The sequence below is a fragment of the Candidatus Kuenenbacteria bacterium genome (genome assembly GCA_012797775.1).
Classification (GTDB): Bacteria; Patescibacteriota; Patescibacteriia; order UBA2196; family GWA2-42-15; genus JAAZMX01.
In genome coordinates, this window is sequence record JAAZOM010000011.1 from 1 (window position 1) to 54821 (window position 54821).

A 54821-nucleotide genomic window follows, 5' to 3' on the forward strand; every position below is an offset into this window, starting at 1 on the left:
CCTTACACTTACACGTGGAGCAATGGCGCCAGTGGATCATCGATCAACGTCAACCCGACAACCAACACGACCTACACAGTCACGGCCAAGGATGCGGACAACCGCACGGCGACCGACAATGTGACGGTTACGGTTAATCCGCCGGCACCCGTCATCCTGACCTTCTCCATCGAGCCCCGTAGTGGCCTGAAGCCGTTGACGGTCACCTTCTCTGCGACCGGAACCGGAACTCCTTACTGGAGTTTCGGCGATGGTGGCCACTTCTCGGGTTGGTCTGGAACCTATGTCTATCAAAATGCCGGAACGTTTGAGGCGAGCCTCACGGTGACCAGTGGCGGATCTTCTGTCCGCCAGTCTGCAATCATCACCGTGACAGCGCCACCCCCGTTGGTGGAGATTACGCTCCTCTCCAACACCCGTGGCATTGGTGTTGGAGATTCTACCGGTTCCGGCAATGATGAGAACAAGTTGCCGGCATATTGGATGTCGCCCCCAGCAACACTGGCCGGAATGACACCCTACATCACGGTCTCCTGCGAGGCTGGTCAGCGGTGGTATCTCAAAATCTACCGCTCGGCTGATGCTGAGCCGGAGTTGGTCTGGTTCACGGGTCCTGGTGAACACCAGGTCTGTGGGCCACTCCCCAACAATTTTCTCGGCTTGATAATTGGGGTCCAAACCGGTGGTGTAAAGGTTCATCTGCTGGTGGTGCGTGGCGTGGTTGCTCCGACCGCACGCTTGATGACAAATGAAAAATGGGTTCCGAAATACCTGGATCCCAAACCCCTGAACTAGTCCCTTAACCCTGCCTGGCGAGTGAGCCGACATAAACGAGAGCAACTCGTGCGTCGTGCTCCTCGCCATGGCAGATAATAAAAAATAAAAACAAAAATCCGCCAGCTGGCGGAAAACAAACGGGAGGAAAAACGAGCCCGTAGAAAGGAATTGTAAAAATATAAAAGCAATTCTATTTCTACGGGCTTTTATATTTGAAAAAAATACCCACAAAAAAACGGCCGCATGGCCGCTTTTTTAAAATCACAATTATTAAGTCTTAATACTTATTCTTTGATCCCATCCAAGTTGACATCATAAAGTATTTTGTCATGTGCCAGATTATAGCTCAAGATTTCATTATCATCAAACCACAATTTTATTTCTCTTTCTGCTTCTTCCGGTGATTCAGAACAGTGTACTAGGTTGCGGACCGCGCGGCCGGACAGGTTGGCCAGATCATAGGAATCAACAGTATAATCACCCCTAATAGTGCCGACGTCAGAGGTGGCCGGCTCTGTACCCCCGGTGATTTTGCGAACTACTGCCACGGCCTGATTGCCCTCAAAAACCATCGGGATAACCGGGCCGGCAGTCATAAATTCGACCAACTGCCTGACAATGTCTTTACCATATTCAACCGGCTCTTTTTCTGGGGTCAGACCTTTGTCCTTCATTTTACCGACGAGCATCTCGCCTTTCTCCAAAAACCACTTATCGTCTTTATTATAATGAGACCACAGGGCTTCTTCTTTGGCCATCATAATTTTTATAGCAGCCAGGCGAAGGCCAGTTTGCTCAAAGCGTTTTACAATCTCCCCTATCAAGGCGCGCTGGACAGCGTCTGGTTTCAAAATGACAAGGGTTCTCTCTCTTTTTATAGCTGGCATACTTTTATGATTTAATTTATAACTTTATTAAATAATAGAATAACATGGGGGCAGCGACAAGTCAATTATACAATTTTCAATTTACAATTTTTAAACAATTAATCAATTTCCCAATTTTAAAATTAAGATATTATAAAATTGTTTGAAAATTAAAAATTAGAAATTGAAAATTATTTCCGGTGTTCCTCTCGCCACTCTTTTATCTCTCTGTGGTTTCCTGATAATAATACCTTGGGTACAGCCAATTTTTTCTTTTTGCCTTTTTCCATATATTCAAAAACTTCTGGTCGAGTGTAGTGTGGGTATTCGACATAGCTACCGTCACCGGAAAATGTTTCTTCGACCGATGACTGATCATCACCCAAGACGCCGGGCAGTAATCGCGAGACCGCCTCAACTACGATCGCGGCTGGCAATTCTCCACCGGATAAAACGTATGGGCCGATGGAAATTTTTTCATCAATAAATTTTTCCACCCGGGCGTCCACGCCTTCATAGCGGCCGGCGATCATAATGAGCTGATCCAGCTTGGAGAATTCTTGGGCCTTGGCTTGATCAAATTTTTTGCCAGCGGGATCAAAAAGAATGACTCGTGATTTTTTGGCGCGTTTAATCTTCTTTAAAGTTTTGTAAAGTGGCTCGATTTTCATGAGCATGCCCGGTCCCCCGCCAAAGGGGCGATCATCTACAGTCTTGTGCACATCGGTGGCAAATTGGCGTGGATCGTGAAAATTTATGGTGATCAATTTTTTCTTTTGTGCGCGCTTTAAAATAGATTCATTGAAATATGAATCCAGGATATTGGGAAAAATGGTGATAACTTCAAAGTGCATAGGACAATCTATTAATTTTCAATTTCTTTCCCCTCCTTCTTGAGGAGGGGTGGCCGATCCCGCAGTCGCGGGAGAGGACGGGGTGGTGGGACAACTAGCCCAAACATGTTTTATCTCTTCAACAACTCCTGATAGATTATAGCGAATATCATTATTCCATATTCTTAAAATTTTTAAACCTAGTGTATTCAAATATTCTGTTCTTTTATTATCATATTCTAAATTGGCTTCTAAGTGTTGGCTACCATCAAGCTCAATAACTAGTTTATGGCTCGGACAATAAAAGTCCACAATATATGTGCCGAAACTAGCTTGGCGTCTAAATTTAGCTCCCAATTGATTGTTCCTAATTTGAGCCCAAAGGATAGCTTCTTCTTCAGTAGCTTTGTTTCTTAATTTTTTTCTAAGTGGCTTATATTTGTTTAAATTATGAGTTAGACGCATAGAGAATATCTCCCACCACCCCCTTCCCTTCGGGAAGTCCCCTCCTCAGAGAGGAGGGGAAAATTGTAAATTGAAAATTAAAAGAGCCACTCTACTATTGTAGCATGGCTCTTTTGTTAAACAAAAATTAAATCTTCAAGTCGTCGACTGCGGAAGTGTCGGTCATATCTTCGCTATGAGACATGCCCATGGACCTTCGGCCGCCTTCTGGCTCATTGATTTTCAGATTGACGTGGGCATTGTTTCTGGCGCCGACCAAGCGGAGCAAGGTGCGGACAGCCTTGGCATTTTGGCCTTTGCGGCCAATAACATAACCCATATCTTCTGGGGCGAGATTGAGAGTTAAGAGAACTCCCATTTCATCCACTTTTCTTTCCACGGAAACCTTTTCCGGGTGATCAACGAGAGCCTTGACAACATATTCCAAGAACTCTTTATCATTTACCATATTTCTTTGCTGATGAGTTTATAAGGTACAAATTGTTTAGTAAAAACGACCTTTACTGTTGAATTTATAGTAGCACGAATAATCTGTGAGGTCAACCTGTGCCATTCTCAGTATTTTTTGACACTTGACTGGTTATTAAAATGGGGATAGAATAATAAAAAAGTTTTAAAAATTAAATCCAAAAAATATGGGTCATAAGGAAGGAGAGACCATGGAACACAGCCACAGGGATCAAATTGAGAGAGACTGGACAGGACAGTTGGCGATTTACCAAAAAATAAAGCAATTGGGCGCCGAAGAATATTTTGCCAGTGTGGCCGACCTGGCCGCGGCTTTTAATGCCGACGATCACCATGTCCACTGCATGGACGAAAGAACGCCTGGCGGCATACATTGTGCTGGTTCTGGAATTCTTTTGGGCTTGGATGCGGCCGCTGAATTTTGCGCTAAGTCTGGAGCCAGAGGCATTACTAGCCACGAGAGTTGCGGTGCGGCTGCCATTTACGCACGACTTAATGGTCTGACCGGCAATTCGGATGAGCTTGGTGTAAGGTTTGCTCAAGATTTGGCAGTAAAAACTGGCTTGCCCTATGTTGGACATTTGCCAGTTAAAAAAGAACATCATTTTGCCCGTGCGGCATACTATGATGGCACGGGGATTTTTGACTCTACCAAAGCGGCTGATTTGCCACCAGGGTTTTTTATAAACCGTGCCAATTTGCCAGCTGATTATGCGGCCAATACGGAAGCTGCCACGGCGGCGAGAATCGCTATGGGGGACCATGGCTATGGTCAATTAATCACCACTCAAGAACCTTTTTGGTTTTTTGCCATTGCTAAAGGTGAGCTAACACTAGGAAAACTTATGGCCGAGCTGGAGCCTCTCAAAAAAGAATTTGGGGATAAGATAATCATCGCTGGATTTAACGCTCCCCAGAAATAGCCTTTCTTGATTCAAAACCCTGATCACTAGATCAGGGTTTGTTTTTTATTGGTTGTTAATTGCTGGTTGTTTTTTATGGCAGGGTTGCCCAAAGTATATCAAAAATCTGCTGATATCCTTTGGCTAAATTATTATCAATGATCACATAGAGGGCCAAGTCTTTCTCGTTTTCACCTTCAACAACAGAAACAATGTGATCACCAAAAATATTGATACTCATGTCGCTTGCCTTACCTTCTGGTAAAAATTTGCAACTGTCAGCAGAAATTTTGCTGCCCTCAAAAAATATATCTTTTTGGATACTATTCAAAATGTGTTTTTCTTTTAGCCCTATTGCCTCCGCTTCTAGGTGAAAACTATTAACGAAACTTTTTATTTTTTCATTAAATAAAAAACCGGCGCTGCCAATCGTATAAAGATCGGCGCCGGTTTTTAAAATATCACGTAAATAATTTTTAACTCCTTCGAGCCCGCGATAGACAAAAATTTCTTGTTTGCGCGGGTTTTTGTGGTATTGCTCCTCTAGGGCTGGCAAAATGGCCGAGAGTTTGTTCTCTTTGGCCCTGATAATTTCTAGTAATTTTGAGGGGCTGGCAGCTTTATAGGTATTTTCCTCTTTACTTAATACTGGAAAAATTAGGCCTTTTTCCACCAATCGATCAATGGCATCATAAGCGTTGCGACGGTGGATACCAGAATTAAGCGAAACTGAAGATACATTAAGTGCCCCTTCATTAAGTAGGGTTTCGTAAATTTTTGCTTCATTGGGCGTTAGCCCTATTTCTTGAAAAATTTGAGAGTACATTTTATTTTTGTAATTATTTTTGTTTAAATATTGACTTTTTTGTTTTGGTACCAAGTCGGCCGGTTATTTTGTTTTTGTCTGTCTGTTGGTGGATTGGCTAATTTTTGTATTTATTTTATGCTTTATATTGTGGTGGTGGATATCACCATATGGTGTTGATTATCACTCATTATATATTTATTATATCACTTATTAACAAAAAAATTAATAACCACTGTATTTTTGTCTTTGTTTTATTTTTTTGGCTAATATTGTTTATTTTATAAATTAAAAAATGTTCCACGTGGAACATTTTTCAACATTTTTTAATGTTTTTACCCAACTTGTCCACATATTTGTAGACAAAGCCATATAATTATCTTGACATTATCAGTATAATTACAATTTTCTTTTGTTTTTGTGGCGATTCTGCTTTAATATTTTTAATTTTTAAATTATTTTATTAAAATTACTCTTTTTCTTTGGTCTTGCCTGTTTTATTAGATCTCTGGTGCCCGATGCTCATTGTCTTTAATATTAATTAATATATATTCTGTCTCTCTTGCGATAAAGTGGATATTAATTATTCTTTTTTATTGTTTTTTATTCTTTTTGATATTTTAGAAAAAATAATATATTTTAAAAAAATTACTATAATTTTAATTATTATTTAATTTTAGCAAATATTATTCTTTTCTTGAAAATAAATTATTTTTTGTGAAATTTGTCTATTTTTTATTATTTTTTGCTAATATTAGTTAAATATTGCTTTTTTGATAAAAAAAATAATGTTGATAACCTGTGTATTGTTTAGCAAATCTGTTTAAAACTAAAAACAGCCCCCATCGGCTGTTTTAAATTAATCTGGTGGACCCTAGGGGGATCGGTTCCTGGGTAGCGCACAAAAGTGCCGCTGGCACTTTTGACGACGCCCACTGCGTCACTATGCTCCTTGTTCGCTTCTACCCTTCGATCCCCTTAAAAGTCATAAAATTAACCCCAAAAAACAGCTATTTCTAGCTGTTTAATATATATTGGTGGACCCTAGGGGGATCGAACCCCTCACCTCTTCCATGCCATGGAAGCGCTCTACCAGATGAGCTAAGGGCCCTTATCTTAAACTTATACACCCACTTTTTATAATTTTCTCAATAATTTTCCGACTTTTTAATCTTTTAATTCTATACTCTAGTCTTCTTGCCTCTTTAATATCTAACAAGGGATAAAACATAATCAGTTGCCACGGTCTTAGGCCCTTGGTTGATTTTACTAATCCAGCATTGTGCTCAATGAGTCTATGGTCGACATTTTTTGAGCTACCAACATAATAACTACTATTTTTTAAACTTTTTAGAACATAAACACCAATTTTGTTCATAAGCAAGTCCTCACCTCCCCGACAGCACCAAGCTTGTCGGGACGCTCTACCAGATGAGCTAAGGGCCCAAAATATAATTATTATTATAAAGTATAATTGATGTAAAAAATAAAATCAAATTGGCTAATATAAAATAAATTCTGGTGGACTTACCGGGAATTGTCCCGAGATAAACTCGGGATGCCGACTTCATGTCGGCAAACCCGGAACCCGGTCCCTCACTTTTTCCAAAACAACAAATAAAAATACCCTTGCTAAAAAGTGGCGACTATTAATTCCCCTTGTTTTGGTGGACCAAGGGGGATTCGAACCCCCCACCTCGGCAATGCGAATGCCGCGCTCTACCAAATGAGCTATTGGCCCACTAAAATAAGGGTTTAAAAGTGTGGGACGAATGCCGTGTTATACCGTTTAACTATAAGCCCGAGGCCATGGCGGGCAGGTGCAAATATGGGGATATAACCAAACGAGCCAGGGGATATTAAAAATATTATCCCCTATTATCAACTTTTTTACCCAACTTGTCCACAATTGCGTTGACAAAAACTTTTTACCTCTTTATAAACAAACTCTGGTCTATTCTCCCCAGTAGGAATTGAACCTACATCTAGGGCTTAGGAGTCCCTTGTTCTATCCGTTGAACTATGGGGAGAGAAAATAACAAACTCTTGGCACTGTGCCATGTCTGCGAATAGATCCGAAAATGTATTGGACTAACTAAAGCATAATTTATTTTTGGGTTCTTGGCAAACAAAAATAATTTCAAAATAAAATAATTGTGTTATAATAATAATATAGAAAATAACGGATTGTATGATGTCCGAGATTTTTGGTGATAATCAAAAACAAACCCTAAAAAAAACTAACTTTGTTTTAAAGTCCGCTTTTTTTATAGCGGTTTTTATTTTATGTGGAAATATTATAGCCCTGAAAACCGGGCTAACAGAACAACTGTCAAAAATTTTTTACTACCCTATAGGAGGATCAGTGGCGGGGGAATATGCGGTGAGAATAGCGGCAGGAGATGAGCCCAACTGGAACCCCTCATACCCAAGGGTTACCTATGTTACCCCATCGGCAGACTCCTATTTCACTGGTTGCGCTGAGATCTCGGGAAACTTTGATGTGGTAGGCGTCTCTTATGGTAACTCTAGCTGTGCTCAAGCAATAAAAAATAAAAATAATCAGGTAATAATTTTTGGCCAACTTAGAAGCGCGGTCTCTCTACTAGATGAGACACAAAAAGAGGATGATTTTGTCGATGTTTTGCCATATTTAGCCTTCAGAAGTGACGGCTACCAGCTAGCACAAGATGTGGCACCAAATACTACGGATGTTGATATAAAATTAAATAAAATTGACGGACTATCTACTGGCAATGGAAGATCTATTATTGTTGTTGGACCAAATAAGCTTAGTGATATTGACCAAATCGTAAACTACCCTGGGCTTGATCGTTTTTCTTATGCTTCAATAGATGCAGCTAATACGACGCTAAGGGGTGTTGGCGCTGGGCACGTAGATAAAAATTATAGTGCCGGTGATTATGTTATCCAGGTACCAAAAGTTGGGGGCTGGTTGGTAAATGTTTCCACAAGAAATCCAACCTATAAAGACAATATAGCTTTTTATATTAATGATAAATACAAAAATGTTTCATCCTCTTATTTAAAATCTATAGATGCTATTTGGTATGATGCTTTCCGTTTTACCGGGGCCGAATCAGAGTTTGACAATGTGGATTTCAATCTTGATTTCGTGGCAGACACGCTGGCGGAAAAAACTAGCTCTTGGCAGGCTGGGCTGAAAGAAACATTTACCGCAGAAAAACAATATACTGGTAAAAAATATGTAATAACAAATGATGGTAATGGTGTGGTTCTCCCCAGCAGTGTAGCATCTTGGCATGATGGTTTTATAGTTGAGTCTTGCATGTTCTATATAAATTCGTGGAATGACTATCTAAAAACACTCCAGGCGTGGAGCGATGCTGGGGATAGATTTATCCTCTGCACTGATGAAAAATTTGATCCCTCTTATTGGACTGCTGAAAAAAAAGAGCGTTATAAAAATTATTTCAGCGACATGCGCTATGGCTTAACAACCAACACGATGGGAGATGCTTTCTATGGTCGTGAGGTTGGACAATACTACCAAATAAATCTTTGGTACGATGAGTACCAGACAGATTTGGGGTATCCGAAAAGTAAGGCACAAAAAATTAACAGCTTGTGCTTCAATGAAAAAATTGACTACACAACTTATGAACGTTGCCCATATGTCCGATTTTTTGACAATGGAGCGGCAATTGTTAACCCAACATTTAAAGATATAACAATAAAAGATAGTGATATAAAAGGTTTGGCTGGCTATGCCGGCCCATATTATAGATTTTATGGGGGGCAATCTCCCACTGTTAATAATGGAAAGCAGTTGACGGATGGCGACCCCGTTGTTTTAACAGGACAGTATGCCGGCAATCCGGGCAAAGATGGAAAAAATAAGGGTGATGGAATTTTATTATTTAAAAAACCTGATTATTATGTAGTAGCCGATATTTTGGTCGGTAATTTTAATAATAATGATACATCTCCGGGGAGTAAGCCCGTCGAAACGACTGGCAGTTGGCCCAATGGCATAGATACTGGGGCGAAAACAAATCCTTATTTTTCACAATGGAACTGGGATGGTGATGAAGGTTGGGGATATTTTTATACTACTGATCAAAGTGCTACGGCTACTTTCAGGCCAACCATTGGCATCGGTGGTGAGTATGAGGTTTTTGAGTGGCATGGCTGGGCCAACAACGGTGGGGGTGGTGGGGAAGCTACAAATGTAAAAACAGAAATAAAACATGCCAACGGCACACAAAATACAACTATCAACCAGCGTGGCAACTATGGCAAGTGGAACAGTCTTGGAAAATTTATTTTTAATGCTGGTACTGATTGTTATGTAAAAATTTCAGCATCTGGGGCCGACGGAACCGTCTTGGCTGACGCGGTAAAATTTGTTTTTACCGGAAACTCCATACAACCACCACAACCACCGCCACCACCAGTTTGTAATAATAACGGTAACTGTGATGAACCTGGAGAAACAAATGCTAACTGCCCAAATGATTGCCCACCAGTCCCTAGCGGACAGTGCTATGCGGCGGATCATTTTTTAAACAGTACTTTAACTGATTTTAGTAAGTTTCATTTCAAGGGTGGCCCAGAAAAACAGGTTGATTTTCCAGATAATACTCATGCGCGCATACACCTAGAAGGAAGTATGAATAATCCAACTTCTGGAATCATTATGAAAAACGACATCCCTGCTGGCACGACTGACTTTGAAGTAAAAGTAGAGAGGTCTGGTCCGGAAGACGAAGTTGAAATTCTTTTCATGGAGGGCGATCCTGATGCTTGTAAAAATTTTCTGATTGCCCTGCACCCGGTTTCCTTTGCCAATGCGGTCGGCAAAACAAGCCCAACTGGCTCAGCCGGACTAGGCTGCACCGACAGCAACCAATGCAAGAGATTCTTAGAGATCCAATATTATGGTGATGGCACCAAGGGCACTAGCGCCGACAATTTGCCTGGCTATCCCAATTGTGATGATGCAAACCCAAAAGAATTTGTCTTGGTCTCTGAACAAAGCAAGGTTGATAATTTGCTGGTATTAAAAGTGGTAAAACAAGGTTCGGTTTATGATATTTACAATGATGACCAAAAAATCGGCACCTATACTGATTCAAAAAATCTTAATATTACCAAGGTGGCTGTGGTTAATCGCTCTAGTAACAGTCTAAAAAGTGACTATGCAACAATTGGACCAATAGGCGTAGATTGCTTTACTAATAATACCAACTTAATGGCTGATCTAAACTGCGATGGCAGGGTGGACGTAATCGACCTTGGTGTTTTGCTTTCCTGTTGGCAGGATAATTTTAAAATAGGGTGTGTGAGCAGCTCGATAAGTTGTGACAAATCACCCGATATAAATATCGACGGTGCGGTCAATATTGTTGATTTTGGGCTAATGCTTGGCTGCTGGGGCAATAATACTAGTGATAGTTGCAAGGCGCCCGTCTCGCCATAAAAATATTTTGATAATTAAAATTAGGGTATGAAAAAAAATAAACAAAAAATAAATTGGAGTTTTTGTTTAAAGTCTTTTTTGGTGATTTTTGTTTTTATTATTACCTCAATGGTTTTACTTTATGGTTCGGGAATAACTGATCGGCTATCAAATTGTTTTTATGTAGAACAATATGGTGAAGTGGCTGGAGAATATAGTGTAAGGATGGCGGCAACACAAGTGAATACGCTAGCTATAAATCAAAATAATTTTACCATTAACGGACAAACATCTTTTCTTTTGGGGGCTTCCGTTTTCGATGCTATAAATTGGGACGAGACAAAAATGGTTTCTGATTTGGATTATCTGGCACAAAATAATTATAATCTGATCCGTGTTTGGGCTGATTGGCAGTGGCAGGATGGGACTCAAAATAGTTCACGTAATAGTACTGTATATGATACGACAAAAAAGGATGGCTCTCTAGACACAATAAAAATTGAAAAACTCAAAAGAATAATAGACGCGGCAAAGACCAGGGGAATTATAGTTGACTTGGTTATTACTGATTTTAATCCATCTTATTATGTAGATGGAGAGTCCTTACAAAGTTTGTTGTCAAAACACCAAAAAGCGGCTACCAACATAACCACTGCCTTACAAGGAAAACCAAATTTGTTTTTTGATTTAATGAACGAGCATGATAATAATGGCAGTAGCTCTTATCTGCCTTTCCCTAGTCATGATGACATAAAAAAAATCGCCGAAGCTGTGCGAGCGGCTGACGGCTCTAGATATATTACTGTTTCCAACCGAGGCAATACATCTATGGTACAAACACAAATAGTTGATGAGTTATCAAAAACCAATAACCCTTTTTATACCCCACATTTTAGCAGAACCTCCGACTGGTGGAGTAGTACAGGAGAGAGAATCGGGGCTGTTAAAACTATTTTAAATAATATGTCCCCAGTAAGGAATATTCCCATCTACCTGCAAGAAGAACAAAATTTTGGCGATGATCCTACACAGAGCCACTTTGTAGAGGCGGCCAAACAAGCCAAAAATAACAATGCGGCGGGGTGGGTCTTCCATCAAACCGCTGGCTTTGATCTAAAAAATAGCAAATCATTTAAAGACCAGCTCGGTGATAATGGGAGAGCAACCCTTGAAGCTATTGGAGCGGCTGTGGGGACTCCAGGCGGGCCGACTGGAGATTGTAATATAAAAACAGATGTGAATTTTTGGTCTGTTTCTAATGGTAATGACTTCAAAGAAATACCTATTTGTAATAGTTCTCAGGCTGGGTATGTTGAGTTTGAGGTTTCTGGAATAAGTCTTGATAATATGCCACTAAAAACTGGTTATTCTGTTTTTACGATTTTGGATAAAAGCGGAGTTAACAACCCCTATGAAACAAGCCAAAATCCAAATTATATAACACTAAAAATCTTGGGACAAGGATATGGTGGGGAGTATCCAGGAATGATTCATTATCGATCAAATATAAACAACACTTGTGATTATATGCAATGCCATCATGAAAATGATGGGGTAAAGGGCTCAAGGTGTAGCGATGACACTGACTCCCCCTCTGATCAGTGCCCACCGGCGTGGGAATGGTACGGTGATTTTCCTTACGAACCATGGGAAAATAAAACCCACAAATTTAGAATAGAGTGGGGCGCGGGAAGCAACAACAAACATTTGATTTATAAATATTGGTCCAACGGCACTTGGCAAACATTAAAAGATTGGGATCCTGGCCAAATAACCAATGCAAAATATCAAAACTTTGGCTGGCTAGCAGATAATATGGTTTTAAGATTGGGCAATAGTACAATGTACCCGGGTATAAAGGGGTCTATATATAAAAACATAACAGTAAAAACAACCAGCCCCGGCACTACCCCAAAAAAATGCGTGGCTGATTTGGCTGGGAAAATTTGCCAACCAAATCAGACCTGCTCGACTGGGAACTTTGCTACGGCTAGTGATACAAATTATTGTTGCGTGGGCGGGACGTGTCAGGGTGGCTGCTCAGCCGGCTACTCTTATTGCAAGCTGGGGAAAATGTGCGCGAGTGATCGATGGTATTATAATACGCCAACAACCGAATGCTGCGCCACGAATTGCATGACAATGCCAAGAATAAGTAATTTCCCTGTCCAACTACCTCCTTATTTAAATACTGATAAATCAAAATATGATTTGAATATTGGCACAGCCGACAATCAAGTTGATTTGTTTATAAATTATAATACAACGCTACAAAACAATGCATTGGCTCCTTTGAGCCAAATACTAATAACCCCAGCTTCCCCGGTGCCGAGTGCCCCAACAAATGAAAAAGTAATAAAGGCCTACAATTTTGGTTTGGGTGGGGCGCAATTTGATCCACCAATAAAATTGGCCTTTAATTATACCAACGCAGAAATGACCGGGATTGTCGAAAGTAGTTTATATATCGGACTGTGGGATAGCGGTAATAATAAATGGATAAAACAAACAACTAGCTTGGACCAAGCAAATAATAAAGCCGAGGCACAAATCTCTCATTTTTCTATCTATGGATTACTGGGAGGATTGCTTTGTGGTAATGGTACTTGTGACACTGGGGAAAATAGTATAAATTGCCCGGCTGATTGTCCACCTACTCCCCAAATTAATTGTGGAAATGGGATCTGCGAGGGTGGCGAGACAAATGCCAATTGCCCGGCTGACTGCCCGACAGGCGGTGGCTCGGCAGATTTGATAAAAATAGATGACAACGCTAGGAATCCAGCCGTGGTAGTCGATAGTATGGGAAACCTACATGTGGCATACGACTGTGTTAGCGCTGGTGGAGTTTGTTATAGAAAAATTTATCAGGAAATGGGACAAATCAAAAAGGGCCCGGTAATACCCCTAGCCTCTGGGACCAATGACCCAAGGGTTGGGATAACAGATGGCGACCAGATACATATCGTCACTGCAGTCAAATATATAGTCATTGAACCAGACGGGACCATAATAAAAAAGGATTTGCCCGCCTTAAATAGCCCAAGGCTGGCGTTAAGTACAAAAAACCCTGGGGAGGCATATGTTCTGTATCGGGAGACTGATCGTTATGGGGCTATAAAAATGAAAAAGATAAAGGCCTCTGGTGGTACTATTAGTGAGGAGGCAACAATAACAGTAAATGATAAATGTTCAAAACCACAAATGCCAGGAAATGTTGTGGTTGACAAGGATGATGTCGTCCATTTGACCTGGCGTCAATTTGGAGATAGTGACTCGATTTGTCCGGGGAGAAATGTCCAATATATACAATACAAAAATAATTCTTTCGTAAACAAGAAAGAGATTTTTGGCGCCACTAGCGATTATACCGACATGGAACTAAATGAAGCAACTGGAGAATTTCATATGATTGCAACTACCCCCCAAGGCACCTGTGGCTTGGCTTATCGCACAATGGATATGGGTGGCAACTTAAGCCCAATATATTATCTATATTTACCTTATGGTATAACCTATGCTTGCACCAAGCCGGCTGGAGAAACGGCCAGCTATATAATAAGCGGTGCGGCGGACAGGCGTGGTGAGGCGAATATTACTGCTCCGTATATGTCTTTTGAAAATGATGGAAAATTACACATTGCTTTTATTGGTGCTGGCACACAAATAAGACCAGACACCATAGAAGATGCACTAAAAAATGTTTATTGGGAGGTAGATAATATAGACCCCAATAGTATGCCAGTGCCAAATTCTTCTGACCTAGAGCAACTAAAGGCCAGGTGGCTTTCTCAAAACTCCGGCAAGACAACTAATGATTATATAGAAATGTTGAATGAAGAAATTTTTTGTTGGAATAATCCTGCCTCCTATTTATCAGCAAAAGGATGCTATTATTATACTGCTTATCATACTGTTTTGGATAAAGCGACCCTGAAGTCAGACACGCCTCCTGGTGGGGATGCCCCAAACAATATCCCAACTCCGGAAAAATTTACTCCAGAAAGAACAAAAGAAAGCGACCAGGGGAGCGATGCGAGCAATCCAATCATTGACAAGGCCTGGAATCAGGGAGTGTTTATGGTTTTTGAAGATGATTATGAAAATCCAAAATTTAATATTTATCTAAAAGCGGTGGGTGGAGCTGTGATCGGCATACCACAAATGAAAGCTGATCTAAACTGCAGCGGCAAGGTGGATGTGGTAGATCTTGGTATTTTGATGTCTTGCTGGGGAAATAATTATGATCAATACAGTCCTCAATCCTGTGCCTTGGGGGCTAATATAAAAGCTGCTTGCAAAAGGCCTATAAATATTGATGGCCTAACAGGCTCTGATGGTAAAGAAACTATTGATATTAGTGATTTTTCAATTATGATGGGCTGTTGGGGGGTAAATAATAGCCCCCAATGTTTCGCTGTTATTGGTCCGTAATTTTTGATAAAAATAGCAAAAATTGGCCAAAAAAATCTGGTCAATTTTTGTTTTATGTGGGGCTTTACAATGAGCCCTAAAAATATTAAGCTAACTATAAGATTATTATTAATTCATGCTATAAAATATATGTTTGGCAAAAATCAATCCATGGAAAACGATAGCTCGGCTATAGACACAATTATTGGGCCTTCTGTCAGCGTAGAGGGAAACTTCAAGGGTGAGGGTAATATTGTAGTAGAGGGTGAAGTAAAGGGTAGTTTAAAAACAAAGGGGTATTTAAAGGCATCAGAGTCATCTGTAATTGTGGCCAATATCTCGGCTGGTGATGCGGAAATTGCCGGACAATTGGTTGGAAACATAAAAGTAAGGGGCATCTTGGATATAAAGAATACCGCATCTGTTCAGGGCGACATAGAAGCACAGGGGATCTCTGTGGCCAACGGAGCAATAATAAATGGTAATCTAAAAATGAAGTCCATACAGGGAGAGAAAGACATAGCCACAGAGGAACAAAACAATAATTAATTTTTTAGAACGATGTATTGTTATATTTACGATAGTTTTCTAAATCAAAAAAAATATGAAAAACAACTCTCAAAAATAGAGTTGTTTTTGGCTGATTTGGGTATTGGCGGGAGAATACACAAATTAAATGTATTAAAAAATTTGGAGGAATTAATCAGTGAAGAAATTAATGGTGGAACAAAAAACTTAATAGTGGTAGGCAATGATCAAACGGTTAGCCGCGTATTGGATTTTTTGGTTGGGAAAAATGTAGCACTTGGAATAATTCCGATGGGAGAAAACAATGCATTGGCTGAGTCTATCGGCATTGGCTCTCCAGAAGATGCCTGTAAAATAATTTCGGCCAGGCTGATCGGAGAGATGGATGTGGGAAAAATAAATGAACAATATTTTCTGATGGGACTAGAGGTTGATGATCATAATGTTATTTTTAATTTTAAAGAATACAACATTAACCCCAGAGAAAATAATAATACTGTTGGTATTTGTAATATAAATACCAAAAAATACGATTTCAATTCCCGATTTGATGACGGCGTGATGGAGGCGGTGTTTATACCCGGGCAACAGAGCTGGTGGCAAGGATTATTTAATAAAAAAGAACCGGAAAATGCCCAGAAAATCAGCATTTTCCCAATAAAAACGCTGGAAATTGAACACCGAAAAAAACCAGTTAATATTATTATAGATGGGCAAAGAACAATAAAAACCCCAGCGAGAATAGAGGTGTTAAAGAGAAAATTAAAAATAATAATGGGAAAAAGTTTTATAAATAACATTTAAGAACCCCGACAGATGCCGGGGTTCTTAAATAAACAATATTATTCTGGGGTAGGACTGGTGACTGGCTGTTTTTTCCTCTCGGTACTAAATTTTTTTTCTTTGCTCTTAACAAAATTATCAGAAACAATAATTTTATCTTCTGAAATATCTATAATTTGACCACGATTGATAATTAATCTGTTTTTAAAAAGGCTGGTAATGGCGTGGTGGGGAATAATATAATAATTAATAATGCTCTGTGAGTCTATGTCAATCTCAAAATCTGCCAGGCGGCCAATCTCCTGACCCGCCTCGGTAAAAACCGGCAAATTAATAATTTTTTTATTGTTTATTATCATTGTCTGTTATTTCTTTTAAATTGATGGGCTTGGCGTCGGTTGAAATGACCACCCCATCCTTTTTTTCTTTAAAATGTTTCTTAAAAATATAGAGTTGTTGAAGCGCGGTTAAAACCGTACTTAAAAACCAATAAAAGGTAAGACCGGCGGGAAGGCTTAGGCCAATCAAAAAAGTGAAGGCTGGCATAAAATAAAGAGTTTGTTTGTTGAGGGCCGACGTTAGGGCCTCGTCTTTGGAGCCACCAACTTTTGGTTGACGCTTGGTGATAAGCATACTAGATGCCCAATATTGAGCAATGGCGGCTAGAAAGGCCAATATAATATTTTTGACCGAAAAATCAAGAAACCCAAAGGCCATGGGGTTGATATTGCCGGGGTTTTTTACAAAAGAGTACAAAATCTCCAAACTCTCTGGCTTGAGTCCGTTTCGAAAAACATTATAAACGGCGATAAGGAAGGGTAGTTGTATCAAAAGTGGGAGACACGAAGATGTAGGATTAATTTTCTCGTTTTTGTATAGAGCCATCATTTCGCGCCCCATAGCCTCTTGGTTGCCTTTATTTTTGGCTTTTATGGCATCCATTTTGGGCTGGAGGTCTTGGAGGGCCTTTTGGGCCTTTATGGACTTGACTGAGAGTGGGTAAAGGATGATTTTGATAAAAAGGGTCATTAAAATAACAGCAATGCCAATATCCTGGAAAGAAATAGTATTATAAAAAAAGACCAACAAATTAAAGAGTGGTTGATATATTAAGACATGATAAATTTCGGTCATAAAAAAATATTTATTTTACTGGATCATAGCCGCCAGAAGAAAGCGGGTGGCAACGAAAGACTCTTTTAAAAGAAAACAAAAATCCTTTAAATAAGCCATATTTTTTAATACTTTGGATGGCATAATCAGAACAGGTGGGGTAAAAACGGCACTGTCCTTGGGGTTTGATAATTTTACCCAAAAAGCCATGATCAAAAGATAGGGTTTTTTGATATATTTTAATAATAAAAATTGCTAATTTTCGCGGAAAATATTTAATATTTAAAGTCATTCTTTGTTTTTTAAGATATGGGATTTATAAAAAAGAGAGACCAACTCTTGTTCTAGCTCTGAATAAGATAATAAAACAGAGGATATTTTGGCTATTATGACAATATCAAAGCCGTCTTTAAATTCTGATAAATGTTTTTTAATGATGGCCCTAATTCGCCTTTTTAATAAGTTCCTAACCGTCGCTTTTTTGCTAATATTAGTAGAAATTATAATACCAAAACGGTTTTTGGAGTCTACTAAATGGTGGATCACTAGATTAAAAAAGGGACTAGAATATCTTTGCCCTTTTTTAAAAACCTGATCATACTCTTTTTTGAGGCGCAAGCGGTTGTTTTTAGCCAGCATATTTTTGGCTAAAATTAGAAAAAATTATAAAGCTAAGCGAGCCCTTTTTTTGGCTCTGCGCCTTTTTATTACCTTACGACCATTTTTGGTCGACATGCGCACCAAAAAGCCGTGAGTTTTGGCCCTTTTCCGTTTTTTCGGCTGGTAAGTTCTTTTTGTTGCCATAAAATTAAATTTAATTTATAAAAACATTAAAATTCAATTTTACAATAACACAAAATACAAAACAAATCAAAATATTGGGCTAAAATTTGTTTTTGTTAATTAATCTTTATATTATTAACCTATACACAAAAATATCCACATTTTTTGCACTTTTTTTACTCTTTCTGTTGCTTTGTGTATAAGTCCGGAGTGTGCTATTATTTAGATAGATTTTTTAGAAAATAAACAAAATATACAAAAAATATGACCAGAGATGAATTATGGCAGGCAGTCTTGGGAGAGCTGGAGTTGACCCTGTCAAAAGCTAATTTTACTACGTGGTTTAAAAACACCTTTATCATAGCCGAGGAGAATGATCAGGTAATTATTGGGGTGCCAAACCTGTTCACGCAGGCCTGGTTTGAGAAAAAATATAATGATTTAATTATAAAAACTCTAAAAAAAATTACAAACAATCGGGTAAAAAACATAATCTATAAAATAGAGATAAGAAAACAAAATCTGCTAATATTGGCTGAAAAAAATACACAAACAGAGTCAACATCATCACCTGAAAGCATAAATTTAACAATAGAACAAAATAATTACAACGGCTTAAACCCAAAATATACTTTTGATAAGTTTATAGTGGGGAAAAACAATGAGCTGGCCCATGCGGCGGCAAAAGCGATTAGTGACAAACCCGGTGAAACCTATAACCCCTTATTCCTTTATGGTGGAGTGGGATTGGGAAAAACACACCTTTTGCAAGCGGTTGGCCACTTTTTAATAGAAAAAAACCCAAAAATAAAGGTTTTATATACCACCTGTGAAAAATTTACTAACGATTTTGTTCAGGCAATAAGAACGGGGAAAACAAAGATTTTCCAAGATAAATACCGAGATGTTGATTTGTTGATTATGGATGACATTCAATTTATGGAAGGAAAAGAACAAACACAGGAGCAGTTTTTTCATACTTTTAACGATTTGTACCAAAAAAACAAGCAAATTGTGATATCTTCTGATCGCCCACCCAAAGCTATTCCAACGCTGGAAGACAGACTAAGGTCAAGATTTGAATGTGGAATGATAGCAGATATAAGCGAGCCAGATCTAGAGACAAGAATTGCTATTATTGGCTCAAAATTGGCCGAAAAGAGCTACTTTTTACCAGATGAGGTGGTGAGCCACATTGCCTCAAACATACAAAGCAATATTAGAGAATTGGAGGGTGCATTAAATAGAATTATTGCCCACCACGAGCTAAGAAAAGAAAAACCAACCCTAGAGTCAGTAAAACCAATTATTTCTACTCTGGTAAACCTGCCGCGCAAGGGGTCTATTTCGCCCAAACTGATAATCCAGACCGTTTCTGAGTATTTTTCTATTAATATAAATGATATTGTTGGGAGCTGTAGAAAAAAAGAATTAGTGGTGCCAAGACAAATAGTTATGTATTTTTTGAGGGAGGAGCTAGACGCCTCTTTCCCAAATATTGGGCAGGAATTGGGTGGCAGAGACCACACCACTGCTATGCACGCTCATAGTAAAATAAAAAATCAGTTAATTGATGATGAAAAACTAAAACAAGATATTACTATTTTAAAACAAAAAATATTTAATAGTGCTGTTTAGGGTTGTTTATATCATTGGGGAAAAGTTGTGCTAAATAATAATAAATAAAATTTAAAAAAGTTATTAACCTTTTATATAAAAAGTAATTATAGTCTTAATAACAGAAGAAAGACAGATTTGTTTAAAAAATCAAAGCAAAATAAGAAAAAATTTTAATTATCAACATTTCCACAACGCTTATTAATAATAATATTTAATATATAATATAAATAACTATTAATATATAATATGGACAACTATTAATTAATTTTTAAAATATGAAAATAACTTGTACTCAAGAAAATTTAATAAAAGGCCTTAGTGCTGTTTCACACATTGTTGGAAAAAACGTTAGTCTACCTATTTTGAATAATATTTTAATAAAGGCAGAGGGGGGAATAATTAGATTAATGAGCACCAATCTCGACATTGGGATAAAAACAAACGTGAGAGGAAAGGTTGATAATGAAGGAGAAATAACCGTTGGATCGAAGATCTTAACAGACTATATCGCTTTGGTAAAAGATGGCACTGTTGATGTTGAGGTAAAGGACAATAATCTGATAATAATGACAGAAAATCAAGAAACAACCATAAAATGTCAGGGGGCAGAAGATTATCCGGTTATCCCTTGGGTGGAGCCAGAAGGGGGAATAATAATAGAAGCGAAAACACTAAAAGAGTCTCTGGGCCAGGTAATTAATAGCGCCTCATATGATGACATTAGGCCCGAATTGTCGGGGATTTTGATGGTTGTTGATGGGGAAGAAATGGTTTTAGCGGCAACAGATAGTTATAGGTTGGCAGAAAAGAAGGCCAAATTAACAAAAAATGAATTGGTTCAAAAAAAGGCTTATAAAATAATCCCCTTGAGGGTTTTACAGGAAGTGCTGCGTATTTGTGGGGAGGGGAATGAACCGGTAGAAATAAATTTTGATGAAAGTCAGGTCGTTTTTAATCTTCAAGATACAACCATAATGTCTAGATTAATAGAAGGAAATTATCCCGACTACAAAGAGATAATTCCAAAGGAATATAAAACCAGGGCAGTGGTGGAAAAAAATAGCCTGATCTCTCAGGTAAAGGTGGCAAGTTTGTTTTCTAGGGCCGGCATTAATGATATATTAATAGAATTTAATCAAAATAAAGATTTGATTATTTCTGCTAATAATATCCAAAATGGGGAAAATAAATCAACGCTTAAAGCGGAGGTGGGTGGAGAGAATAATAGTGTGGTTTTTAATTATAAGTATTTATTGGATGGGTTGCAAAATATAAATTCTAAAAAAGTTGTTATAGAGGTTAATTCTTCAGATATGCCTGTGATTTTAAAACCGGAAGAAGATAATAGCTATCTTTATTTGATAATGCCAATTAGGAGATAGTTTTTATCTTCTAAATATAAATAAAATTAAAATACCCCCGGTTGGGGGTATTTGTATTAAGAAAGATAATTATTTAAGGACAATTATTTTTACATATTTGGAGCCCCAAATTTTTGCAGAGTTTAAATCAGACATCCAGATATCGATATGATGATAATAGCGAGGATTCATGCGATCTAAGACCGTAAAAACTTTAGAGCCAAAATATTCAGGTATTTGAATTTTGGTGCCCTTGGGGAAGGCATTACTGGCAATCATCCCCCAATAAACGCGATCACCCCAAGCGGCAATAAAGGGGCTGTCGTCGGTTTCTGATTCTCTGGATGTATAGGCGGTGGCAGTAATATAGGTGGTATAATAATCAATCTCATTTGTTTCTGGGAGTGTATTTATATCAATACTATCGCCGGCAATTTTTGGGTTGTCGGGATGATTTACGATCAACACTTCAACTGGTCCGCGACCAAAATCAGAATTTATTTCTTCGGCCAAAACAAAGTGGTGTGGATTGGTTTGCAATAAAGCAAAAATCAAAGAAACCGCGAAAAGAATTCTTTTATAGAAAATAAGGGATTTTTTATCCAAGAACATATAAAAGTATTATTTATATGATATTTGGCCAATTAAAAAACTTCCCATATCTGGAAAGTTTCCTACTATAATAGTAGCATATTGAGTGAAAAATGTCAAGGACCTGTGAGGCTTTTTTGAAATTCTTTTAATAATTTTTTATGAGAAAAAAATATTTTGTCTGCTGAGAGTAGGAACTTTTTATGGAGAGTTGTTTTAATTGCGTATGTTGTGAGTCCAGCTTTTTTTGCACTTTTAATGCCGAGGGGGGAGTTTTCTATTACTAAAATTTCTTTAGCATTAAATTTTAATTTTTTAATTGCCAAGAGATAGGGTTCGGGATTTGGTTTGTTTTTGTTTGTGTCGTCGCCAGAAATTATTACTTTAAAAAAATTTTTAAAAAATTTATCAACTATTTTTTGGACAAATTTTTTATTGGCCCCACTAACTAGGGCCAAGCTTAATCCTCTTTTTTTGAGTAATTTTAACAACATGGAAACATATGGATATGGAGAAACACGAAGGAGGGTTTTTACTTTTTCTTTTTTTATAAGGTGAATTTTTTCTCTATCAACGGTATTTAATTTTTTAGAATATTTTTTTAGAATAAAGTTTATAGTTTCTTTATAAGACATGCCCTCTAATAAAAGTAGGTCTTTTTTCGTTGCATTGATACCAAATTTTTTAAAGGCATATTGCCAGCTGACAATATGGTGGGGGATGTTCTTAATAAGAACACCGTCTAGATCAAAAATTATTGCCCTTATGCTATCCTTTAATATTTTATTATTTGCTGTTTCTGGCATATTTTTCAGATTCTTCTAGTTTGATGCTGATTAGTTTAGAGATGCCATCATCGCCCATGGTGACACCATAAAGTAGGCGGGCTTTTTCCATGGTGGCACGATTGTGGGTGATAACAATAAATTGTGTTTTGTGAGAGAGATCTTCTAAGATTTGAGCGAAGCGCAGGGAGTTTGATTCGTCTAGGGCGGCATCGACCTCGTCGAGCACAATAAAGGGCGCTGGGTTGGATGAAATAATGGCACAGATAAGGGCAATGCTGGTAAGGGCTCTTTCGCCCCCAGAGAGAATACTAATTGATTTCAGTTTTTTACCCGGGGGGGTAGCATAAATTTCAATACCACTATAACCATCGCGATTTTTTTCTTGAAAAAAATTAATAGCGGTATTTTCATTTGGTTGATTTTCTTCTTGCTCTTTTTCCGTTGATTCTTTTAGGAGAGATAATTCTGCCTTGCCCCCATTGAAGAGCATTTTAAAATATTTTTGAAAATAATTATTTATTTCTGCGAATGATTCGGTCATTTGTTTTTTGATGATTTGATCCAATTCATTAATTATTTTTTTGAGTGATTCCATGGTTTCTCTCAGGTCGGATATCTGGGTCGTGATAAATTCATATTGTTTTTGGGTTTCTGTATATTCTTTTTCTATTTCTGGGTCGAGGCCGCCAATCATTTCCAATTGGCCTTTCAGTTTGTTGATTTTATTTAGGATAGAATTTTTTTCTTCCAAGTTTTCAATTTTTGGAGCATCTTTTTTTAGTAAATCAAAACCACCCAGCTCGCGCAATATTTCTTCTTTGAGATCAAACCTTTTTGTTTCTATTCTGGCTAGATTAATTTTTATTTCATTGAGTTCGTTATTTTTAATATTTAGCTCATTTTGGTGTTTTTGGTAGTTTTGCTGGAGGTGCCAGAGGTTGGAACGATCACTGTTCTCCTCATCAAGGATTTTTTTGATGTTTGATTGTAATGAAGAGGCCTCGGCTTCTAAGGACTTTATTTTTTCCTCCAAGCTGGTTATTTTGGGGCTGGTGTTGTTTTTTTCTGGTTCGGGAGTTGTCTTTTGCAGGTAAGGGCGGAGTAGAGAGAGAAGGGCGGTTATCTTTTCCTTGGCAGAAAAGACGAGCTTTTGTATTGTGTCTATATTTTGACCAGTTTGAAATTCTTTCTCGGTGTCCTGATGGAGCCGATCTATAGTTTCGAGGTGCTGAAAAATTTGGTTGATTTTTTCCTCAGATAAGTTTTTGGCTGATGGCTGGCTATTGTTTTTTGCCATCTGTGAATTTTTTAAAATAAATAATTCTTCCTTGAGGGACATTTTTTTGTCGAGAAGAGATTGATGTTCTTGGCGTAGTTTTTCTATTTTTTCATTGGTATTGTTGTTTTTGAGAATTTTATCCAGTTCGTCTTTGGCTGACTGCCAGAGCTCATGAATTTTGTTTTTTTCTTCTTCTATTAGATTTATTTTTTTTATTTCAGTATCATAGTTGGAATTGATTTCTTGCCAGTAGGCGCTGTAATAATTTAATTGGGCTTCCCGGAGCTCGGCTTCTATCTCTTTTCTTTTGTTGAGCTTTTTGACTTGTCTGGTGAGGAGGTTGAGGTGTGGCTCCATTTCTTGGATTTTTATTTGGGCGGCAGAAAGATTTTGTCCAACTTGTTGAAGCTTGGAAATTGTTTGATTTTTTTTAATTTGATATTGTTTGACCCCGGTGGCTTCCTCAAAAAACTCTTTTCTTTCTTCGGGGGTGGCAATGAGGAAGTTGTCGATCATGCCTTGGCCGATAATAGCATAGGTGCGGTGGCCAAAGTTGGCCTGAGTCAGGAGGAGATTGATGTCAGCGAGCTTGCTTTTACTATTATTGATCAGATATTCACTTTCACCATTGCGATAGATTTTTCTGGTGATTAAGAGGTCGCTATAATCAATGGGGACTTTTTTGTCAGAATTGTCCAAATCCAAAGAAACCTCAGCTAGTCCGAGTCGGGCTTTTTTGTCTGAGCCGGAGAAAATTACATCCTCACTTTTTTTGCCGCGGAGGGTTTTGATGCTTTGTTCGCCCATAACCCAACGGATGGCGTCGGAGACATTGCTTTTGCCAGAACCATTGGGCCCGACGATGGCAGTAATGCCGTGGGAAAACTCCAAGGTAGTTTTTTGGGCGAAGGATTTGAAGCCGTTGATTTCTAGTTTTTTGAGATACATAAGTTGAGGGGCAAATAAAAATTGACTACAGAAGAGTCAAATTTATTATATCAGGAAAAGGGTTTTGGGCAAAAAGCACGTAGGTGAGTGAAGCGAGCGATATCCTCATAGCGTTTGCGTGTATGAGAAGTTTCGCCGGCTTCCTTATTATTTTATCATAGAGGAGGCGAAATTTGGGTGAAAGAAAAAGTGCAACCCCTGAAAATTATCTACGTACTTTTTCTTGAACCCCATACACGCTGTTATGTGCTGTTGATTATAATTTTTTTGGTGACTCTCTGCGTTTTTTATTATAAAATTCTTCTTGTTTCTGATGAAATTCAAGACTTACTAGATCTAATTCTTGAATCAGTAAATCAATAATGTCATTAAAGAATTCTCCGCCATTTTCGGCCTTGCTTAGTTTTCGATCCGCTAAACTTCTGGCAATATTTTGATTAGATCGCTGTCCGAATTCAAGCAAATTGGTCATCGCTAGGTTAAGCCTAGAGAGCGTTTTTTGTTTTTGTTGGAGGGATAAAGATTCTTCTTTGTTTATCATTTCAACACATTGCTCATAGGAGTCATAAAGGGAAGAAAGGACTATTTTTGTAGCCATTTTAATATCATCTTCATTAAACATGGTTCCAGCATCAGCCATCTGTCGTTGCCAATCGGACAAAAAATGCTTTCGATCCCAAGAACGAGCTGGCATTTCGTTAAAAATAGTGGAGAATTCTTTTCCTTCAAAATATGGCATGGTGTTTTAAGTTGGTAAGTAATTATGGTCAATTGCACACAACGTACCCGAATATCTGAAGTTGTGAAACAATTTGGGTGAACGAAGTGAACCAGATATTCGGTGTTGTACGATGTCGAATCCCGAAGCATTAATCAATGAGAAAATCCAGCTGTTCTTTTGGTATACCGATTGAAAGTCCGTGTTCAACCGCGGGTACCCACGAAGATTTATCATCATAATTAAACTCAAACTTCTTGCCCTGGAAAATCGCAATAACTTCTCTATCTTTCCAAAAATGCATATACCACTTAGGCTTGATATTCTCAGACAGCCTAGCTATATCTTCGTGGGTAACAGAAACAGTATATAGATGCCACCTATCTGCTGGATTTTCATCCTTTGAAATTCTAAAACCAATAATTTTAAAATCGTTGATTACACGATTGTCATTTAAACTTTCCTCAACGATAGTTCCTTTGTACATGTCTGACATATGATTATTTTAAAATTATTGGTTTGCCTCGGGATTCGATTTTGTACAACGTTTCTGTGTATCTGAAGTTTCAGATACTTTATTGTAGCTTCTCAGTAATGTTCAATCAATAAAAAGCTACAATGAAGAATCTGAAATTTGGGTGAGGGGATAAGAAAATAAAATGAATTATTACCTTCAATTAAAAGCCCTTTTGAAACTTTAGATGACTGTGTGTTGACAAAATTAGCGATAGTGCTAAGTTTAATTTCTAGAATGTACAATAATCATTTAACTCAGGAGGAAAAATGAAATACTCTAAAATATTCAACGGCCAATATTTTGTTTTGGTGCAAAACGGTCATTCGCCCTTATTTCGCAAACTGGATGGAAAAGCTCTTCAAATATACGTAAGTACGAATATTCTTAGTCCTGGTTTGTGTAGTGGCGATGAGATCGTCATTAAGCCTGATAGAAAAGTCCAGCCAGTTGACATGAGCCGTTGATGGTATTACCCGCTTATTAGCAGAACAATGCGAACGGCGGGTTTTAAATTTCAAAAGGGCTTTTAAAAATATAAAAATTATTCATTTTATTTTCTTATTCCTGAACCAGATACACAGTGTTATACGAAGTTGGGTTTTGTTTCTTACCCGTATCTTAATTTAAGGATTAACATAATGAGGCCAAGTGTTGTGCCAACACTATTCATGGCAGTGAGTGGACCATTATGCAGAATTATTCCATAGATTGTCCATAGAATAACACCAACCGCGTATATTATTGAACGTGACAAAGAAATATCTCTCGTGGATTTAGTACGAAAGCTTTTAATCACTTGGGGCAACATTGAAATGACGACCAAAATTCCAGCGATGTAGCCCAAAATATTAAGCCATTGTAATTGCATAATCGTTTTTTAGTAGAAAAGAAACAAAACTCAATTTCGTATAACGTTTGCGTGTATGAGAAGTTTCGCCGACTTCCTTACTTTATTCTAGAGGAGGCGAAATTTGGGTGAAAGAAAAAGTGCAACCTTTGAAAATTATTAACGCGCTTTTTCTTGAGCCTCATACACGCTGTTAAGTGATGTATTTATAATTTTTTACCGTCCTTATTGTTGTCAATTTTTTTCGAACCGAATATTATGTAAAGGAAAACTTTATAGTACAAAACAATAGCGGCAATAAATCCGGCAATGACCAATAGAGATATTTTTAGAATATAAAAAGTTGTAAGAAAATCTGATTTTCTATAAAAAACTAAATCTTTGTAGAACAAAGAATTGTCATCTATTGGCTCTAAAAATCTAAGTTTTCCGTCTTCTTGCCCATTGCTATCATAATGCGTGTATGCGTCAGGAAGTAAACACTTGATATTGTTTATTCTTATATAATTTGCGAATGTTTCTATTGGGACATCATTTTTGCCGTATATATCTCTGATAAACAAAGTTCGTATTCCGCTTTTGTTTTGTACGTCAGCAACTTTATTTTCAAGATTATTGGAACAATAAATATCGTCATATAAAGTTTTATCGGTCGTTGCATTTAGGTGGTATGAAGCCCCGGGACGATCATACAATTCTTCAACTATTTCATTTGGTTTCTTTAGTTCTCGGATTTGTTTAACTTCGGTCGTTATTCGATCGTTAACAGAATCAACAATTTCGTATTGAGGAATAATGAGCGAGTCAAAATAATCATATAGTGTGTATAACGCCAAGATGAAAGACGCGAAAAAAATTACCAAAAGTAATCTGTGCCACCAACGACCACCTAAATTTAAGTCTTTTCGAAAAAAATTGTTTTTCATATGAGTAAAAAATTATAAATATTTCACTTAACGTTTGCGTGTATCCGATGTTTTCATCCCGATTAAACGAGATAAATTTTGGTTATCGAACGCAAGCTTGTAATAGAACTCCACCCAAATCTTCATCGAACTAAGGGATGAAAATTTGGGTCGAGGGAAATGGACACTCCTTAAGGATATAATTTGCGTCAATTTCCCGAGCCGGATACACGCTGTTATACGCTGTTTTGAAAAGTCCCTACCTTAATGTATTTATTTTGGCAATTCATTATTCTTCCATAAGCTCATAAATTCTATCAGCCGCCTTACCTTGGATATGAAATTCCGTGCCGCCTACATAGAAATGAAAGCTTAATTTTTCAGGGTCGGAAGTAGGGGATGTTTGAAAGTGAGATATTTCGAAATCACCTGATTGTACTCGTTTCATATCATCTATTTTCGGATCACTAATGTCAAAATCAAATCCATAACCTTGTTTTTTTGTTTCAGGATTATCTGGCCACTGTTCCCTGAAAAATTTTCTTATTGCGGACTCAAATTGTTCTCCTTGATTTTCTTTACTCTCTTGTGGCGGAGTGGCGCCTTCAAATTTTTCTGGCATAATTTTTACTTTAATTAATATTGGTTAAATTATATCTTAAGTTATATCGACTCCGCCACATGAATTGCCAAAATTTTAATAAATGGGACTTTTCAAAATGGCGTATAACTGGTTGTTATCTATACTTTTTTGTAGATAACAACTAAAATTTGTAGGTTATCCATACAGATCGAGCAAGGCGTTGGGTTGATTTTATTATACCAAAAAAGAGGGGGATCTTAAATTTGGCACAAAATGTGGGTAATGGTAAGATAAAATCATGAATTTAACACAAAAAATAGCTTGGAATACGATAATCCATACCATTGGCAAATTTGGCGCTTCGGCTATTGGGGTTTTGGTAGTGGCTATTTTGACCCGATATTTGGGAGTGGAGGGGTATGGCGAGTACACTACGGTTTTTGCTTATCTTTTTTTCTTTGCGGTTTTGGCCGATTTGGGATTGTATGTGGTGACGATCAACGAGCTCAAAAGGAGCCAGTGGGGTGAGGAAAGATTTTTTAATAATATTTTTACCATGCGCTTTGTGTCAGCTATTTTTATGATGGCTCTGGCTGGGGCTCTGGTTTGGTTTTTTCCTTATAATAATAATATAAAATGGGGGGTGCTTTTGGCTTCACTGTCCGTAGCTTTGGGTTTGATTGACCAGACACTGGTGGCTTATTTTCAAAACAAGATTAATATGAAGATGGTGGCGGCGGCGGAGCTGGCTGGGAAAATATTGCTTTTGATTTTGACTGGGCTGGTGATTTCTCGGGGATTGGGACTGATGGCAATTTTGGCGACAGTGGTAATCGGGTTTGTTTTGAACGTCGGGATAAATCTGGTAGTTTTTTTGAAGCAAGCCAAGCTGAAATTGACATTTGACCTAATAGTATGGCGAGAAATATTTGGTAAGTCCTGGCCAATCGCGGTGACTAGTATTTTTTCTTTGATTTATTTCAAGGCCGACACCTTACTTCTGTCTATTTTGCCGATCAATCCAGCCTATGCTTTGAGTAATAGCGAAGCGGTAGGAATTTATGGCGCGCCGTATAAAATTTTGGAAGTGTTGATTGCTTGGCCGGCGATTTTTATGGGATTGGTTGGGCCGGTTTTGGCCAAGGCGTTTGCCGAGGGGGATCTGGCTGGTTTTAAGAAAGCCTGGCAAAAAGCGTTTGACGGTTTGGCGGTGATAATTTGGCCGATGATTGTGGGGACAACGATTTTGGCTAGACCAATAATTGTGCTTTTGGCCGGGGAGAGCTTTGCGGCGGCTGGGACAATTTTGAAAATATTGATTTGGGCGACGGGGATTATTTTTTTGAGTCATCTGACGACTTATGCGATTATCGCCATTGGCCGGCAAAAACAGATGATCAAATATTATCTTTCAGCAGCAGTGATCGCCCTGGTTTTGTATATAATTTTAATACCCAAATATGCCTACTTCGGTGCGGCTGGGGTGACAGTTGGGGTGGAATTATTTATGCTCATGGCTACGATGATTCTACTAGGAAAAGCGACGGGACTGAAAATAAATTTGATGATTTTCGGTAAAGCCTTTTTGGCGGCAATGGTGATGGGGATGGCCTTGTGGCTGGCTAGTGGTTGGCACATTGTATTATCAATACCTCTGGGTATAATTATATATTTAATAGTAATGTTTCTGGCTGGAGGAATAGACAGAAATCTATTAAAAAAGTGAACGATGAATTATGGGTTATGTCTTTTTATTAACTTTATATTTTATTGCCTTTGCTGGCTTGGCGTGGAAGAAAATAAATTGGGCAATTTATTTGATAGTTTTTGCTTTGCCAGGCTATTTGATTCGGTTTAATTTGGGGCCAGTGCCGATGACGGTATTGGAAGGGATGATTTTGATTTTGTTTATAATTTTTTTATTGCGGCTACGGCGGGACGGAATTTTGGATTTTTGGAAAAAGATTAGAGGGTTAAAATTGTTTCATTGTTTCATTGTTTCATTGCTGACGTTTTTATTGGCGGCAACGGTGGCGGTTTTGGTGGGGCCGGATTTGCGGGCGGCGCTTGGGATCTGGAAAGCTTATTTTGTGGAGCCAATATTGTTTTTTGGGGTTTTTGTGGCGGTGATAAAAAAAGAAGAGTTAAAAAATATTTTTTGGGCTTTGGCCGGATCGTCTTTGACAGTGAGCACGGTGGCTATTTATCAAAAATTGACCGGCAATTGGATCGCTAATGAGTTTTGGGCGGCCGAAGCGACGAGAAGGGTGAGCGGGATTTTCCCTTATCCGAATGCGCTGGCACTTTATTTGGGGCCGATAATCATATTATTAATTGGTTTTTTGGTCGGGCAGGAGAAAGAAAAGAGCAAATTGTTAAATTATTATAGTGTTAAATTGTTGGGATGGGGGATAGTGGCGTTGAGTTTATTATCAGTTTGGTGGAGCGGGTCAAAAGGAGCAATGATAGGGGTAGTGGCCGGGTTGATATTTTACGCGATTTTTTATAGGGGTTATAGAAAATATTTTGTACCCTTGGTGGCGGTAATATTTTTGGTCGGGATAATTTTGTTGCAGAGCGGTCGAATAAACCTAAAGGGAAACTATAGCGTAGAGGGCGGCGATTCCTTGACGGTACGTCAAGAAATGTGGATGGAGAGCTGGCAGATGCTCAAAACAAAACCAATTTTTGGGGCTGGTTTGGCCGGCTACCAGGAGGCAATGGAGCCATTTCACCAAAAAAGTTATATTGAGATTTATTTGTATCCGCATAATATTGTTTTGAATTTTTGGAGTGAGTTGGGGATATTGGGGCTATTGGCGTTTATTCTGGTTATTGTTTGGTTTTATAAGAGAGTATTTTTTAGGCTAGATAAAGATTTAGGATTTGCGATTTATGATTTAAGAATATTATTAGCGGCGACGATGGCCGTGATTATAGTGCACGGCTTGGTGGATGTGCCTTATTTTAAAAATGATTTGAGTGTGTTTTTTTGGCTACTAGTTGGAATGATGGCGGTAGATAATATTCGCCAAAAAAACAAACAGCAGGTATAATTAAGGTGGGTAAGAATTATGAATTAAGGATAAAAACATGGTAGATAGCAATCAAATACAAAAAAAATTAAATGATCTCCTGGCTGGCATTGATGACGGGGACGAAGATGTTTTTTTGGTTGAATCAGCAAAGCAGGAGCAACAAACCCCACAAACAGCTCCTATGGTGCCAGTAGAGCCGAAGATAAAAACAGAGCAAGAGGCGTCAGGCGTGCTCGAAGAAAAAGCGCAGTCAATTTTTTTATCAGAAGAAAAACCGCCGGAGCCAGAGAGCGGGGTGGAGGAAAAAAAAGAGGAAACAAAAGACACCACGCCGCCAGAGGAGCGATTATTATTAGATAATAAAGATGGGGCAGAAGGGGCAGCGGGTGATTTTTTAGAGGGAAAAGGTGTATTGATAAAAGAAAAACAAGATATACCATTTGTTCAAAAAGAAGAGATTGCTATAGAGGAAAGACCATCTGGATTTACTATAAAAAATAATGGCTTTTTGGGTAAACAAGCAGAACTTAATGACAAAATAAGGGCGATGGAGTCAGACAGGAGAGAAGATCAGATAAAAATGAAAGCCATGAATTTGGGTTTTGGTTATATAAACTTGCGAGGGTTGCCGATAATGGCTGAATTTTTGAAATTAGTAGAAGAGGATGAGGCCAAGGAGGCTAGACTTGTTTGTTTTTTTTATAAGCGCGGTGAGGGGTTGAGGTTGGCCATTGCCGGAATGAGCCCCGGGGCGCAAGAGCTAATAGCTAAAATAAAAGAAGAACATCCGGGAGAAAGAGTCTCTATTTTTCTGACAAGCGAGGAGAGTATAGATGCCGTCCTGAGGCTTTATGCCTCAATCCCAAAAAAGGTGGAGAGGATAGATGATATAAAAGTTTTGGAAGGAGAAATTTCTCAATCAAGCCAAGAGATTGGTGATATAAAAGAAATACAGGAAAAGATTAACGGGGCTTCTACTACAGAGGCCATGGGCGTTATAATAATGGCGGCCGCCAGGATTGAAGCGAGTGATATTCATATAGAGGCAGAGGAGAATGATGTAAAAGTGAGATTTAGAATAGATGGCGTCTTGCACGACGTAGCGGTTTTGGCCAAAGAGAAATGGAATCATTTGGTGGCCAGAATAAAATTAAATGCTGGGCTGAAAATCAATATACAAGACAGGCCACAGGATGGAAATTTTAATTTATTAATATTGGATAAGCCAATTGATTTTAGAGTCTCTACTTTGCCGACAAATTACGGAGAGAGCGTGGCGATGAGAATTTTATATCATGACAAGATAAAGAAGATGAGCCTTGACAATTTGGGTTTGGATGAGTATAACCGGGCTATTTTAGAAAAAGAAATAATCAAACCAAATGGGCTTTTGGTGATAACTGGACCGACGGGATCTGGTAAGACGACAACATTGTATTCTATTTTGAATAAATTAAATTCTTCGGATAATAAAATAATCACAGTGGAAGACCCAATAGAGTATAAACTTGAGGGGATTAATCAGTCGGAGGTCAGAGAAGATAAAGGTTATACTTTTGCCAAGGCTTTGCGGTCACTGGTGCGCCAGGATCCGGATGTTATTCTGGTGGGTGAAATCAGGGACGAGGAAACCGTGGACATAGTTTTAAATGCTGCTCTGACCGGGCACTTGGTGCTGTCTACTATTCATACCAATAGTGCGGCCGGGACAATCCCTAGATTTATGGCTCTTGGAGCAAAACCATATCTGCTTTCTCCGGCGATAAATGTAGCGATATCACAAAGATTGGTGCGCCGGGTCTGCCAGGCGTGCAAGGAGACAGAGGCTCTTGATGAACTGAAGAAAGAAAGATTGCAACAGGAGGTGGCCATTTTACCCGATAAATATAGGAGTATTATTAGTCCGGAAAATTTTGATAAAATAACTTTTTATAAGGGTAAGGGGTGCAAGGAGTGCTCTGGTCTTGGCTATAAGGGGCAGATAGCTATTTTTGAGATCTTAAGGATAAATGATGAGATAAAAAATATGGTTTTGGCTGGAGAAATATCAGAACAGCAGATAAAACAGGTGGCCGCAAAAGATGGAATGGTATCTTTGGCTCAAGATGGTATTTTAAAAGCGGTCAGGGGGGTTACCAGTCTGGAAGAGGTGTTTAGGGTGGCCTAAAAATAGAGAAAGAATTTTAAAACCCCGATATTGAATCGGGGTTTTGATAATTGTATTTTTATAGATAACTAAGGGGATTTCCTCTGGATCCATTGATAATAATTTCTAGATGGATGTGTGGCCCGGTTGACCAACCCGTAGAACCGACTTCGCCCAAGACTTCGCCCTGGCTGACTTGGTCGCCTACTTTGACATAAAGCTTTCTAGAGTGGGCATACAGACTTTTGACTCCGTTGCCGTGATTGACGACGATATTGTAGCCGTAACCGGTAGACCAGCCAGCCCTCTCTACCCGCCCTCCTTTCATGGCATATATGGGGCTGCCTGATTTGGCTCCAATATCAATGGCATTGTGTCTCCAGCTAAAATATTGAGTGATACGACGGGAGTTGCTCGGCCAAACAAAACTTTTGTCGGCGTTGGTGGCTGGTTTGTCGGAAAATATATTTTTTATAGAGCCAGTGCTGCGGCTAGCAAGGGTGCCGCTGGAAAGCGGTTTGCCGTCGGGGATAATAATTTTTTGTTTTATTTTTATATTGGCGGCGTCGGCGATATTATTGTAAGATAATATTTTTTCTATGCTGGAGCCGAATTTTTTGGCGATGCTGCCAAGGGTGTCACCAGACTTTATATTGTAGGTAACGCCATTGGTCGGTAGGATGGAGAGTTTTTCTCCCGGTCGGATATAGCTGCCAATAGAGAGGTTGTTTTCCCAAAGAAGGGTGTTGATAGAAATATTGAAGCGGCTGGCAATACTCCCCAAGGTGTCACCAGCCTGTACTGTATATGTTTGGATGGTGTTACCTTGGTTGGCAGGAACAGTGCCTCCGTTTTCGGTGAAGGGAGAAATGTTTGATTTTATCAAAGCCTCACCAGACTGCGAGAGGAGGGCGAGAGACTTGTTTTCGGGGCTGGTTTCCTGGGTATCTATTTTTTTTCTACTTTCCAAAGTATCAAGCTGACTCAAAATAGTTTCTGTTTTTGGATAGCCGGACTCTTTTTTATTTAAGTTTGATTTTTCAACAATTTCTTCTTCGTTTTCTGGGATAAAAATTTTGGCCAAAATACTATTTTTATTAAATTCGTCGGCATAAGCGTTTTTGGTCGAAAGGTTTGTGATAATAATAAGTAAAAAGATTATTAAGAGAATAGTGTGAACAATATATTTTTGACGAAAAGATTTTTTGTACTCAACAAGTTGTTGGCTCAGGGTGTCCTCAAAAAATATTTTTTTTATTTTTTTTTCTAAAAATAAAAAAACCTTATAAAAAGGTACAAGAATTTTTCTAAAAAACACAAGCCACAAGTTTTTGCCAAGCAAGGAGGTTATTTTTAAAAAAAACCTGGAAAATAGGGAAGCAAGTTGGCTGAATATTTTTAGCATAAAGAATTAACAAATTGGTGCCTAGCCATGACAATTCGTTGGTATTTAGCGTATCAAAAAAGGCAAATTTAGTAAAGCTTAATAAATTTGATTTTGGACAAAGTAAGTGATAAGATAAAGGACACTGGAGCATAAAAACATTAAAACACGAAAGCATAAAATATATGGAGAAATATAATCCACAACTAATAGAACCCAAGTGGCAAATAATTTGGGAAGAACAAAAATTATTTCGAGCTAAAGAGTCTGCCTCTTCGGCCGATGGGGATGAAAATAAAAAGAAATTTTATGGGTTGATAGAGTTCCCGTATCCTTCTGGCGATGGTCTGCATACTGGGCATTTGCGATCTAATACCGCCATGGATATTATTGCGAGGAAGAGACGGATGCAGGGCTATAGCGTGTTATATCCGATTGGTTTTGACGCGTTTGGCTTGCCCACAGAAAATTATGCCATCAAGAAAAAAATAAAACCCCAAGAGGCAACAGCTAAAAATATTGCCACTTTTACCAAACAGCTGAAAGAAGCTGGTTTTTCTTTTGATTGGAGCCGGTCATTTTCCACCACCGATGAGGATTATTATAAATGGACGCAGTGGATTTTTGTACAGATGTTTAAGCACGGTTTGGCTGAAAAGAAAAAAGAAACAATTAATTGGTGTACTTCATGCAAGATTGGTTTGGCCAATGAAGAGGTGGTGAATGGAGTGTGCGAAAGATGTGGGGGCGAGGTAATAAAAAAGGATAAAGAGCAGTGGGTTTTGAAAATTACCCAATATGCTGATCGGTTGATTGAAGATTTGGATTTGGTAAATTATTTGGAGCGAATAAAGACACAACAGATAAACTGGATAGGAAAAAGTGAAGGTGCATCTATAAAATTTCCAATTTTTAATTTCCAATTTCCAAATAAATCTCAAATCTCAAATTCCAACAACCAAGATTATTTAGAGGTGTTTACGACTAGACCAGATACTTTGTTTGGTGTGACTTTTATGGTGGTGGCACCGGAACATTCAATTATCAAAAATCAATTAGCAATTATCAATAACAAAGAAGAGGTTTTGAATTATATTGAAGAGGCAAAAAATAAATCAGAATTAGAGCGAACAGATTTAAATAAAGAAAAAACTGGTGTAGAAATAAAAGGCATTAAAGCGATCAATCCAGTCAATGGTAAAGAGATTCCGATTTTTGTGGCAGATTATGTGGTGATGGGATATGGTACAGGCGCCATTATGGCCGTGCCAGCGCATGATGAAAGAGATTTTGAGTTTGCGAAGAAGTATGGGATAGAAATAAAGCAGGTGGTGGCGTTAAAATTTGATGATTATAAAAGGACTATAAAAGTATTAGAGGCATTAAAAGAAATTCAAGATAAGGCCACAGAGCAAAAGTTGGACATCTGGTTGTTGGGTGGTTTGGCTTCTGCTTTTGTGGCGCGAACGATATATCGGGTGCATGAAGATTTGGATTTGATCGTAAAAAATGATAGTGATTTGAACCGACTGAAAGATCTTTTGCTTAATTTGGGTTATATCTTTGAAGGTGAACAAAATTACGAGGATGATACGCAGCTTTTTGATTTTAGATCGTCTAGCGGGGTCAAGGTTCAGATTGGCAAAAATCAGGGTAAGTTAGGAATTGAAAATGGTGATTTTATAAATACCAGGCTGGAGCTGGCGGGTGTGACGTCTTTGGTTTTATCTGAGAGGTTTCTTGAGAATTTTAAAAAATGGAGGCGTACACAAGAATGGGTACAGGACTATCAGATAGTGGCCGATGATTTGGATTTGGAATTTATGTTCGGCCGAGTGATAACTGAAGATGGATTTGCTGTTAATTCTGGTGAATTTGATGGATTATCAACAAGGGAGTTTAAGGAAAAAATTATTAAATGGCTAGAAGAAAAAAATATTGGTAAAAAACAAATACAATATAAATTGCATGATTGGATTTTTTCAAGACAACGATATTGGGGCGAACCGATTCCTATGGTGTATTGCGAAAAGTGTGGTTGGCAAACCGTGCCAGAAAATGAACTACCAATTGTTTTGCCCGAAATTGACGATTATCTTCCAACCGATGAAGGTGATTCACCCTTGGCTAAAAATGAGAGTTGGGTGAAAACCAAATGCCCGGTGTGCGGCGGCGAGGCGAGGCGGGAAACTGATGTCATGCCCAATTGGGCTGGTTCGAATTGGTATTTTGTTCGCTATACTGATCCGAAAAACGAAAAAATGATGGTGGATCCAGAGCGCGCCAAATATTGGCTACCAGTTGATTGGTATAATGGCGGCATGGAGCATACCACCTTGCATCTTTTGTATTCCAGATTTGTGTGGAAATTTTTGTATGATATTGGCGCCGTGCCGAAAGAGTGCGGCGTGGAACCATACGCAAAAAGAACAGCGCATGGCATGATTTTGGGTGAGGGTGGAGTGAAGATGAGTAAGTCAAAAGGCAATGTGATCAACCCTGATGAATATGTAAAAAAATACGGGGCTGACACGCTTCGGGTTTATGAGATGTTTATGGGACCGTTTGATCAGCCGATTGCCTGGGAGGACAAGAGTGTGAATGGGGTGTATAGGTTTTTGAATAGAGTATGGTCATTGCAGGACAAGCTCCAAGCAAGTTCCAAATCTCAAACTTCAAATTCTAAATTAATTACATTACTACATCAGACAATTAAAAAGGTGGAGGAGGATATTGAGGAAATGAAGTTTAATACGGCAGTGGCGCAGATGATGATTTTCCTTAATGAGTTGGAAAAAACAGAAGAATTATCTCAAGGATTGTGGGAGAAATTTATTTTGATTTTATCTCCCTTTGCGCCGCACCTGGCGGAAGAGTTGTGGCAGAATTTGGGACACAAAGAATCCTTGGTGCATGAGAAATGGCCAGAGTATGATCCAGCCCTAATCAGGGCAGAAGAGTTTGAATTGGTAATTCAAATAAATGGCAAGGTCAGAGAAAGGATTTTGGTGGCAACGGATATTGGCGAGGAAGAGGTAAAAGAGCTAGCTCTCAAGAGCGATAAGGTACAAAAGTGGCTGGAAGGTAAAGAGCCAAAAAAGATGGTTTATATCAAAGGGAAGTTGTTGAGTATGGTAATATAAAAGTAACGTGTAATAAGTAATGAGTAATGTGGACAAGGAGTGTTTTTATAAAATTAAAAATCGGAAAATATGAATGCATTTAATAATGCGATGGAGCAATTGAAAAAATCCGCAGAACTGATCAATCTTGAGGCCAGCGTGTGGGAAAGATTGAAAAAACCGGAGAATATTTTACAAGTATCTTTACCAGTAAAAATGGATAGCGGGGAATTGAAAGTTTTTGAAGGCTATAGGGTGCAATACAATAATAGTCGCGGACCATATAAGGGGGGATTGCGTTTTCATCCGAAGACTGATTTGAATGAAGTGAAAGCCTTGGCTTTTTGGATGGCGATCAAGTGCGCGGTGGTGGGGGTTCCTTATGGCGGGGCCAAGGGTGGAATAACGGTGGACCCAAAAAAATTATCAGTGGGAGAATTGGAAAGATTGACTCGGGTCTTCACACAAAAATTGGCAAATTTTATTGGGCCAGAGAAAGATATCCCGGCCCCAGATGTTTATACCAATCCGCAAATCATGGCTTGGATGGTTGATGAATATTCAAAAATAAAAGGATATAATGTGCCGGGGTTAGTAACGGGTAAGCCGGTGGAAATCGGCGGGTCGCTCGGTCGCAATGAGGCGACAGGGCTCGGCGGATTTTTTGTGATGGAGCAACTGGCCAAGAAAATAAAATTAAACCCAAAAAAGACAACGGTCGCGATTCAGGGTTTTGGTAATGTAGGCTATAATTTGGCAGTGTTTTTGCACAAAGCAGGATATAAAATAATGGCGGTGTCTGATTCGCAAGGTGGGATCTGGAATAAAAATGGCCATGACATGGACCCAGAGGAAGTGATGAAAGCAAAAAAAGAAAAAGGGCAGATTGATGGTTGCTATTGTCGGGGTACGGTGTGTGATTGTTTGAATTTTGCCAAAATTGATAATGAAAAATTATTACAACTATCAGTAGATATTTTGGTACCAGCGGCTTTGGAAGGGGCGATCAATGAGAAAAATGTCGGTCGGGTAAAAGCGAAAATAGTTTTGGAGATGGCCAATGGTGGGATAACCCCGGAAGCAGAAGAAAAGTTAAACAAGAAGGGGGTTGTCGTAGTACCGGATGTGCTGGCCAATGCAGGTGGGGTGGCGGTGTCGTATTTTGAGTGGGTGCAAAATTTGCAGAATTATCATTGGAGTTTGGAGGAAGTCAATAAAAGATTGGAGAAAATCATGAGTGAGTCTTTTGATGAGGTGTGGCAGAGGAAAGAAAAATATCAGACTAATCTGCGTATGGGCGCATTTGCTTTGGCCCTGGAGAGGATTGGGGCGGCGATGAAAGTACGCGAATAATGAATAATGGGAAAACCCGGGCGAGAGCTCGGGTTTTATTGTTTATATTTGCCAAGCTCATAAAGGCCGATACTCGCGGCGATGGCGACGTTGAGGGATTCTTTTTGACCGAGCATGGGGATGGAGATGACAGCGTCGGCTTGGCTCAATATTTTTCTACTAATGCCCTTGACTTCGTTGCCGACGACGAGGGCGCAGGGTAACTGGGGTTTAAAAGTGGTGAGGTTTTTGGTTTTGGGACCAGTTTCTAGGGCATAGATTTTAACGCCTTGGCTCTTGAGCTTGGATACCAACAAGTGAGTTTGCCAGTGTTTTTCCCAAGGCACAAAATTTTCTGCGCCAAGAGAGACTTTTTCTATTTTCTGGTTGGGCGGAGCGGCAGTGTAGCCGCAGAGATAGATTTTGGTTACGCCAAAAACATCGGCCGACCTAAAGATGGAGCCAATATTAAAGAGACTTCTAATATTTTGGGCGATTAGGTAGAGCTCTTTTTTATTTTTCATTTATTTTAATTATAGTGTGGTTATGATAGAATTATAGTAAGATAATGGAATTGGTCAATAAATATGTTTAATTATCCAAATTATAAAATAGAAAAAGATCTTTGGAAGAAGGGCTTTGATTGTGTGGCGGGTTTGGATGAGGCGGGTCGGGGGGCTTGGGCAGGGCCGGTAGTGGCGGCGGCTGTGATTTTACCAAGAGATTTTAGGTTTAGAGGATTGAAAGACTCCAAGCTTTTGAGTCCGCAAAAAAGGGAAGAATTGTTTGTGGTGATAAACAAAAATGCTTTGGCTATAGGAGTGGGAATTGTTTCGGAAAAAATTATTGATAATGAGGGAATTATTGGGGCGACCAGAAAAGCCTTTTTGGAAGCAGTGGAAAAAATAAAAGAAACAGCGGATTATCTTTTGGTTGATGGAATAAAAATTTTTGAGCATCTAATCCCTAGTAGTTTTCATATAAAAGGTGACAGAAAGATTGCTTCGGTGGCAGCGGCTAGTGTCGTGGCTAAGGTGACAAGGGATCATATTATGAAAGATTATCATCAACGGTATCCTCATTATAGTTTTGATCAGCATAAAGGATATGGGACGGCCGAACATGCTGGATTTTTGGAACAACATGGCTGGTGTGATATTCATCGCAAGAGTTTTCGGCCGGTGGCAGAAAAGGGATATCGGCATTTCGAAGAAGATTAGATTCATTTGATTTTTTGGTCGTTTTTTTATATAATAGGAAAGTAAAATAAATTTAAAAATATGGAAGACAAAATATTCCCGGGGGGCAGGGAGCTTTTGGACGCCCATGATTTATTGATAAATCAACTGGGTATTAGCTATGGTTCAAAGGTGGCTGATTTGGGTTGTGGCACGACTGGCTATTTTGCTTTTCAGGCGGCTCAGGTGGCTGGTGATACGGGCATGGTTTATGTGGTTGATATTCAAAAATTGATTTTGAAAAATATAGAGAATAGGGCAAAAATGCTTGGGCTTGGGAACATAAAGACTGTTTGGTCAAATCTTGAGAACTATGGGGCGACAGAAATTAATGATGGCTCTGTAGATTATGCTTTTTTGATTAATGTTTTATTTCAGAATAAAAAACCGGAGACTATTTTGAGAGAGGCGGCGAGACTCCTGAAGCGGGGTGGAAAAATTTTGGTGGTTGATTGGAAGAGTGGAAGGTTTCCTTTTGGGCCCACAAGTGAAGCAAAGGTTTTGCCAGAAAGAGTGCGGGAACTGGCTTTGGGCGCCGGCTTGAAAGAAATAAAAGAAATAAATGCTGGAAAATTTCATTACGGATTAATTTTTGAAAAAATATAATATGACAAATTTATTAACCTTGGTTTATTGGTTTGATTTTACTCCAGAGCCATGGCTCGGTGGGGTATTTAGAGTTTTGACGGTGATTTTTTGTTTAATAGTGATTGTTGGTTTGGTGTCTGGATTGTTTGTAAACAAAAACAAAGAAGACAATTTAAAGAGAAAGTTTTGGGACAAGGTGCGCACTTGGGGGCTATTGATAGGTTTTTTGGGGTTATTTTTGATATTTGCTAGGCAGCAGGGTATAGGATTTTTGGGGATGCCATTTTTGTTTTTAGCTTTATGCATTTGGGCTATCTGGTGGGCTTATAAAATTTTTAGGTATTTGATAAAGATAGTGCCAGAGAGGCGGGAAGAGCAAAAGAAAAAAGAGGAGATGAAAAAATATTTATAAAAGGTATGAATAATCGCGAGAAGGGCAGGAGGGGTGAAGAGTTGGCAGAAAAATATTTACAGGAAAATAATTATAAAGTTGTAGAAAAAAATTATTATACACGCTGGGGTGAGATAGACATCATAGCGAGAGATAGAAAAACTGAAGAACTGGTTTTTGTGGAGGTAAAAATGAGGAATTCCGTGGCTTGTGGTTTACCAGAGGAATCAGTGACGGAGGGCAAGCTAGAGAAATTGGAGATGACGGCAGAAGTTTATCGTCAGGAGAAGGCAGAGGATGGGCGCTATCGTTTTGACTGCCTAGCGATAGAGGGAAGGGGAAATAATAAAGATTTTAGAATAACACATTATAAAAATATTGGTTTAAGCTAGTATATGGGTCAGGATTTTTTTGGACAAAGGAGATTTGTGTTGGGGACATTGGATCGCTTTGAGGGAGAGCAGGCTGTTTTGAAAATGGAAGATGGGCAGACAATAAATTGGCCAAAAGGAGATTTGCCGGGCGATGCTGTCGAAGGAGCGGCGGTAAAAATATTTTTGACTACGGCCAGGACAGAAGAAGAAGAAAGAGAGCGCACAGCCAAGGCGGTTTTGAATGAGTTATTAAAGACAGAATAATATTATGGCAAAAGAGGGGGAGAATATAAGCAGTAAAATTATTTTTAAATGGCTACTGATAACGGCCGTTTTTTTGATAGTGGCAGTGGTTTTGGTTGGCGGTCTCCAGGTTTATGGCTATTTTTATAAGGATAAAATTTATCCTGGGGTAATAGTGGGGCGGTTAGAACTTGGTGGTAAAACAAGAGAACAGGCTCGAGTTTTACTACAAGCGCAAATTGATAAGTTGGCAGAAGAGGGTCAATCATTTGAATATTTAGATAATAAGTTTCAAGTCAATCCAGTGGTTTATGGCGGGGCAGAGAGCGGGGTGGCCTATGAGCTGTGGAGTTATGATTTGGAGAGGACTATTAGCGGGGCTTATGGTTGGGGTAGGGGGAAGAATTTTTGGCAGGGGATGACAGAAAAAATAAGAACATTTTTCGGTAAAAATAAAGTAGAGGCAGAATATAAAATAAACAGTGAGGGCTTGATACAAATATTAAAGAAAGAGTTTGGCAAGTGGGAGATGCCGGGTAATAATGCCAAGATATTTTTTGATAATGGTGTGGTTAAGATTGAAAAAGAAAAGGAAGGAAGGGTTTTTGATTATAGTAAAGCGTTAATTTCATTGGGAAAAAATTTGGGAGAAGCAAAGACTGGCGCGGTAAAGTTGGAGCTGGTGGCTGAGGTGCCATCTATAAACACACAGGAAGCGGAAATGTTTTTGGGCCAAGTGGATGTTGTGGTTGATTCGGCGCCCGTTGTTTTGTATTTAGATAATGGTCAAGAAGAAACAAAAGAATGGAAGATAAAAAAACAGGAAATTCAGGAGTGGCTAGAGCTAAAGAAAAATCAAGCGCGGGGCGTCCATCTTGGATTTAATGATGACTTGGTAAAAGGAAGACTGAAAAAGATAGCAGAGGAAATTGACCGGCCGGCGAAGGAAGCGAGATTTTTGGTGGCTGGTGATAGGGTCCAAGAATTTCAAAATTCTCAAGATGGGGAGATATTGGATATAGAAAACACAACAAAAGAAATAGAAAATAAATTTTTTGGAGACAAAAATACAAGGGTGGCTTTGGTTATGAAAATTGATAAGGCAAAAATAGATAACGAGAGTGTAAATAATTTGGGGATAAAAGAGTTGATAGGCAGTGGGGCGTCTGATTTTAGTGGATCGCCGGTAAACAGGAGACACAATATCAGTGTAGGGGCCGGATCTTTAAATGGCATATTGATAAAACCAGAGGAAGAATTTTCTTTGCTTAGTGCCCTTGGCGAGATAAATGCAGAGAGCGGCTATAAGCCCGAATTGGTGATAAAAGAAGGTAAAACTATACCAGAGTTTGGTGGGGGGTTGTGCCAAATCGGAACTACTTTATTTCGTTTGGCTATTAATACTGGTTTACCCATCACTGAAAGGCGCAACCATTCTTATCGGGTGTCATATTATGAACCAGCTGGAACAGACGCGACGATTTATGACCCTTGGCCGGATTTTAAGTTTATCAACGATACAGGAAATTATTTATTATTGCAGACAAAAGTAGACGGCAATAAATTGTTTTTTGATTTTTGGGGGACACGCGACGGGAGAAGCGTGGCAACAACCAGCCCGGTGATTTATAATATTGTGAAACCAGGGGAAACAAAAATAATTGAGAGCGAGGATCTGAAGCCGGGAGAAAAGAAGTGCACAGAAAAACCGCATAATGGCGCCGATGCTTATTTTAAAAGAAATATTACTTGGCCAGAGGGAATTGGCAAGGAAAATAGTGAAGAGACCTTTAGGTCTCATTATGTGCCGTGGAGCGAGGTGTGTCTAGTTGGTAAGGCAGCGACGAGTACAGCGGAGATAATAGAAGCACAGTAGAAATAGGTGGAGATAAATAGAAATAAATATAAAAACTAAAACACCCCGCACAGGCGCGTGGTGTTTTTAAATCTTTTGAAATATAAAGCTAGAGATATAATTTTTTAATTTGGTTCAAAAATAATTTTATTTGCTGTATAGCTTGCCTGTTTTCTCTGTTGGAAATTATAAATAAATTATCTAGAATTTTCTCTAGGGTTTTGGTAGAATTTTTGGGGGTAACTTTTTTAATTTTGGGGAATGACTTTTGGCGCAAATCATTATATATTTCCACGAGAAAATCTAAGAACTTATTATCATTTTTGCGGATAATTTTTTTTATACCGTTGAAGGTCATACAAATGATGAACTTAACTCGGTCTTGAATATCGCGTGTTTCTCTTTTGGTTTCATAAATCATTTTACCCTTGGGAATTTTTAGATTTTTTTTATTAAAAAGTATTTTGGATTTACCCCAGAGGCGGGCGCTGTTTTTTGGTGATAAATAAAGATCAACATGAATTGGCCCAGCGCTGGTTTGGAATAATAAGTAGGCGTATGTTCCCCCGAGCGGATAATTTTGTTGAGCCTCGTGATAAATTATAATTTTACCGATTTTTTTGTAGAGTTTGAGCCGTTGAGCTATTATTTTCTTAATTTTTTGATCAGAAAAAGTGGCCCAAAAATCTATATCGCTAAATTCATCTGATGAGCCACGAGCAAGCGAGCCAAAAATGTGACCCTCTAGAGCAATAGCGGAGAAGATGGTTATTAGTTTTTTAAAAATTTTATTTTTTTCTTTTTGCCTTGCGTTTTGGAAGGCGGTGATATTATTTGACCAAGCCAGGGCTTTCTTTTTTATAGTAGCCATCAGTTTATATTTTTGAGCGCTGTATTTTTGGTAATAGTTGGGAAATTTTTTAAATAAGGAAAATTTAAGGACGCTATACTTTTTGGTGTCTAATGGATGTGAGCGAAGATAATCTCTCGTGGCGAGCATTTGTTTTATTTCTGGGTGATTGACTGGATAAAAATGGGCGATGAAACGCCTTTGTCCGTTAACGTACTTTTCTAAAAGGCGAGTACCAGGATCATTTTTCGCGCCAAGTGATTGATAGCCAATTTTTTCCATAAGGATAAGCTGGGAGTCGATTTGGGAAACATTTTTGACAATAAACAACATATCAATAGTTGGTTTTCCGGCCAGACCGGGGACCGAGGTACTGCCAATATGGTGACTTTTTAAAATAGCATGTTTAAAAATGAGCTTGATGTTATCACTTTCTTCTTTGAACCAGATAGGCCAAGATGGCTGGTAGGGAACCACGGTATAATTTTTGATGGTCATGGAGATTAAATAATACTTAATTTAAGAGATGACAGGATTGGTGAATTTTAATAAATATCGTCTTTAGATTAATTTTACTGCAATTAATCTAAAATTAAAACCCCGTCTTTGGTGAAAGGCGGGGTTGAAATCCCTAATTACTCCAAGAGAAGAAAATCCTTATAAGGGCAATCCGAGTCGAAACCAGGATTATCCTTAAAAGAGATCCCCATGCTCGTCGTCTCTTGGAGAAATTAAGGATTGGTTAGTTTTAAAGCGTCTAGCTAGCATATCATAAGGACCAAAACTTGTCAAGGCGGGGGTAATCTGGTAGAGTAGATTTATAAGATTAACTAAGAAAATATGCCTAATAATAGGAAAAATGGAGGGAAAAAGTTTTTGATGGGAGGGGGTCTTTTTTGGGATTTAACCTCAAAGAAAGAGCAGGGGGTGGCCGAGAGCCTGGGTGATGAATATAAGAAATTTTTGAAAGTTTGTAGGACAGAGAAGCAGACTATCAGAGAGGTAGAAAGACTGGCAAAGCAGAGGGGGTTTGTACGAGGTGATTTAAACAGTGGATTGGCAAAAGGCAAAGATAAATTGATTTTTATAAACCGAGACAAGAGCGCTGTTTTGATAAATTTTGGTAAAGGCGATTTAATGGCTGGGGCCAATTTTTTGGTGGCGCACACGGATTCACCACGAATGGACCTGAAGGTAAAACCGCTTTATGAGGATGGGGGTATTGCCTATTTTAAACCAAATTATTATGGTGGCATAAAAAAATATCATTGGCCAGTAACGCCTTTGGCAATGCAAGGAACAGTGGTTTTGAAAAATGGACAAGAGATAGAGATCGATATTGGCTTAAAGGAAAATGATCCAGTGTTTGTGATTTCTGATTTATTGCCGCACCTAGATCACGAGAGGATGGATAAGCCTCTGGGTAAGGCGATCGATGCGGAGGAACTCAATATTATTGTGGGGACAAAACCAGTAGCAGACAAAAAGGCCAAAGAGAGGGTAAAAATGGCAGCATTAGAATGGCTCAATAAAAATTATCAAATAGGCGAAGAGGAGTTATTTGCGGCAGATATCAGATTCGTGCCGGCTTACAGCCCGAGAGATGTTGGTTTTGATCGGGGCCTTATAGCGAGCTATGGGCAAGATGATCGAGTATGTGTGTTTGCGGCCCTGGAAGCATTTTTGGAGACAAAAAACAAAAGGGTTAGTGTTTTGTATTTGGTGGACAAGGAAGAGACAGGTAGTATTGGGGCGACTAGTGCCGAATCAATGTTTTTGGAAAACGTGATTAGCTGGCTAATAGAACAAAGAGGAATAAAAATAAATATTTATGATTTTTATAGAAAGTCGAGAGGCATCTCGGCTGACGTAACTGCGGCCTATGACCCGGACTATAAACAGGCATATGATCTCAATAATGTGGCGCACCTGGGCCACGGGGTAGTAATAGAGAAATATTTGGGACACCGAGGCAAATCTTATACTATGGAAGCAGAACCATTTTTTATTAGAGAGATTATAACTTTATTTAATAAAAATAAAGTGGTTTGGCAGACAGGGCACCTGGGTAAGGCAGAAGCTGGTGGGGGTGGATCGATCGCCGGGTATTTGGCCAATCGTAATATGGAAATGGTAGATATTGGGGTGCCACTTCTGAACATGCATGCGCCGTATGAACTTTCTAGTAAGGCGGATATATATTCAGCTTATAAAGGTTATAAAGCGTTTTTGGAAAATTAATTATGGCAGAAGAAAGGATAACAACACCAGAAGAAAAAGAAGAAGATCAGGGTTTTGATTTGACACTAAGGCCGAGAAGTCTAGATGAATTTATCGGGCAGGGACAGATCAAGTCAAATTTGAAAATTTTTATTGAGGCGGCTCGGCAGCGAGGCGAGGCCTTGGAGCATGTGCTTTTTTATGGAGCGCCGGGTCTGGGCAAGACAACTCTGTCACATATCATTGCCAGAGAGATGGATGTGAATATAAAGGTGACAAGTGGGCCAGCGATTGAAAAGGCTGGAGATTTGGCCGCAATTTTGACCAACCTAGAGAGAGGCGATGTCCTTTTTATTGATGAGATACATAGATTGAATAGGAGTATTGAAGAAATTCTTTATCCGGCGATGGAAGATTATGCCTTGGATATTATTATTGGCAAGGGGCCATCAGCTAGGACATTGAAATTGGATTTACCACATTTTACTTTGGTCGGGGCAACAACCAGATTGAGTTTGTTGTCTTCACCCCTTCGTGATCGGTTTGGTAATATTTTTAGAATTGATTTTTATAAGCCAGAGGAAATACATAAAGTGGTAGAGAGGTCGGCAAAGATATTGGGAGTTGATATAGAAAATGAGGCGGCAGGAGAGATATCTAGGCGTGCTCGTTCTACGCCGAGAATTGCCAATAGGCTTTTGAAGAGAGTCCGGGATTTTGCCCAAGTCAAAGGGAATGATAAAATTAATAAAGAGGTGAGTGATGAGGCGTTGAAGATGCTCGATATCGATATGCTTGGACTGGACGAGATCGATAGGAGAGTGTTGAAAGTAATTATTGAAAAATATAATGGAGGCCCGGTGGGACTCGGTACAATTGCGGCGGCGACGAATGAAGAAATAGCTACGATAGAGGAAATTTATGAACCGTTTTTGTTGCAACAGGGATTTTTGATGCGGACACCACGAGGGCGGGTAGCGACCAAAAGTGCTTATGAGCATCTGGGTTTTAAGCCGCCAGAAGAGACTAAATTATTTTAACTCCTACAAATCTACAAATATTTTACAAATATACAAATAATATTTAAGAACATATTTAGATGGGGATACCACTTTTCATCATATTAATATTATATCTTTTGTTGGCGGCGTGTTTTGTGCTTTTTTCTTTGTTTTTGGTTTATCATGCTTTGCGTTTTGGGGTAGCGACAATTTCCAATGTTTTGGTAATGATAATTTATATTGTGGTATCTGCGGTGATACTCGTATCTGCCTATTCTTTTATTGTGTCAGTTGATTGGATGCAGACTATTCAAATATTATAATTTTTTTAAGTTTATTTTACCTTTTTTGCGAAGGGCGGGGGTAAATTCCGTATTGTTGGTGGAGGATGCGGGATCTTTCGCTTCGCTCAGGATAAATTATTTGCAAAATTATGTTTAGCTTGAAGTATATACCGCACAGAGAACCAGACGAAAAAGTGGTTTTTGTATTGCATAGGCACAAATTTGTTTTTGGGGTCGTGGCTCTGGCTTTTTTGATTTTGGCCATTTTGCCATTTTTTATTTATTTTTTAATTAGCAAAGAAATGCCCCAGGCTTTAGAGAGCCAGTTTTGGTCAATATTTTTGAAATTATTACTATTTCTGTTTTATATGTTTTGGTGGATGTTGTTTTATTATGCTTTTTTGGATTATTACCTAGATGTTTGGATGGTGACAAATTATAGGGTAATTGGCGTGGAGCAGCGAGGGCTTTTTCATCGAGTGGTGGCTGAATACAAACTTTTTCGCATTCAGGATGTTTTGGCGGAGCAAAAAGGATTTTTCCCAACGGTGATTGATTATGGTAATGTGCATATTCAAACAGCCGGAGAACAGGAAGTGGTGAACTTTAAACAAGTACCCAATCCCAATCATGTGGCGAGAGAGTTGATACGGCTTATAGAATTCAATAAAAAGAAATTAGCCGCCAAAGAATTAAAAGATGAAGTTAAAACTATTTGATTACAATTTACCAAATGAATTGATAGCCCAAAAACAAATGAAGCCGCGAGATATTTCGCGGCTCATGGTTATTAATAAGGCTAGTCGGCAAATAAGGCATGATTATTTTTTTAATTTGGACAAATATTTAAAAGAAGGGGATGTATTGGTCTTTAATAATAGTAAGGTTTTCCCGGCGAGGATCAGATTTGGCGGTAGAGAAATATTTTTACTTAAAGAATTGAGAGGTGGAAAATGGGAAGTGATGGGAAGAAATTTAAGATTTATGATTTATGATTTAGGATTTAAGAGTAATGTTTTAAAATGTGAGATATTAAAAAAAATGGATAGTGGCAATTATATAGTCAGATTTAATTTGCAAGGGAAAAAATTCAGAGAGTGGTTAGAGAAATACGGAGAGACGCCCTTGCCACCGTATATAAAGACCAAGGATTCGGCGCAGATACGGAAAGATTATCAGACTGTTTTTGCGAAGAGTGAAGGGTCAGTGGCAGCGCCGACAGCGGGGTTACATTTTACCAAAAGAGTTTTTGGAAAATTGGAAAAGAAGGGGATAAAAATTGAATTTGTAACTCTTCATGTGGGCGCAGGGACATTTCAAACAGTGAAGACGGAAAATATTGAGGAGCACAAATTGCACGAAGAGTGGGCTGGAATAGACAAAATAACGGCAGGGAGACTGAGTAGATATAAGAAAGAAGGGAGAAGAATTATTGCTGTGGGAACGACAAGTTGTCGAGCGCTAGAAGCATTGGTAGACAAAGAGGGAAGATTAAAACCGGCAAAAAGAGAAGTTAATATTTTTATTTATCCGGGGTACAAATTTAAATTCGTGGATGGTTTAATCACCAATTTTCATTTACCCAAGTCATCACTTTTGATGCTGGTGTCGGCCTTGGCCGGGAGAAAGTTTATTTTGGAAGTATATAAAAAGGCAATTCAAAAGAAATATCGGTTTTATAGTTTTGGGGATGGGATGTTTATTAGGTAGGTAGGGGTGTAGGGTCTGTAGGTTGGTAGGGGATTATTTTATTTGACTTTTGGGTGAGGCAGAGATAAGATGATTGAATTAATAAAAATAAAATTTAAATGTAAAGATCTTTAAAATTTTCAATAAACTGGGAGGGCTAAGAGATGAGCCGAGAGTGGGTTTTTTATTATAATCACAAGGGCGAAAGGATAAAAGGAGATGATCCGCGGCAAGTGGACATCGTTTCAACTTTTCCCTTGCCCAAGCCATCACGAGCGACTGGGACAAGAAATTTACCTAAGTTTTCTTTTGGTACTCGATGGGGTTCAATCATTGATCATTTGCTCGTAGGAGCGAGTTTGATTCGCTCAAAATTGTGGTACTGGGGCTGGAGTTATAAGGAGCTGGAAGGGTTTATTGATCAGGAGGCGATTAAGTTTTTCAAGGATAGAAAAATCAGATTTTTATTTTTTTACAAAACAAGAGGGGGTGGGTATCTATTTGTGCGGCATGATCAATGTGCTTTTGCGGGGAAAACCGTGGTGATTGTGCCGCCGAAAAAATTGGAAAAGAAAAATGGAGAAAACCCAAGATGAAAACAAAAAAGTTTTACTATAATTGTTTTTCTTGGCAGCTAGTAGGGCCTAGGGGGGCCTGTGCAATATCAAATTTTCCTTTACCCGCAAAAGTGCGGGGGAGATGCGCTCAGTCATTTTCCCGCGTTGAGGTTCAAATCGGAGCGTTCTGCGACCCCGTGATACTGGACCCGATTTTATTGGGTAAAAGGTGGAGGATCGTGGGATCGGCTAGAAGAGACCCCAGATCCAGGAGGGCTGTTGAATCGGCGGGGTTGGGATTAGTTGACCGCTGGGTTTTATTGGAAAAGGGGGAAATGTGGGTGGCGGTGATTTGGCGCTATCTCACTGATGCCAAATATTTTTAGTTTTAAAAATCCCTGACGGGAAACTGTCAGGGATTTTATTTATGGAAAATTATTTACTTAGATATTTGAAAGCGTTTTTGAGCTTGTCTTCCATGCGGATAATGTCGGGGGGAATTTTTTTGAGGGCTTCACGAACATCACGCTCATTGTAGCCAAGAGAGATCAACGCATCAAATGTTTCGGTGTCAGTATCAGAGAGATTGAGTTCTTTTTCGGTGGCAGGCAGAACATCCAGTTTATTTTTTAATTCTACCACGATACGCTCGGCAGTTTTTTTGCCAATGCCGGAAACTTTATAGAGAATAGCCGGGTCATCACGCAGGATAGCTTTTTTGATATCAGAAAGTTTGGCCACTTCGAGGACGCCCAGCGCGGTTTTGGGGCCGACACCGGAGATGGTGATGAGGATCTCAAAAAAACGCAATTCTTCCTGGGTCTCAAAACCAAAAAGACTCATGGCATCTTCAGAGTGCCGCAGGTGGGTGTAGAGCTCTAGTTCAGAATTAATTTGAGCTTTTTGGAGGAGAGTGGTAGGCGCAAAAATTTGGTAGCCGATATTGCCAACTAAAAGAACTAGAGACTTGGAGTTTTTTGAGAGGATAGAGCCCTTGAGATAAGAAATCATGGGATAAGTATTTAGTATAAAGTATTAGGTATTAAGCATAAGATAAGTTTAACTTATTTGGGCTAATTTTGGAATAATGTTATAACCTTAAGGGGTGGATAAGGTGTGGATTTGACAGATTTGTCATTTTTGGTATAATAGTTAGTGAAAATAAATACTTAATATTTTGGCTTAATTTGGCTAAAATAACTTGGTAAGAATAATAATATGAAAAAAACAATATTATTAACAAAAAATCTAAGCGGTTAGGCTCTGGATTGTCTTGTTTTCGTACCAAGCCGCTTAGAACAAGCGGTTTTTTGTTACTTTAAAAAATAGTAAAGAATAAAATCAGTTCAGTTTTGAGGGTAGACCCTGAAAAGTGGATTGATTAGGATAGAATTTTAAAAACATTTATAAGGGAGGGTTGAGGAAAAAATTGCAATTTTATATTGTAAGGAGATTTCTAAAATATAAGCTTTTAGGAATCCGTAATTTTAAGGCGTGTGGTGGATGCCTAGACATCAAGAAGCGAAGAAGGACGTAGCAGCCTGCGATAAGCCTCGGTTAGGTGGCAAGCAACCTGTGATCCGGGGATTTCCGAATGGGGGAACCCTACCGTGTAAACCACGGTAAGCCGCGCTTTTGCGCGGTAGCATACCCGCTGAAGTGAAACATCTCAGTAGGCGGAGGAAAAGAAATCAATCGATATTCTCCTAGTAGTGGCGAACGAACGGGGAACAGCCCAAACTCTTTTTAGTGTTTATTGAGGCGGTACAATGTTTAATTATGTTGTGCCAAGACAATAATAAAGGTACAAGCTGTTGCTAATTTGAGGGTTGTAAGATAATTGCGTTTCTGCCGCTTGTAGGGCAGAAGGTTAGTTACAAAAATTATTATTAGCTGAAAGCCATTGGAAGGTGGCTACCAAAGTAGGTGATAGTCCTGTAGGCAAAAATAATAATTCTGACCAGTAGTTATTCTTAAGTAAAACGAGACACGTGAAATCTTGTTTGAAGCTGGGTCGACTATGACCCAAGGCTAAATATTCTTGATGATCGATAGTGAACTAGTACCATGAGGGAAAGGTTAAAAGCAGCCCGGTGAGGGCGATGAAATAGTATCTGAAACCACATGTTGACAAGGAATCGGAGCATGCTTTACGCAAGTAAAGTGTGCGACGGTGTGCCTATTGAAGAATGAGCCAACGAGTTTGTGTATGTTACTTGTTTAATCCCGCATTGCGGGAGAAGGCAAAGGGAAACCGAGTCATAATCTGGCGTATACTCTTTAATATTATTGGCTTGACCTTTGAGCTAATAATATTGAATGAGTAAGGTAGCATGTACAAGACCCGAAACCAGGCGAGCTAGCCATGGACAGGATGAACCCTGAGTAAAATCAGGAGGAGGTCCGTACCCACCAGCCGTGCAACACTGGGGGATGAGCTGTGGCTAGGGGTGAAATTCCAATCGAGCTTGGTAATAGCTGGTTCTCCTCGAAATAGCTTATGGGCTAGCGTCTTTTGTTCGCATCCAGGGGTAGAGCACTGGAAGGAAGTGGAGTGGTTCGCCATATCCCTTTCTATCAAACTCCGAATACTGGGTGTTTAAAAAAGGCAGTAAGACTACGGGGGCTAAGCTTCGTTAGTCAAAAGGGGAACAGCCCAAAATCTTAAGTTAAGGTCCCTAAATCTACGTTAAGTGTGAAAGGTAGTGGATTTTCTTATACAACTAGGAGGTTGGCTTAGAAGCAGCCACCCTTTAAAGAAAGCGTAATAGCTCACTAGTCAAGAATTTCTGCGCCGAAAATTTACCGGGGCTCAAACGTAGTACCGAAACTAAGGGCTCCGACGCAAGTCGGAGCGGTAGAGGAGTATTCTATATCCGCTGAAGTCGTTTCGTGAGGAACGGGGGAGGATATAGAAGTAAGAATGTTGGCATGAGTAGCAAAAAGACCGGTGAGAAACCGGTCCACCGAAAATCCAAGGTTTCCTGGGCAACGCTAATCGGCCCAGGGTTAGGCGATCCTAACCGCGTATCCAAACGGATGCGAGGGATGGAAAAGCAGGTTAATATTCCTGCCCTGTACAAATATTATCCTCACACTGACGCATTTAGAAGTTAAGAGCATATTTTGGCTATATATGTTTGCTCCGATGCAAATCGGGGCGAAGAAGTGAAACCTCCGGGTGGAGCGAATTCTTGATAACTGGGTGCCGAGAAAAGGTGTGTTGTTAAGTATGTGTGCAACCGTACCGTAAACCGACTCAGGTGGGTGAGGCGAGAAGCCTAAGGTGAACGAGATAACCCTTATTCAGGAACTCGGCAAAACAACGGGCGTAACTTCGGGATATGCCCTCCCCGGCAGCGCAAGCTTGTCGGGGCGCAGTTAAAGATCTCTAGCGACTGTTTACCAAAAACACAGGTCCCTGCTAAAGTCGTAAGACTATGTATAGGGGCTGATGCCTGGCCAGTGTCAGAACGTTAAGCGGAGAGGTGCAAGCCTTGATGCAAAGCGCTGATGAACGCCGGCGATAACTATAATCGTCCTAAGGTAGCGAAATTCCTTGACGGGTGAGTTCCGTCCCGCACGAATGGCATAACGACTTGAGAACTGTCTTGATAAGGGGCTCGGCGAAATTGCAATACCGGTAAAGATGCCGGTTACTCACAGTTAGACGAAAAGACCCCGTGAAGCTTTACTATAGCTTGATATTGATATATAAGACGTCCATGTTCAGAATAGGTGGGAGCCTTCGGGCACCAGTGAGATACCACCCTTGGCATTTTGTATATCTAACCCCGCATCCGCGGGGAACAGTATCTGGTGGGTAGTTTGAGTGGGGCGCTCGCCTCCTAAAAGGTAACGGAGGCGTTTAAAGGTTGGTTAGCTCCGGATGGAAACCGGAGCGATAGAGCAAACTCATAAACCAGCTTTACTGCAAGACCCATATGTCGCGCAGTCACGAAAGTGTAAGTTAGTGAACCGACCATTTTCATATAGGAGAGTGGAAGATCAACAAATAAAAGCTACTCCGGGGATAACAGGCTAGTCTTGCCCAAGCGTCCACAGCGACGGCAAGGTTCGGCACCTCGATGTCGGCTCATCGCATCCTGGGGGTGAACAAGCTCCCAAGGGTTTGGCTGTTCGCCAATTAAAGCGGTACGTGAGCTGGGTTCA

49 protein-coding genes, 3 tRNA genes and 1 rRNA gene are annotated in these 54821 nt (G+C 39.2%); 27 read left to right on the forward strand and 26 right to left on the reverse strand.

Annotated features, from left to right (window positions below):
* Positions 1–795, forward strand: a 795-nt coding sequence (locus GYA54_01365; protein ID NMC51361.1) for a hypothetical protein, incomplete at its 5' end; no start/stop codon positions are given.
* 266 nt (positions 796–1061) lie between these two features.
* Here the strand turns inward: GYA54_01365 and GYA54_01370 are convergent.
* The 4 genes from GYA54_01370 to GYA54_01385 all read right to left on the reverse strand — a co-directional run bounded on the left by GYA54_01370 (position 1062) and on the right by GYA54_01385 (position 3389).
* Complete coding sequence (locus GYA54_01370) at positions 1062–1664, reverse strand: nucleoside-diphosphate kinase (protein ID NMC51362.1); 603 nt, start codon at positions 1662–1664, stop codon at positions 1062–1064.
* A gap of 170 nt (positions 1665–1834) precedes the next feature.
* On the reverse strand, positions 1835–2497 hold the full coding sequence (gene trmD / locus GYA54_01375; protein ID NMC51363.1) for a tRNA (guanosine(37)-N1)-methyltransferase TrmD: 663 nt from the start codon (positions 2495–2497) through the stop codon (positions 1835–1837).
* Positions 2498–2515: 18 nt separating this feature from the next.
* Positions 2516–2941, reverse strand: coding sequence for an endonuclease domain-containing protein (locus GYA54_01380; protein NMC51364.1), 426 nt, complete (start codon positions 2939–2941; stop codon positions 2516–2518).
* Between the two features lie 127 nt (positions 2942–3068).
* Entirely contained in the window at positions 3069–3389 is a 321-nt protein-coding gene (locus GYA54_01385; GenBank protein NMC51365.1) for a KH domain-containing protein, read from the reverse strand.
* A gap of 187 nt (positions 3390–3576) precedes the next feature.
* Here GYA54_01385 and GYA54_01390 point away from each other — a divergent pair, with 187 nt between their 5' ends.
* Complete coding sequence (locus tag GYA54_01390) at positions 3577–4332, forward strand: hypothetical protein (protein NMC51366.1); 756 nt, start codon at positions 3577–3579, stop codon at positions 4330–4332.
* Between the two features lie 73 nt (positions 4333–4405).
* Here GYA54_01390 and GYA54_01395 read toward each other — a convergent pair whose 3' ends face one another.
* The 5 genes from GYA54_01395 to GYA54_01415 form a co-directional block, all read right to left on the reverse strand.
* Entirely contained in the window at positions 4406–5137 is a 732-nt protein-coding gene (locus GYA54_01395; protein ID NMC51367.1) for a hypothetical protein, read from the reverse strand.
* A 1014-nt stretch (positions 5138–6151) separates the two neighbouring features.
* Positions 6152–6227, reverse strand: a tRNA-Ala gene (locus GYA54_01400).
* Positions 6228–6494, reverse strand: a complete 267-nt coding sequence (locus GYA54_01405; GenBank protein ID NMC51368.1) for a GIY-YIG nuclease family protein — start codon at positions 6492–6494, stop codon at positions 6228–6230. It abuts the tRNA gene before it with no gap.
* 287 nt (positions 6495–6781) lie between these two features.
* Positions 6782–6857 (reverse strand) — tRNA-Ala (locus tag GYA54_01410).
* Between the two features lie 217 nt (positions 6858–7074).
* A tRNA-Arg gene (locus tag GYA54_01415) sits at positions 7075–7146 on the reverse strand.
* A gap of 161 nt (positions 7147–7307) precedes the next feature.
* On the opposite strand from GYA54_01415, the gene GYA54_01420 reads away from it, so the two are divergent.
* The 4 genes from GYA54_01420 to GYA54_01435 all read left to right on the forward strand — a co-directional run bounded on the left by GYA54_01420 (position 7308) and on the right by GYA54_01435 (position 16304).
* Positions 7308–10580, forward strand: a complete 3273-nt coding sequence (locus GYA54_01420; protein ID NMC51369.1) for a hypothetical protein — start codon at positions 7308–7310, stop codon at positions 10578–10580.
* A 27-nt stretch (positions 10581–10607) separates the two neighbouring features.
* Positions 10608–14993: a glycoside hydrolase family 5 protein gene (locus tag GYA54_01425; GenBank protein ID NMC51370.1), complete on the forward strand. Its 4386-nt coding sequence runs from the start codon at positions 10608–10610 to the stop codon at positions 14991–14993.
* Between the two features lie 129 nt (positions 14994–15122).
* The gene (locus GYA54_01430) at positions 15123–15521 is read left to right on the forward strand and encodes a polymer-forming cytoskeletal protein (protein ID NMC51371.1); all 399 of its coding nucleotides are present in this window, start codon (positions 15123–15125) and stop codon (positions 15519–15521) included.
* A 12-nt stretch (positions 15522–15533) separates the two neighbouring features.
* Positions 15534–16304: a hypothetical protein gene (locus GYA54_01435; GenBank protein NMC51372.1), complete on the forward strand. Its 771-nt coding sequence runs from the start codon at positions 15534–15536 to the stop codon at positions 16302–16304.
* Positions 16305–16342: 38 nt separating this feature from the next.
* Here GYA54_01435 and GYA54_01440 read toward each other — a convergent pair whose 3' ends face one another.
* The 5 genes from GYA54_01440 to rpmH are packed head-to-tail and all read right to left on the reverse strand — an operon-like array spanning position 16343 to position 18200.
* Positions 16343–16642, reverse strand: coding sequence for a PRC-barrel domain containing protein (locus tag GYA54_01440; GenBank protein NMC51373.1), 300 nt, complete (start codon positions 16640–16642; stop codon positions 16343–16345).
* Positions 16626–17417 (reverse strand): YidC/Oxa1 family membrane protein insertase, encoded by a 792-nt coding sequence (locus tag GYA54_01445; protein ID NMC51374.1) that lies wholly within the window; start codon positions 17415–17417, stop codon positions 16626–16628. Before GYA54_01445 ends, GYA54_01440 begins: the two co-directional genes overlap by 17 nt.
* Before the next feature lie 10 nt (positions 17418–17427).
* Positions 17428–17688, reverse strand: coding sequence for a membrane protein insertion efficiency factor YidD (gene yidD, locus GYA54_01450; protein ID NMC51375.1), 261 nt, complete (start codon positions 17686–17688; stop codon positions 17428–17430).
* Positions 17685–18035, reverse strand: coding sequence for a ribonuclease P protein component (gene rnpA / locus GYA54_01455; protein ID NMC51376.1), 351 nt, complete (start codon positions 18033–18035; stop codon positions 17685–17687). Before rnpA ends, yidD begins: the two co-directional genes overlap by 4 nt.
* Before the next feature lie 24 nt (positions 18036–18059).
* Positions 18060–18200 (reverse strand): 50S ribosomal protein L34, encoded by a 141-nt coding sequence (gene rpmH / locus GYA54_01460; protein NMC51377.1) that lies wholly within the window; start codon positions 18198–18200, stop codon positions 18060–18062.
* Between the two features lie 243 nt (positions 18201–18443).
* Between rpmH and dnaA the strand changes: the two genes are divergently transcribed.
* Both dnaA and dnaN read left to right on the forward strand, forming a co-directional pair.
* Positions 18444–19817 (forward strand): chromosomal replication initiator protein DnaA, encoded by a 1374-nt coding sequence (gene dnaA, locus GYA54_01465; protein ID NMC51378.1) that lies wholly within the window; start codon positions 18444–18446, stop codon positions 19815–19817.
* 257 nt (positions 19818–20074) lie between these two features.
* Positions 20075–21181 (forward strand): DNA polymerase III subunit beta, encoded by a 1107-nt coding sequence (gene dnaN / locus GYA54_01470; protein ID NMC51379.1) that lies wholly within the window; start codon positions 20075–20077, stop codon positions 21179–21181.
* Between the two features lie 69 nt (positions 21182–21250).
* On the opposite strand, the gene GYA54_01475 is transcribed toward dnaN, so the two are convergent.
* The 8 genes from GYA54_01475 to GYA54_01510 all read right to left on the reverse strand — a co-directional run bounded on the left by GYA54_01475 (position 21251) and on the right by GYA54_01510 (position 28375).
* Positions 21251–21772, reverse strand: coding sequence for a hypothetical protein (locus GYA54_01475; GenBank protein NMC51380.1), 522 nt, complete (start codon positions 21770–21772; stop codon positions 21251–21253).
* A gap of 95 nt (positions 21773–21867) precedes the next feature.
* Entirely contained in the window at positions 21868–22557 is a 690-nt protein-coding gene (locus GYA54_01480) for an HAD family phosphatase (GenBank protein ID NMC51381.1), read from the reverse strand.
* On the reverse strand, positions 22538–24766 hold the full coding sequence (locus GYA54_01485; protein NMC51382.1) for an AAA family ATPase: 2229 nt from the start codon (positions 24764–24766) through the stop codon (positions 22538–22540). Before GYA54_01485 ends, GYA54_01480 begins: the two co-directional genes overlap by 20 nt.
* A gap of 256 nt (positions 24767–25022) precedes the next feature.
* Entirely contained in the window at positions 25023–25505 is a 483-nt protein-coding gene (locus tag GYA54_01490; GenBank protein ID NMC51383.1) for a hypothetical protein, read from the reverse strand.
* A 130-nt stretch (positions 25506–25635) separates the two neighbouring features.
* Positions 25636–25980, reverse strand: a complete 345-nt coding sequence (locus tag GYA54_01495; GenBank protein NMC51384.1) for a hypothetical protein — start codon at positions 25978–25980, stop codon at positions 25636–25638.
* 628 nt (positions 25981–26608) lie between these two features.
* Complete coding sequence (locus GYA54_01500) at positions 26609–26869, reverse strand: SemiSWEET transporter (GenBank protein NMC51385.1); 261 nt, start codon at positions 26867–26869, stop codon at positions 26609–26611.
* A 185-nt stretch (positions 26870–27054) separates the two neighbouring features.
* A complete protein-coding gene (locus GYA54_01505; GenBank protein NMC51386.1) occupies positions 27055–27774 on the reverse strand; it encodes a hypothetical protein in 720 nt (239 codons plus the stop codon).
* A 268-nt stretch (positions 27775–28042) separates the two neighbouring features.
* On the reverse strand, positions 28043–28375 hold the full coding sequence (locus GYA54_01510; GenBank protein ID NMC51387.1) for a hypothetical protein: 333 nt from the start codon (positions 28373–28375) through the stop codon (positions 28043–28045).
* Positions 28376–28634: 259 nt separating this feature from the next.
* Here GYA54_01510 and GYA54_01515 point away from each other — a divergent pair, with 259 nt between their 5' ends.
* Genes GYA54_01515 through GYA54_01525 form a run of 3 tightly spaced genes read left to right on the forward strand, consistent with a single transcriptional unit; the run spans position 28635 to position 33541 of the window.
* Positions 28635–30062: a flippase gene (locus GYA54_01515; GenBank protein ID NMC51388.1), complete on the forward strand. Its 1428-nt coding sequence runs from the start codon at positions 28635–28637 to the stop codon at positions 30060–30062.
* A 10-nt stretch (positions 30063–30072) separates the two neighbouring features.
* The gene (locus tag GYA54_01520) at positions 30073–31392 is read left to right on the forward strand and encodes an O-antigen ligase family protein (protein ID NMC51389.1); all 1320 of its coding nucleotides are present in this window, start codon (positions 30073–30075) and stop codon (positions 31390–31392) included.
* Positions 31393–31429: 37 nt separating this feature from the next.
* Entirely contained in the window at positions 31430–33541 is a 2112-nt protein-coding gene (locus tag GYA54_01525; GenBank protein NMC51390.1) for a type II/IV secretion system protein, read from the forward strand.
* Positions 33542–33599: 58 nt separating this feature from the next.
* Here the strand turns inward: GYA54_01525 and GYA54_01530 are convergent, their stop codons facing one another.
* Positions 33600–34925 (reverse strand): peptidoglycan DD-metalloendopeptidase family protein, encoded by a 1326-nt coding sequence (locus GYA54_01530; protein ID NMC51391.1) that lies wholly within the window; start codon positions 34923–34925, stop codon positions 33600–33602.
* Between the two features lie 164 nt (positions 34926–35089).
* Between GYA54_01530 and GYA54_01535 the strand changes: the two genes are divergently transcribed.
* Both GYA54_01535 and GYA54_01540 read left to right on the forward strand, forming a co-directional pair.
* A complete protein-coding gene (locus GYA54_01535; protein ID NMC51392.1) occupies positions 35090–38047 on the forward strand; it encodes a leucine--tRNA ligase in 2958 nt (985 codons plus the stop codon).
* Between the two features lie 69 nt (positions 38048–38116).
* A complete protein-coding gene (locus GYA54_01540; GenBank protein NMC51393.1) occupies positions 38117–39379 on the forward strand; it encodes a Glu/Leu/Phe/Val dehydrogenase in 1263 nt (420 codons plus the stop codon).
* 35 nt (positions 39380–39414) lie between these two features.
* On the opposite strand, the gene GYA54_01545 is transcribed toward GYA54_01540, so the two are convergent.
* The gene (locus GYA54_01545; GenBank protein NMC51394.1) at positions 39415–39882 is read right to left on the reverse strand and encodes an RNA methyltransferase; all 468 of its coding nucleotides are present in this window, start codon (positions 39880–39882) and stop codon (positions 39415–39417) included.
* A gap of 63 nt (positions 39883–39945) precedes the next feature.
* On the opposite strand from GYA54_01545, the gene GYA54_01550 reads away from it, so the two are divergent.
* Genes GYA54_01550 through GYA54_01575 form a run of 6 tightly spaced genes read left to right on the forward strand, consistent with a single transcriptional unit; the run spans position 39946 to position 44068 of the window.
* Positions 39946–40578 (forward strand): ribonuclease HII, encoded by a 633-nt coding sequence (locus GYA54_01550; GenBank protein ID NMC51395.1) that lies wholly within the window; start codon positions 39946–39948, stop codon positions 40576–40578.
* Positions 40579–40638: 60 nt separating this feature from the next.
* A complete protein-coding gene (locus GYA54_01555) occupies positions 40639–41202 on the forward strand; it encodes a class I SAM-dependent methyltransferase (protein ID NMC51396.1) in 564 nt (187 codons plus the stop codon).
* 1 nt (position 41203) lies between these two features.
* The gene (locus GYA54_01560; GenBank protein NMC51397.1) at positions 41204–41596 is read left to right on the forward strand and encodes a hypothetical protein; all 393 of its coding nucleotides are present in this window, start codon (positions 41204–41206) and stop codon (positions 41594–41596) included.
* Positions 41597–41601: 5 nt separating this feature from the next.
* Positions 41602–41967, forward strand: coding sequence for a YraN family protein (locus GYA54_01565; GenBank protein ID NMC51398.1), 366 nt, complete (start codon positions 41602–41604; stop codon positions 41965–41967).
* Positions 41968–41970: 3 nt separating this feature from the next.
* Positions 41971–42213 (forward strand): DUF3006 domain-containing protein, encoded by a 243-nt coding sequence (locus GYA54_01570; GenBank protein NMC51399.1) that lies wholly within the window; start codon positions 41971–41973, stop codon positions 42211–42213.
* Between the two features lie 4 nt (positions 42214–42217).
* Positions 42218–44068, forward strand: a complete 1851-nt coding sequence (locus tag GYA54_01575) for a hypothetical protein (protein ID NMC51400.1) — start codon at positions 42218–42220, stop codon at positions 44066–44068.
* Positions 44069–44156: 88 nt separating this feature from the next.
* Here the strand turns inward: GYA54_01575 and GYA54_01580 are convergent, their stop codons facing one another.
* Entirely contained in the window at positions 44157–45395 is a 1239-nt protein-coding gene (locus tag GYA54_01580) for a GrpB family protein (protein ID NMC51401.1), read from the reverse strand.
* A gap of 342 nt (positions 45396–45737) precedes the next feature.
* Here GYA54_01580 and GYA54_01585 point away from each other — a divergent pair, with 342 nt between their 5' ends.
* From GYA54_01585 to GYA54_01615, 7 genes are all read left to right on the forward strand, one after another.
* Positions 45738–47138 (forward strand): aminopeptidase, encoded by a 1401-nt coding sequence (locus tag GYA54_01585; protein ID NMC51402.1) that lies wholly within the window; start codon positions 45738–45740, stop codon positions 47136–47138.
* 2 nt (positions 47139–47140) lie between these two features.
* Positions 47141–48157 (forward strand): Holliday junction branch migration DNA helicase RuvB, encoded by a 1017-nt coding sequence (ruvB, locus tag GYA54_01590; GenBank protein NMC51403.1) that lies wholly within the window; start codon positions 47141–47143, stop codon positions 48155–48157.
* A gap of 59 nt (positions 48158–48216) precedes the next feature.
* Entirely contained in the window at positions 48217–48441 is a 225-nt protein-coding gene (locus GYA54_01595) for a hypothetical protein (protein ID NMC51404.1), read from the forward strand.
* A 110-nt stretch (positions 48442–48551) separates the two neighbouring features.
* Positions 48552–49121 (forward strand): PH domain-containing protein, encoded by a 570-nt coding sequence (locus GYA54_01600; GenBank protein NMC51405.1) that lies wholly within the window; start codon positions 48552–48554, stop codon positions 49119–49121.
* Complete coding sequence (queA, locus tag GYA54_01605; protein NMC51406.1) at positions 49102–50112, forward strand: tRNA preQ1(34) S-adenosylmethionine ribosyltransferase-isomerase QueA; 1011 nt, start codon at positions 49102–49104, stop codon at positions 50110–50112. The genes GYA54_01600 and queA overlap by 20 nt, the downstream gene beginning before the upstream one ends.
* Before the next feature lie 143 nt (positions 50113–50255).
* Entirely contained in the window at positions 50256–50687 is a 432-nt protein-coding gene (locus GYA54_01610; GenBank protein ID NMC51407.1) for a hypothetical protein, read from the forward strand.
* Positions 50684–51034: a hypothetical protein gene (locus GYA54_01615; protein NMC51408.1), complete on the forward strand. Its 351-nt coding sequence runs from the start codon at positions 50684–50686 to the stop codon at positions 51032–51034. Before GYA54_01610 ends, GYA54_01615 begins: the two co-directional genes overlap by 4 nt.
* A 49-nt stretch (positions 51035–51083) precedes the next feature.
* Here the strand turns inward: GYA54_01615 and ruvA are convergent, their stop codons facing one another.
* On the reverse strand, positions 51084–51659 hold the full coding sequence (gene ruvA / locus GYA54_01620; GenBank protein NMC51409.1) for a Holliday junction branch migration protein RuvA: 576 nt from the start codon (positions 51657–51659) through the stop codon (positions 51084–51086).
* A gap of 473 nt (positions 51660–52132) precedes the next feature.
* Here ruvA and GYA54_01625 point away from each other — a divergent pair.
* Positions 52133–54821: ribosomal RNA gene (locus tag GYA54_01625) — 23S ribosomal RNA — on the forward strand; the annotation flags it as partial.

Bases quoted from the DNA above. Each gene is read 5' to 3' on its own strand.
- GYA54_01490 (NMC51383.1), bottom strand. From the start codon at position 25,505: ATGCCATATTTTGAAGGAAAAGAATTCTCCACTATTTTTAACGAAATG.
- GYA54_01430 (NMC51371.1), top strand. From the start codon at position 15,123: ATGTTTGGCAAAAATCAATCCATGGAAAACGATAGCTCGGCTATAGAC.
- GYA54_01505 (NMC51386.1), bottom strand. From the start codon at position 27,774: ATGAAAAACAATTTTTTTCGAAAAGACTTAAATTTAGGTGGTCGTTGG.
- GYA54_01515 (NMC51388.1), top strand. From the start codon at position 28,635: ATGAATTTAACACAAAAAATAGCTTGGAATACGATAATCCATACCATT.
- trmD (NMC51363.1), bottom strand. From the start codon at position 2,497: ATGCACTTTGAAGTTATCACCATTTTTCCCAATATCCTGGATTCATAT.
- GYA54_01475 (NMC51380.1), bottom strand. From the start codon at position 21,772: ATGTTCTTGGATAAAAAATCCCTTATTTTCTATAAAAGAATTCTTTTC.
- dnaN (NMC51379.1), top strand. From the start codon at position 20,075: ATGAAAATAACTTGTACTCAAGAAAATTTAATAAAAGGCCTTAGTGCT.
- GYA54_01500 (NMC51385.1), bottom strand. From the start codon at position 26,869: ATGCAATTACAATGGCTTAATATTTTGGGCTACATCGCTGGAATTTTG.
- GYA54_01530 (NMC51391.1), bottom strand. From the start codon at position 34,925: ATGCTAAAAATATTCAGCCAACTTGCTTCCCTATTTTCCAGGTTTTTT.
- GYA54_01405 (NMC51368.1), bottom strand. From the start codon at position 6,494: ATGAACAAAATTGGTGTTTATGTTCTAAAAAGTTTAAAAAATAGTAGT.
- GYA54_01540 (NMC51393.1), top strand. From the start codon at position 38,117: ATGAATGCATTTAATAATGCGATGGAGCAATTGAAAAAATCCGCAGAA.
- GYA54_01480 (NMC51381.1), bottom strand. From the start codon at position 22,557: ATGCCAGAAACAGCAAATAATAAAATATTAAAGGATAGCATAAGGGCA.
- GYA54_01550 (NMC51395.1), top strand. From the start codon at position 39,946: ATGTTTAATTATCCAAATTATAAAATAGAAAAAGATCTTTGGAAGAAG.
- GYA54_01420 (NMC51369.1), top strand. From the start codon at position 7,308: ATGATGTCCGAGATTTTTGGTGATAATCAAAAACAAACCCTAAAAAAA.
- GYA54_01575 (NMC51400.1), top strand. From the start codon at position 42,218: ATGGCAAAAGAGGGGGAGAATATAAGCAGTAAAATTATTTTTAAATGG.
- GYA54_01390 (NMC51366.1), top strand. From the start codon at position 3,577: ATGGGTCATAAGGAAGGAGAGACCATGGAACACAGCCACAGGGATCAA.
- GYA54_01520 (NMC51389.1), top strand. From the start codon at position 30,073: ATGGGTTATGTCTTTTTATTAACTTTATATTTTATTGCCTTTGCTGGC.
- GYA54_01380 (NMC51364.1), bottom strand. From the start codon at position 2,941: ATGCGTCTAACTCATAATTTAAACAAATATAAGCCACTTAGAAAAAAA.
- GYA54_01535 (NMC51392.1), top strand. From the start codon at position 35,090: ATGGAGAAATATAATCCACAACTAATAGAACCCAAGTGGCAAATAATT.
- rnpA (NMC51376.1), bottom strand. From the start codon at position 18,035: ATGCTGGCTAAAAACAACCGCTTGCGCCTCAAAAAAGAGTATGATCAG.
- GYA54_01440 (NMC51373.1), bottom strand. From the start codon at position 16,642: ATGATAATAAACAATAAAAAAATTATTAATTTGCCGGTTTTTACCGAG.
- GYA54_01600 (NMC51405.1), top strand. From the start codon at position 48,552: ATGTTTAGCTTGAAGTATATACCGCACAGAGAACCAGACGAAAAAGTG.
- GYA54_01580 (NMC51401.1), bottom strand. From the start codon at position 45,395: ATGACCATCAAAAATTATACCGTGGTTCCCTACCAGCCATCTTGGCCT.
- ruvA (NMC51409.1), bottom strand. From the start codon at position 51,659: ATGATTTCTTATCTCAAGGGCTCTATCCTCTCAAAAAACTCCAAGTCT.
- ruvB (NMC51403.1), top strand. From the start codon at position 47,141: ATGGCAGAAGAAAGGATAACAACACCAGAAGAAAAAGAAGAAGATCAG.
- GYA54_01370 (NMC51362.1), bottom strand. From the start codon at position 1,664: ATGCCAGCTATAAAAAGAGAGAGAACCCTTGTCATTTTGAAACCAGAC.
- GYA54_01435 (NMC51372.1), top strand. From the start codon at position 15,534: ATGTATTGTTATATTTACGATAGTTTTCTAAATCAAAAAAAATATGAA.
- dnaA (NMC51378.1), top strand. From the start codon at position 18,444: ATGACCAGAGATGAATTATGGCAGGCAGTCTTGGGAGAGCTGGAGTTG.
- GYA54_01610 (NMC51407.1), top strand. From the start codon at position 50,256: ATGAGCCGAGAGTGGGTTTTTTATTATAATCACAAGGGCGAAAGGATA.
- GYA54_01555 (NMC51396.1), top strand. From the start codon at position 40,639: ATGGAAGACAAAATATTCCCGGGGGGCAGGGAGCTTTTGGACGCCCAT.
- yidD (NMC51375.1), bottom strand. From the start codon at position 17,688: ATGACTTTAAATATTAAATATTTTCCGCGAAAATTAGCAATTTTTATT.
- GYA54_01510 (NMC51387.1), bottom strand. From the start codon at position 28,375: ATGCCAGAAAAATTTGAAGGCGCCACTCCGCCACAAGAGAGTAAAGAA.
- GYA54_01425 (NMC51370.1), top strand. From the start codon at position 10,608: ATGAAAAAAAATAAACAAAAAATAAATTGGAGTTTTTGTTTAAAGTCT.
- GYA54_01585 (NMC51402.1), top strand. From the start codon at position 45,738: ATGCCTAATAATAGGAAAAATGGAGGGAAAAAGTTTTTGATGGGAGGG.
- GYA54_01445 (NMC51374.1), bottom strand. From the start codon at position 17,417: ATGACCGAAATTTATCATGTCTTAATATATCAACCACTCTTTAATTTG.
- GYA54_01560 (NMC51397.1), top strand. From the start codon at position 41,204: ATGACAAATTTATTAACCTTGGTTTATTGGTTTGATTTTACTCCAGAG.
- GYA54_01595 (NMC51404.1), top strand. From the start codon at position 48,217: ATGGGGATACCACTTTTCATCATATTAATATTATATCTTTTGTTGGCG.
- GYA54_01565 (NMC51398.1), top strand. From the start codon at position 41,602: ATGAATAATCGCGAGAAGGGCAGGAGGGGTGAAGAGTTGGCAGAAAAA.
- GYA54_01615 (NMC51408.1), top strand. From the start codon at position 50,684: ATGAAAACAAAAAAGTTTTACTATAATTGTTTTTCTTGGCAGCTAGTA.
- GYA54_01385 (NMC51365.1), bottom strand. From the start codon at position 3,389: ATGGTAAATGATAAAGAGTTCTTGGAATATGTTGTCAAGGCTCTCGTT.
- GYA54_01545 (NMC51394.1), bottom strand. From the start codon at position 39,882: ATGAAAAATAAAAAAGAGCTCTACCTAATCGCCCAAAATATTAGAAGT.
- GYA54_01485 (NMC51382.1), bottom strand. From the start codon at position 24,766: ATGTATCTCAAAAAACTAGAAATCAACGGCTTCAAATCCTTCGCCCAA.
- GYA54_01495 (NMC51384.1), bottom strand. From the start codon at position 25,980: ATGTCAGACATGTACAAAGGAACTATCGTTGAGGAAAGTTTAAATGAC.
- GYA54_01570 (NMC51399.1), top strand. From the start codon at position 41,971: ATGGGTCAGGATTTTTTTGGACAAAGGAGATTTGTGTTGGGGACATTG.
- GYA54_01395 (NMC51367.1), bottom strand. From the start codon at position 5,137: ATGTACTCTCAAATTTTTCAAGAAATAGGGCTAACGCCCAATGAAGCA.
- queA (NMC51406.1), top strand. From the start codon at position 49,102: ATGAAGTTAAAACTATTTGATTACAATTTACCAAATGAATTGATAGCC.
- rpmH (NMC51377.1), bottom strand. From the start codon at position 18,200: ATGGCAACAAAAAGAACTTACCAGCCGAAAAAACGGAAAAGGGCCAAA.
- GYA54_01525 (NMC51390.1), top strand. From the start codon at position 31,430: ATGGTAGATAGCAATCAAATACAAAAAAAATTAAATGATCTCCTGGCT.